Consider the following 55,536-nt stretch of genomic DNA (forward strand, 5'->3'; position numbering starts at 1 on the left):
CGCGATCCGGCCCATGGGGACACCTTTCGAGCACGACCTTGACCTCCCATCATCACCGAGTATCGGGCGATTTGTCAAAACTAACATCGTTGAAGTCTGCAGCTACCGCCAATATAGGCGCGAGTTTTCCACCGATGACCGGCCGAGGAGATAGCCGAACCCGAATGCGACAATACCTATAGTGAGCAACAATGCGCTTGCGGTCTGCGGGTGGTTTCTTGCCCCGGCCGTGACTGCATAGACCTCGCGTTTCACCCCGCTGGCCGCCGATTGGGCAACCTTGGCCAATCCTTCCGGCGGCTCGACGGGTGTGCCGGTGAATCCGGCGTCCAAGTCTCTTTTATCGACCATGTCGGGACCTTTCCTGCATTGACTCAAGACTGCAATTTAATCCTGCTCGCGTGTGCCGGGTGAGGCTTCGCGTTGATCGGCGTCTTCGAGATCCGTCTTGACCAGGAACGTATCGCTATGTTCGCGCGAGGCCTCTCGCAACGCTTCGAGCTTGGGAGGATTGTCGGCCTCGCCATGCCGCGTATCGAGCTCTTGTTCGGCGCGGGTCCAATGATCCTGATGCCTGCCCTCCGGCCTGCCGTCCTTCTCCCACAGCACGTATGCTCTTTTGCGGATCTCCTCCTCGCGGCCAGCGGCCGGAGAATCGGTGCGCTGCCCGACGGTCTGGTGTGCCGCTTGCCGCGCCATCTTCCCTTTCCGCGCACCGGCGGGGGAGGAATCCTTCAGCCGCGTGTCGTCAGTCGTGCCTTCACTTCTTTTGCGTACCGGGTTCTTCATCGGCGCCTCCTTGATTGGATCTCAACCAATTCGGCTGATCTAAGTTCCAACCAAGAGACGCGGCCAGCATCGAAACGGCGGTTGAAGCGACGCGGAACCTCAAAATGTAAACCAGTTCCTCCGCAGCTCTTGGCAAGGCGCTGAGGCTGATATACTAGTATGTCAGAACGCCACCACCGGTCTTGAGTATGCGGCAGTCCCCAGAAGCCGAAGCGCCTGCTGTTCCGATTTCCCAAGGAGTCGGTCCGAAGTTGCGACGCGTCACCACGGCCGGCGCCATCTACGAACGGCTCTATGCCGACATCGTCTCGCTCAGGATGCCGCCTGGCCTGTTGCTGCAGGAGAAGCGGATTGCCGAGGATTTCAGGGTCAGCCGCACGCCGGTGCGCGAGGCACTGCTCAGGCTCTCCGAAGGCGGGCTGGTCGACATCTATCCGCAGTCGGGCACGGTCGTATCGCGTGTGCCTGTCGCGTCGATCCCGGAGGCGGTGGTCGTGCGCAAGGCGCTCGAAGGTACGACCGTCGAGGCTGCGGCCGAAACCGCCAGCGCTGCCGATATTGCCCATCTGGACGCCATCATCTCCCGGCAGCGGTCGCATGCCGCGGTCGGCAACGCCTCGAACTTTCATGAGGAGGACGAGGCCTTTCACGAAGCGATTGCTGAGATAGCAGGTTATCCCGGCATCTGGGCGATTCTGAAGACGGTCAAGGTGCAGATCGACCGGGCGCGGCGGCTGGCGCTGCCGGCGCTTGGGCGGATGGACAATGTGATCCGCGAACACATCGTCATTCGCGACGCGCTCGTCGCCCATGATGCCACGGCTGCGCGCGGCGCGATGATCCATCACTTGAGCGCCGTCATTCCCGATGTCGATGAGCTACGCTCGCGTTACCCCGATTATTTCTGCTGACGGCAGGATCACCACGAAACGAAGAGTCGAGGGAAGGAAGAAAGATGCGACAGGGTTGGAGATGGTTCGGACCGGAAGCGCCGGTGACGCTGGATGATGTCCGCCAGACGGGCGCCACTAATATCGTCTCATCGCTCCATCAGGTGCCGATTGGCAGGGCCTGGACGGAGAAGGAGGTGCGCGAACGCCAATCGCTGATCGAGACGACGCCAGCCGACCGCTCGCCGCTCGTCTGGTCGGTCGTCGAAAGCATTCCGATCCCCGATGCCATCAAGCGCAGGGGCGGGGAGGCGAAGGCCGAAATCGAGGCGTGGATCGCAAGCCTCGAAGCGGTCGCCGCCTGCGGCATTCCGATCGTCTGCTATAATTTTATGCCCGTCGTGGACTGGACCCGCACCGAACTCGATTTCGTGACGCCGACCGGGGCCACCGCGATGCGCTTTGATCATGAGCGTTTCGCGGCCTTCGATCTTTTCATTCTGGAACGGCCGGATGCGGCACGGGACTATGCCGATGCAGATCGGGAACGGGCGCGCATCGTCTTCGAGGCGATGTCGGAGGAGGAGATCGCCGAGATCACCCGCATCATCACATCGGCTCTGCCGGGTTCGACCACCGAACCTCTGACCATTCCGGCCTTCCGGGAAAAGCTTGTCGCCTATCGCGGTATCGATGCCGCAAGGCTGCGCCGGCACCTGATCGAATTCCTCGAGGCGGTGACGCCGGCCGCCGAAGCACGCGGCGTCAAGCTGACGCTGCATCCCGACGATCCGCCGCGGTCGCTGTTCAGTCTGCCGCGCATCGCCTCGACGGCCGATGATTATGCTGCTCTCTTCGATGCGGTGCCGTCGAAGGCGAACGGCATGTGCTATTGCACCGGCAGCCTTGGCGTGCGCGCCGATAACGATCTGCCGGCGATCGCCCGCCGTTTCGCCTCACGGATATATTTCGCCCATCTGCGCGCTACGACGAGAGAGGGCGATGGCCGAACATTCCATGAAAGCGCGCACCTGGAGGGCGATGTCGACATGGTTGCCGTTCTCCGGGAACTTGTCACGGAAGACCGCCGCCGTGGCGCTCAAGATACCATCGTCTTCCGCTCGGACCATGGCCACCGCATGCTCGACGATCTCGACAAAACAGTCACGCCCGGCTACCCCGCCATTGGCCGCATGCGCGGCCTTGCCGAGCTTCGCGGCATCCTGCATGCACTGGATGCCCCGCCGACCTGAGGGCATTGGCGTCGCTTGGCATAGAAAATCATTGCGCTCTGGAGCCCAAGCGACACTTCAGAGCGCGCAACCCTTCAGGAACAGATCCGTGCACATCTTCGCCCTTGCGGCGATCTCCTTGATCCCCGGCGGCTGTTGCTGGCGCAGCATCGCTGCACGCTGTGGCTCCATGATCATCATCCCACGGAGCATCCCGCAGGCGGCATGTGGATCGTCGAGTGCGATCAGCCCGCGATCGATCTGTCTACGCAGCCAGTCCTCCATCAGCGCGTTGGTCCTGACGATCGCTTTCTCATAGAAGGTCGTGGCGATCTCGGGAAAGCGGTCGGACTCGCTGATGACGAGCCGAGTCACGGTGATCGTGTCCAGCGAGAGCGTCAGCATGCCATAGGCCATCAGCATGCGCTCCAATCCTTGCCTGAGGTCCAATACCGCAAGCGTTCCGGGATCGAGCGACATGAGGAAGCGCCCCGTCCGCTCGATGATCATCTCGGAAAACAGATCCGCCTTGGTCGGAAACAGCCGGTAGAGCGTCTTGGTCGAGACACCAGCCCCTTGCGCGATCGCGGCGATGCTTGCCGCGGCATAACCATTCTCGTGGAACTGCCGGTTAGCCGCCTCGATGATCACGCTTCTCGTATCGTCGTCGCAGCGGACTTGCGGTCGTCCTCGCGGTCTCTTCTCGATTTCGTGATTTTGGACCATGACTATTTTCCAAATTCTTGTTGACACCGATTTTATAAAGCATATTTTGGAAAATAACAAGTTTCCAAAAGTGGAACTGACATGAATTTAGAGGCCGCAGCCGGTAGCGACAGCGACCAGTAATAGGAGAAAGGCAATGTCCATCAGTACGCTGCAGGCCCTGAACAACAACGCGCCTGTCACCGAAACCACGGCGGAGGCCGCGCCGGCAACCCTTGATACCGGCAACACGTCACGCATCGTCGAAGCTGCCGCCGTTTTGGAGCATCCCGCCCCCAAGCGCCGTGGCCGCGGACTGTTGCTGGGCGCGACCGCCATCGCCCTGATCGCCGCCGCCAGCTATTACGGCCATAGTTACTGGACCTTCGGCCGCTTCGAGATTTCCACCGACGACGCCTATGTGAAGGCCGACAATACGACTGTCGCACCAAAGGTTTCGGGCTACATCGCGGAAGTGCTCGTAGGTGACAACCAGGTGGTCAGGGCGGGTCAGCCGCTCGCACGCATCGATGATCGCGATTTCCGTGCCGCTCTCGATCAGGCCAAGGCCGATGTCGCCGCCGCCGAGGCGACGCTCAACGCCAAGCAGGCGTCACTGGATATTCAGCAGTCGACGATTGCCGCAGCCCGCGCCACGGTCGAGGTCGACAAGGCAAACGAGACCTTCGCCGAACAGAACAACAGGCGTTACGCCAATCTCGCCACCAATGGTTATGCGCCAGTTCAGACGGCACAACAGGCCGCTTCCGCCATTGCCGCCGCCCAGGCAACCATTGTTCGCGACAACGCTGCGCTCGACGCCGCCGTCAAGCAAGTCGACCTTCTCAATGCCGAACTCGCCCAGGCGAAGGCGACGCTCGCCCATGACCAGGCTGTCCAGCATCAGGCTGAACTGAACCTCTCCTATGCAGAGATTACCGCCCCTGTCGACGGCACCGTCGGCAACAGGACGCTGCGGGTCGGCCAGTATGTGCAGGCGGGCACCCAGCTGATGTCGGTTGTACCCACGAGCGCGATCTATGTGATCGCCAACTACAAAGAAACGCAGCTGACCGATGTTCGCCGCGGCCAGCCGGTGGATATCGAGGTCGATACTTTTCCAGGCCGCATCTATCGGGGCCATGTCGATAGCCTTGCTCCGGCAAGCGGCCAGGAATTCGCGCTTCTGCCTCCCGACAACGCGACCGGCAACTTCACAAAGGTCGTTCAGCGCATTCCGGTCAAGATCGTGCTCGACGGCGAAGCCGCCAATGGCGACTTGCGACCCGGCATGTCCGTTCAGCCGAGCATCGACACCAAGGCCGATGCCGACCGCAGTTAGGCGCGGGGATTAGGAGATCGCGTCATGTCCACTACCGCAGCAACAGCCGCCCCCATATCGCAGCCGGGCGCCGGCACCAAGGAATGGATCGCCGTTCTCGCCGGCATGATCGGCGCCTTCATGGCGATCCTCAACATCCAGATCACCAATGCCTCCCTCCTCGACATCGAGGGCGGCATCGGAACGGGCGTCGACAACGGCGCATGGATATCGACCTCCTACCTGATCGGGGAGATCGTCGTCATTCCGCTGACGGCCTATTTCAGCAATGTCTTCTCGTTCCGCCGCTATATCCTCGTCAATTCCATTCTCTTTCCGCTATTTTCGATGGCTTGTGCCTTCGCGCATGATCTCGGCACGATGATCCTGCTGCGCGGCCTGCAGGGCTTTGCCGGTGGCGTACTGATCCCCATGGCCTTCACCATGGTGCTAACCAAATTGCCGAAGACCCAGCAGCCGCTGGGGCTCGCGATCTTCGCGCTGTCGGTCACTTTCGCCCCGGCCATCGGCCCGACGATCGGCGGCTACCTGACGGAGAATTATGGCTGGCAGACGATCTTCTTCATCAACACGATCCCGAGCCTCATTATGGCGGCCGCTCTCGCCCTGACGCTGGAAAAGCAGCCGATGCAGCTCCACCTTCTGAGGGAAGGCGACTGGGCCGGCATCTTCACCATGGCCGTCGGCCTCTCGGCGCTGCAGACCGTGCTGGAGGAAGGCAACAAGGAAGACTGGTTCTCTTCGCCCTTCATCGTCAAGCTCAGCCTTGTCGCCTTCGTCTTTCTCGCTGTCTTCATCTGGATCGAGCTGACGGTCAAGAAGCCGCTGGTAAAGCTGCGGCTGCTCACTCAGCGCAATTTCGGCATCGGCGTGCTGGTCAACGTCCTGGTCGGCGTCGCGCTCTTTGGCACAGTCTATATCCTGCCGCAATATCTCGGCCAGGTGCAGCGTTATAATGCCGAGCAGATCGGCAACGTACTCGCCTGGACCGGCCTGCCGCAGCTGTTGCTCATTCCGCTGGTGCCTGTTCTCATGAAGCGTTTCGACGCCCGCTATATCGGCTTCCTCGGTATCTCGATCTTCGCGATCAGCTGCTTCATGAACATCATGCTTTCGGCTGACAATGCCGGCGACCAGTTCTGGATCCCGAATATTGTCCGTGCCGTTGGCCAGGCCCTGGTGCTGACCCCGATCACAGCCATTACGACGGCCGGCATTGCTCCATCAGATGCCGCCGCCGCCTCTGGCCTGACCAACATGCTGCGCAATCTTGGCGGCGCGGTCGGCACCGCCTCTCTCGGCACCATCCTGACGAAGCGCGAACAGTTCCATTCCAATATCATCGGCCAGTCGATTACGCTGAGCCGTGACGAAGTTCGCGATCGCCTGGGCAAGCTTACCGGCTACTTCATCCAGCACGGCGTCACCGATCCGGCTGTTGCATCGCAAAAGGCGGTCGTTGCGATGGGTCAGATCGTCAAGCGCCAGGCATTGATCTTGGGCTTCAGCGATACTTTCGCTATCATCGGCGTGGTGCTTGCAGTGGCGGCATTTGCCCTGCTCCTCACCAAAAAGCCTCAGGCCGGCGCCGGTGCGGGCGCCCATTGAAACCCGGCGGACGCCGCAGGAAGATCCTCCGTAGGGAAAGCCCTCCTTTGCCGTCATGCGAAGGGGGGCTTCACACGTGAACGCTAATGGCCGATCTCGACCGTGAAGGCGAAACGCGCAACGGCGCCCGGTGCAAGCAGCGTCGTCGAGGGCCGCTTCGACAACTCGCTCGATGCTCCGGCTTGCGCAGCCGTGCCATGCCATGGCTCGACGCAAAGGAAGGGCGCGCCCGGCTTGGTCCAGAGAGCGAGGTTGGGCAGGTTTTCGAAGCGGAACCGCAGGATTGGCCCGCCTTCGGCCCCGTAGCGCAGCCCTTCGCCCGCACCCTTGGGGAAGATCATCGCATCCTGCTCGAACAGCGCGTGATTCAGAACCAGACGTCCGGCATGAAACGGCGAAGGCAGCGCTGGGGGATTGATAAGGCCGCCCGCCAGCCGCACGAGTTCCGGCTCGCCCTGATTGTCGAGCGTGATGATGTGGGCGCGTCCGGTAGCGCCGGGCAGCGGCCAGGCGAAGGCGGAGTGGAATCCAAGCCCGAAGGGCATCGTCTTCCGGTCGCGGTTGGTCACCTCGGCGCTGACCGTCAGCGCCCGGCCTTCCACCGCATGCTCCACGGCCAGCAGGAATTCGAACGGATAGACCGCCCGGGTACTCTCCGAGGCGGCAAGCTCGTACCGACACATCGTTGCCGCGGATGCCGCGAGGGAAAACTCGCTGCGGCGGGCAAAACCATGCTGGGCCATCGGATAGATCGTGCCGTCGATTGCGATCTTGTCGTCCGGGGCCTTGCCGACGATCGGAAACAGGATCGGCGAACGCCCGGTCCAGAAGGCGGCGTCGCCCGTCCATAGCCACGAGCGTCCGTCGCTTGATTTAAGTGCCTGCATCTCGGCGCCGAGGGAGGAGACATCGACAGTGAGGTCCTGATTGCCGATCCGGATTGAGGCTGGCATCGCAATTTCCCTTTCGTAGGTTGGTACCAAGTCATCTCATTTCCGCACCGTTAGTTTCGACTCAATCGGTGAGGGTGGTAATCACACGCAAGCTGGCGCTCATTCGTTACTTCCGTATCGCGCCCAACCTTGCGATCACTTCGTTCGGAATTCCGTAGCGCTGAATGGCGTCGCGGTTATTTTTCATTCCGCAGATTTCACGCTGGATGAAGAATGCCCAGACCGCGTCGGAGGCGTCATTGAGAAGTCTCTCGCGCTCCGCACTTTGGCGTTCGCCGGTCCAGGCTTTCAAGGCGGCGAGGGCCGCCTCCACCTTCAGCCCGTGACGCCCGAGTGAATCGGCGCGCTCCGACATCAGCTCGTATTCGAGGACGCTGAGGCCGTTCCTATCCTCCTGGGATTGTCTGAAAGACTGCGGGGGCCGAACGCTCATGGGCACGGATTCCTTATCAGCGTAGGCGACAACCTTATCCAATCCGGTCTTTGAGATCGAGAGGGCAGGGGAACGGACCTTTCCCGCCATTTCCCGGCGTGGTAAGGGCGCCGTAACTTTCTTTCAGGCCCATAGCAGACCATGATTCGTATCGAGAATATCAGCAAGCAGCTCAGCCACCGGATCCTCTTCATTGAGGCGTCGGCCGCTCTTAACAAAGGCGAGAAGATCGGCCTCGTCGGCCCGAACGGCGCCGGCAAGACGACGATCTTCCGGATGATCAACGGTGAAGAGCAGCCCGACGAGGGACAGGTCTCCTGCGAGAAGGGCGTCACCATCGGCTATTTCGACCAGGACGTCGGCGAAATGTCAGGCCACAGCGCCGTCGCCGAAGTGATGAACGGCGCCGGGCCGGTCAGCATCGTTGCCGCTGAACTGCGGGAGCTGGAGGCGGCCATGGTCGACCCCGAGAGGGCCGGCGACATGGAGGAGATCATCGAGCGCTACGGCGAGGTGCAGGCGCGTTACGAGGAGCTGGACGGTTATGCGCTCGACGGGCGCGCCCGCGAAGTGCTTGCGGGCCTGAGTTTCAGCCAGGAGATGATGGACGGCGACGTCGGTGCGCTGTCGGGCGGCTGGAAGATGCGCGTGGCGCTTGCCCGCATCCTGCTGATGCGTCCCGACGTCATGCTGCTGGACGAACCGAGCAACCACCTGGATCTCGAAAGCCTGATCTGGCTCGAAGAGTTCCTGAAGGGTTATGAGGGGGCGCTGCTGATGGCCTCGCACGACCGCGAGTTCATGAACCGCATCGTCAACAAGATCCTCGAGATCGACGCCGGCTCGCTGACCTCCTATTCCGGCGACTATGAATTTTACGAGCAGCAGCGGGCGCAGAACGAAAAGCAGCAGCAGGCCCAGTTCGAGCGCCAGCAGGCGATGCTCGCCAAGGAAATCAAGTTCATCGAGCGGTTCAAGGCGCGCGCTTCGCATGCTTCGCAGGTGCAGAGCCGCGTGAAGAAGCTGGAGAAGATCGACCGGGTGGAGCCGCCCAAGCGCCGTCAGTCGGTCGCGTTCGAATTCCAGCCAGCGCCGCGCTCCGGCGAGGACGTGATCAGCTTAAAGAACGTCCATAAGAAATATGGCAGCCGAAGCATCTATGAGGGGCTGGATTTCATGGTACGGCGGCGAGAACGCTGGTGCATCATGGGCATCAACGGCGCCGGCAAATCGACGTTGCTGAAGCTGGTGACGGGCACCACGACGCCCGACGAAGGCAGTGTCGCTCTCGGCGCCAGCGTCAAGTTGGGCTATTTCGCCCAGCATGCGATGGATATTCTCGATGGCGAGCGCACGATCTTCCAATCGCTGGAAGATCGCTTTCCCCAGGCAGGGCAGGGGCCTTTGCGCGCGCTCGCCGGATGTTTCGGCTTTTCCGGTGACGATGTCGAGAAAAGGTGCCGGGTGCTGTCGGGCGGCGAGAAGGCCCGGCTGGTCATGGCTATGATGCTGTTCGACCCGCCGAACCTGCTCGTGCTCGACGAGCCGACCAACCATCTCGACCTCGACACCAAGGAAATGCTGATCAAGGCGCTCGCGCAATATGAGGGCACCATGCTCTTCGTATCCCACGACCGGCATTTCCTAGCTGCGCTCTCCAACCGCGTGCTGGAACTGACCCCGGAGGGCGTCCATCAATATGGCGGCGGCTATACGGAATATGTGGCGCGCACGGGTCATGAGGCGCCTGGCCTGCGCAGCTGACGGCTATTTTTCCGGCGGCACGGCGAAACCATTGAAATCGAAACGACCAGCAGAGCGCGTCCGCATATTGTTGGACGGCCGGCGCTTTATCGGCGGTTGTGAAAGCCGTTTATGTGAACGAAGAAGAGCGCCGGCCGACATTGCCGGCGCTCTGCCACGATGATGACCCATTTCCATGGTGTTCGGGCCTTCTTCAAACAATCGGGGCGGGCACATCAGCATGGACTGGATCAATCGTCATATCGATCAGCCGTTATTGAACGGCGCGGCAGGCTTGCTGCGGCAGTGGCACATTCGTACACGGCAGTCGCCGGAGCTGCTGGAGCCGACGTGGAACCTTGTCGTGCTATCCTTTCTCCTTATCGCGAGCGGACAGGTCATGACGGGCAAGCCTTTCGCGCTCAGCATTGCCGCGCTGATCATGCTGGCCCTGCCTTCAGCCAAGAAGTTGCTTTCGGCGGTCAAGGCAGGGGGAAGCGCCTATGGCGCCCGGGAATACAAATCGTCAAGGGCGCGCGCCGTCGCCAAACGGGAGGCGGAATGGTCGGTGCGGATCATCGTGCTGTTTTCATCCGCCTGCCTTCCGTTCATCGCCCGCATCGATGATCCGGTGGGCGCCTGTTTCATGCTCGGGGCAAGTGTCTGGTTCGTGCTGACCGGGCCGCTCAAAACTTACCTCGATGCGGCCGAACCTCCCGAACCGACCGAGGGCGACCGGATGTACAGCGGCGTCTTTCATTTCGGCTGAAAGCCGCCGATGCGACGTTCCATCGGCCGGCCATGAGAGTGAGGGAACCAAACCGGACGGCCGCCGTTATCTCCGCAGCAACGTAAAAGGAGATTGCGATGCTTTACTACGCTCTGGTGTTTCTCGTTGTGGCCTTGATTGCCGGCGTCCTCGGATTTGGCGGCATTGCAGGGGCTTCAGCTTCCATTGCCCAGGTTCTGTTCTTCATTTTCCTGGTGTTGTTCGTCGTCTCGCTTGTCATGCGCTTCATGCGCAGAGTATAGTGAAGATGGTTCAAGTATAAAAGCCCGGTGATAATTATCGCCGGGTTTTGCTTTCCTTGATGGTCCCGCAGTGGTCGGTGAAACTCGCTTCGAGCGAATGTGCTTTTCGTGCAACCATCCCTAACAAGATCGTGAAAGACCGCATGCTGGTCGCATGTGCCTTCGAAATGTCCCAATGGGGCTGAACCGTGGGGCTGTCGCTTGCGCCTTCCCACGCGCTTTGACACGCGACGCGAAAACGGCGCCGTCCGGGATTGCTCTGCAGTCCCCTCCGATATCCGGTGCCGCCAGCCGGGTGTTCCCGTCACGATTTGAGAAGGAGAGACTTATGAAAACAACTCTTGCGGCGGCGTTTGCCGCGGTATCGTTGACGTTTTTCGGCGCGGGGGCGGCCAATGCCGCCGACCCTGTCACCAGAACCTATGAAGAGCCGGACCTGCGCAATGGCGTGAAGATCGGTTATCTCACTTGCGATATCGGCGGCGGCACGGGATATGTGCTCGGTTCGTCCAAGGAAGCCGATTGCGTCTTTCAGTCAATTGTCGGCAATGAGCTTTTCGATCACTACACCGGCGAAATCCGAAAGCTTGGCATCGACCTCGGCTTCACCACGCGCAGTCGCTTGATCTGGGCGGTGTTTGCGCCGACGGCTGGTTATCATCGTGGGTCGCTCGCCGGACTTTATGTCGGCGCCAGCGCAGAGGCGACGGTTGGTGCCGGCGTCGGCGCCAACCTCCTGGTCGGTGGCACCTCCGGTTCAATCCATCTGCAGACGGTCAGCCTGACGGGCCAGCTCGGCCTGAATGTCGCGGCCGGCAGCGCGTCGATGACACTGACACCGGCGGATTGACGGGTTTTGTCGCCCCCTGCCGCGACGCGGCGGGGGCTCCACGAGATTATTGGGTTGGCTTGCTGGCGACGAAACGATGGATATCCGAATTGCAACGCCGGGCGAGGATGAGATCCTGGTCGGCCACTATCTGAAAATCTGGGACAGCTATGGCACGCCGCCGGAACATTACAGGCCGGATGCGGCGGCGCGGATATTGGCGTTTTTGAGAAGCGGTCGCCAGGAGCGACGCCTCGCCGTTGTGGACGATGGAATCGCCGGTTCCGTATCTTGTCAGCTGCACCAATCGCCGTTTCCGGAAGTCATTCGGCCGGAGCAGCGGTTGCACGGTTATATCTGGTCCGTCTATGTCGCCGAGGCTTTCCGCCGGCGCGGCATTGCTTTGGCGCTGACGAACAGGGCCGTTGATTATCTGAAATCCATCGGCTGCACGACTGCCGTCATTCATGCCTCGGATGTGGGGGAGCCAGTCTATCGCAGCGCCGGCTTCGAGCTGGCGAAGGAAATGCGCCTGAAGTTTCCTGTGGAGTGAGCCGCATAGCCGAAGCGCCTACACACGGCTGAGGCATGTGCGCGGCGGCGCGTTTTCTGTTTACGCTTTCGGCTTTCCGGGCGCGATAAAGGCGTTGATCGCCGTCTCGTCATGGCCGGCTTCGCGTAGGAAGCGGCTGGCGAATTCGATGGCAGGACTTCTCAATGCATCGTCCGGCCGGATCAGGTGAAAAGCGACATGGGAATCGAGGGTGCGCTGTGACACTGCGACGACGCGCCCGGCGGCAAGCGCAGCATCCGACAACGGCGGCCGCGCAAGCGCAATGCCGAGCCCTTGCGCGCAGGCATCGACCACCAGATTGTAATCTTCGAAGCGTCGGTCCTGACCACGCGGCGTATAGTCGACGCCCTCACGCGCTAGCCAGCGCCGCCAGCCCTCGATATTGGAGTCGTGAAGAATCGGCAGATCGAGCAGCGAAAGCGCATCCGAGCGTTGCCCGAGTCGTGCTGCCATTGTCGGTGAGGCGATCGGAAAAGATTTCTCCTGCCACAGCGGCAGGGCGCGCACGCCCGCCCATGGTCCCTTGCCGCAGCGGACGGCAAGGTCCGTGCCTTCGCCGAAGTCCGCCAGGCGGTGTTCGAGCGTCAATTCGACATGCAGCTCATTTCCTTCGAGCTTTGCCAGGCGCGGAAACAACCATAGAGAGGCGACGGACGGAGTAACGGAAAGGCGCACCACCGCCTTGTTCGGCCGTGGCAGCCAGCGCTCGCCGGTGTTCCCGAGCAGGGAAAGAGCTTCCTCGGCACGTGCGAAGAACCGCATGCCCTCCGGGGTGAGGCGCACACCGCGAGCTTCACGCGCGAAGAGCCGCACGCCCATCCAGCGCTCGAGCCGCGAGACCTGCCGCGATACGGCGCCATGGGTGATCCCGCTTTCCTCGGCCGCGGCCGAAAACGATCCGAGCCGAGCGGCGCGGGCAAAGGTCTCGAGCGTATCGAGCGGTGGGAGCACTGGCGAGCTGTGAACCATGCGCACATTTGATCATCGATTGCGGTGCTTTTCAAGCATGTATCGAAGCCCTAATTCGTTGTCGCACGCACAGATGGAGGCGAACATGAGCATGGCGGCAAGCGCACCGGTTTCGGCAAAACAGCAAGGCGGCTTCGATCTGATCGCCTTTGCGGCGATTGTCGTCACCATTCTCTTCTGGGCCTCTTCCTTCGTGGTGATCCGTATCTGTCTCGGGCCGCTGACGCCGATCGAACTGGCAACGGCGCGTTATGTGGCGGCAGGCGTCCTCGCCCTTGTCTATCTCGCCATCTACCGGCCGATGCCGGAAAAGCGTGAATTCGTCCGCCTCTCGGTCGCTGCCGTCCTCTTCATCGCCGCCTATGCGGTTCTCCTGAACACCGGCGAGCAGACCGTGGCGGCGGGGCCGGCGAGCTTCATCATTAATACCATGCCCGTCTTCACCGCCCTGATTGCCACATTCGCGCTCGGCGAGCGTTTCGGCCGCTGGGGCTGGGTTGGCACCGCGGTTTCCTTCGGCGGCGTGGCGCTGATCGCCGTCGCCTCCGACGGCGGCTTCACGCTCGATCCGAACGCTGTGCTGATCCTCGGTGCGGCGCTCTGCTCGGCGATCGCCAGCGTGTTGCAGAAACCGCTGCTCGCTCGCCTGCCGGCGCTTGCCGTCACCGCCTGGATCCTGTTGATCGGCTCCGTGCCACTCTTTCCGGCCGTCCCGGCGACGATCCGCGCGCTGGCGGCGGCGCCGGCAGAGGTCAATTGGGGCGTTGCCTATCTCGTCATCTTCCCGACTGCGATCGGCTATCTTACCTGGGCCATCGCCTTGAAGCGACTGACCGCTGCGCGCGCCTCGAATTTTCTCTACGGCGTCCCGCCTGTCGCAACGCTGATCGGGTTCGTCGGGCTGGGTGAGACGCCGACCGCACTGGGTGCTGCCGGCGGCGTCATGGCGATCCTTGGCGTGCTCGTGGTCAACGTGATGCGGAAACGATAACCGTATCGCGCTGCCGCCACGTTCGGAGTGCCGCAGTCGGGCAACTGACAAATAGGCATTGCGCTGCCGTTCGCTTTCTTTAAAAACGAAAGCAGAGCGAAAGGGGCGCGGATGTTCTTGACCGACCGACAAACTGAAATCGTGGCGATTGCGAAATCGAGCGGCAGGGTTCTGGTCGAGGAGCTCGCCTCCCGCTTCTCGGTGACGCCGCAAACAATCCGCAAGGATCTGAACGATCTCTGCGACGCGCAGGTGCTGACGCGCATTCATGGCGGCGCGACATTTCCGAGCGGAACGGAGAACGTCAAATACGAGGCGCGGCGGCAGATCGCCGCTTCGGAGAAGCAGGCGATCGGTATGGCGGCAGTCGAGCTGATCCCGAGCGGAGCCTCGCTTTTCATCAACATCGGCACGACGACCGAAGCGGTGGGCGAGGCGCTCGCCAATCACCACGAGCTGATGGTGATCACCAATAATATCAACGTTGCCAACAGGTTGCGTCTCTTTCCGGCCATCGAGGTGGTGATCGCCGGCGGCGTCGTGCGCGGCTCGGACGGCGGCATCGTCGGCGAAGCGGCGGTCGATTTCATCCGGCAGTTCAAGGTCGATTATGCCGTCATCGGCGCATCGGCAATCGATATCGACGGCGCGCTCCTCGATTATGATTTTCGCGAAGTGAAGGTCGCGCAGGCGATTATCGCCAATGCCCGGCATGTCATCCTCGTTGCCGATTCGACGAAATTCGAACGCACCGCGCCGGTCCGGATCGGCCAGCTTTCCCAGGTCCATACCTTCATCACCGACCACTGTCCGGTGCCGTCCATCCGCAATCTCTGCCTCGAAAACAATGTGAAGCTGATCGAAACGAGCACTAGATCGCGCTAGGTCACGCGAATGGAACAAACATTCGTTTGACATTCGCATTCCTTTCGTTTTAACTGTTATCACTTTCGCAATCGCGCAAGTTTTGTGCGATGCGAAATCAGCAGTGGGCTCGGAGGGGCAATTGGGCCGGGAGATACACGACATATTCGTCATTGGCGGCGGCATTAACGGCTGCGGCATTGCGCGCGATGCCGTCGGGCGCGGCTATTCCGTCGCGCTGGCGGAGATGAACGATTTTGCCTCCGGCACGTCGTCCGGCGCCACCAAGCTGATTCATGGCGGCCTGCGTTATCTCGAGCATTACGAGTTCCGGCTGGTGCGCGAATCGCTGATGGAGCGCGAGATCCTCTGGGCGATGGCGCCGCACATCATCTGGCCGCTGCGCTTCGTATTGCCTTATCACAAGGGCGGCATCCGCCCGGCCTGGCTGATCCGACTCGGCCTCTTCCTTTACGATCATCTCGGCGGCCGCAAGCTGCTGCCGGCGACGTCGGTACTCGACATGCGCAAGGACCCGGCCGGCAAGCCGCTGAAGGCGCTGTTCACGAGGGCGTTTGAATATTCCGACGGCTGGGTCGATGATGCCCGCATGGTCGTGTTGAACGCCCGCGACGCAGCCGACAAAGGGGCGGCCATCCTGCCGCGCACCAAGGTGGTGTCGGCGCGGCGCGAGAATGGTCTCTGGCACATTGAAACGACCGATACGGTGACTGGCCGCAATGACAGCCATCAGGCCCGCATGCTGATCAATGCCGCCGGTCCCTGGGTCGATCATGTCATCCGTTCCGCCTTCGGCCAGAACGAGGCCCACCACGTTCGTCTCGTTCAGGGTAGCCATATCGTCGTCAGGAAGAAGTTCGACGACCCTCGTGCCTATTTCTTCCAGAATCCTGACAACCGCATCATTTTCGCCATTCCCTATGAGGGCGATTTCACCCTGATTGGCACCACCGACCGCGACTACACCGCCGATCCCAAGGACGTCCGGATCTCCGAGGAAGAGACCGTCTACCTCTGCAACGCGGCTTCGGAATATTTCAAGGAACCGGTGCGGCCGGAAGATATCGTCTGGACCTATTCGGCGGTCAGGCCGCTTTATGATGACGGCGCCTCGAAAGCGCAGGAGGCGACACGCGATTATGTGCTGAAGCTGGAAGGCGAAGGCGGGGCTGCGCCGCTGCTCAACGTCTTCGGCGGTAAGCTCACCACCTATCGCCGGCTTTCCGAGCATGCGCTGGAGAAAATCGGTGCCGCGATCGGGGTCAAGGGCAGCCCGTGGACGGCAAAGAGCCATCTGCCGGGCGGCAATTTCGCGGTCCAGGGTTATGAGGGCGAAGTCGCCAAGTTGAAGCGGCGTTACCCCTTCCTTGCCGATCCGCATGCGCGCCGGCTGGTGCGCCGCTACGGCACCAGGGCCGAGACGCTGCTCGGCGATGCCCGCGGCATTGAAGACCTCGGGCAGCTGTTCGGCGCCGATCTTTACGAAGCCGAGGTCAAATACCTCGTCGAACATGAGTGGGCCCGGCACGCCGAAGACGTGCTGTGGAGGAGAACAAAGGATGGTCTGCGCCTTTCGAAGGAACAGGCTCAGTCACTGGAGGAGTACATGGCTGCCATACCGGCGATGGCCGGATAAGGTGGCGTGTGGTCCCCGCTGCGTGGAGGCACGGGAATCGGAATGCTGGAACTGCGAAACGCCGCCAAGATGGTGGGCGCGGACTATCATATCTATCCGACCGATCTGGTCCTCGAGCGCGGCACGCTGAACGTCCTGCTCGGGCCGACGCTGTCGGGCAAGACGTCGCTGATGCGGCTGATGGCCGGGCTCGACCGTCCGACCGCCGGCTCCGTCCGTTTCGACGGCGCTGATGTCACTGGCATGCCGGTGCAGAAGCGCAATGTCGCCATGGTCTACCAGCAGTTCATCAATTATCCGGCGCTGACCGTATACGAGAACATTGCCTCGCCGATGCGCATATCGGGCAAGGATGCCGCCACCATCGACCGCGAAGTGCGCAAGGCGGCCGAGCTTCTGAAGCTCACGCCCTATCTTGATCGCACGCCGCTCAACCTGTCCGGTGGCCAGCAGCAGCGCACTGCGCTGGCGCGCGCGCTCGTCAAGAATGCCAGCCTCGTGCTGATGGACGAGCCGCTTGCCAACCTCGACTACAAGCTGCGTGAGGAATTGCGTGAAGAGCTGCCGAAGATCTTCGCCCAATCCGGCGCGATCTTCGTCTATGCCACGACCGAACCGTCCGAAGCGCTGCTGCTCGGCGGCAACACGGCGACATTGAACGAAGGCCGGGTGACCCAGTTCGGGCAGACGATCGATGTTTACCGCCGGCCTGCCGACCTCGCTACCGCCGGCATCTTCGCCGACCCGCCGCTAAACACGCTCGACGTCACCAAATCCGGCAATGCCTTTACGCGTCCGGGCGGGGCAGCCCTTCCGGTTCCCCCGCATCTGGCCGTCGTGCCGGACGGGCCGGTGACGGTCGCTTTTCACCCGCATCATCTCGGCTTCAAGCCGCAGACGGGTGACGCGGCCTGCCTGCAGGCGCGCACGCTGGTTTCGGAGATCACCGGTTCGGAGAGCTTCGTTCACCTGGAATATGATGGCGTGCGCTGGGTAATGCTGGCGCACGGGATTCACGACATCGATCCCGACATGGAGATCGAGGCCTTCCTCGACATGCGCCACCTCTTGGCCTTCGGCGCCGACGGCCGCGCCATCGCTTCGGCCGGCCGCGATGCCGCAACGACCGGAAAGGCATAGGAGAGCACAATGGCACGCATTACGCTCGACCATATCCGCCACGCCTACGGAGCCAATCCGCAGACGGAGAATGATTATTCGCTGAAGGAAGTCGACCACGAGTGGAACGACGGCGGCGCCTATGCGCTGCTCGGTCCTTCCGGCTGTGGCAAGACCACGCTGCTCAACATCATCTCCGGTCTGTTGCAGCCTTCGCATGGCCGCATCCTCTTCGACGGCAAGGATGTGACGAATCTTTCGACGCAGAGCCGCAACATCGCGCAGGTCTTCCAGTTCCCTGTCATCTACGACACGATGACCGTTTACGACAATCTCGCCTTCCCCCTGCGCAACCGCGGCGTGGCGGAAGCCGATGTCGACCGGCGCGTGCGCGACATTCTCGAAATGATCGACCTTGCCGGCTGGGCCAAGCGCAAGGCGCAGGGGCTGACGGCCGACCAGAAGCAGAAGATCTCTCTCGGCCGCGGCCTGGTGCGCAACGACGTCAACGCCATTCTGTTCGACGAGCCGCTGACCGTTATCGATCCGCATATGAAATGGGTGCTGCGCTCGCAGCTGAAACGGTTGCACAAGCAGTTCGGCTTCACCATGGTCTACGTCACCCATGACCAGACCGAGGCGCTGACTTTCGCCGAGAAGGTCGTCGTCATGTATGACGGCCAGATCGTTCAGATCGGCACGCCCGCCGAACTCTTCGAGCGGCCGAGCCACACCTTCGTCGGCTATTTCATCGGTTCGCCGGGTATGAACGTCATGCCGGCGCAGATCGACGGCAGCGCCGTCAAGGTCGGAGACGAGGTGCTGGCGCTCGATTACGCGCCGAAGACTGCAGGTAGCTCCAAGACCGAGCTCGGCATCCGCCCGGAATTCATCCGCCTCGGGCGGGAAGGCATGCCGATCACCATCACCAAGATCGAGGATATCGGTCGACAGAAGATCGTGCGCGCTCGCTTCGCCGGCCAGCCGATTGCGATCGTCGTGCAGGAGGATACGGACATCCCCACGGATGCTCGCGTCACCTTCGATCCGTCCGCCATCAGCATTTACGCCGACAGCTGGCGTGTCGGCAGGGAGGCCTGAGCCATGCAGAAGACGTGGAACAACAAAGCCTGGTTTCTGGTCCTGCCGGTGCTGTTGCTCGTGGCCTTCTCGGCCGCCATCCCACTGATGACCGTGGTCAACTATTCGGTCCAGGATACGTTCGGCAACAACGAGTTCTTCTGGGCAGGTACCGACTGGTTCGTCCAGACTCTGCATTCCGACCGCTTCTGGGAAGCGCTCGAGCGCAACCTGCTCTTCTCCTTCATCATCCTGGCGCTGGAAATTCCGCTCGGCATCTTCATAGCGCTCAACATGCCGAAGAAGGGTATCGGCGTTCCGGTCTGCCTCGTTCTGATGGCGCTGCCGCTGCTCATCCCGTGGAATGTCGTCGGCACTATCTGGCAGGTCTTCGGACGTGTCGATATCGGCCTCCTCGGCCATACGCTCGAAGGGCTCGGCCTCGATTACAACTATGTCCGCGATCCCGTCGATGCCTGGGTCACCGTCATCGTCATGGATGTCTGGCACTGGACGAGCCTCGTCGTGCTGCTCTGCTATGCCGGCCTCGTCTCGATCCCCGACGCCTATTATCAGGCCGCCAAGATCGACGGCGCCTCGCGCTGGTCCGTATTCCGCTATATCCAGCTTCCGAAGATGAAGCGGGTGCTGCTGATCGCCGTGCTCCTGCGCTTCATGGACAGTTTCATGATTTATACCGAGCCCTTCGTCGTCACCGGCGGCGGCCCCGGCAACTCGACGACCTTCCTGTCCATCGATCTCGTGAAGATGGCCGTCGGCCAGTTCGATCTCGGCCCCGCCGCGGCGATGTCGATCATCTACTTCCTGATCATCCTGCTGCTGTCATGGATCTTCTACACGGTCATGACCAGCAGCGACGCCAACGCCTGAGAAAGGAGAGATCCATGGCTGCGACAATGAAATACAAGCCCGCCGGAAATTTCTCCTGGGTGGTCACGACGCTCTACATCGTCTTTCTGCTCCTGCCGATCTACTGGCTGATCAACATGAGCTTCAAGGAGAATGCCGAGATCACCGGCGCCTTCTCGCTGTGGCCGCAAAACCCGACGCTCCGGAACTACGCCGTCATCTTCACCGATCCGTCCTGGTATAGCGGTTATATCAACTCCATCATCTACGTGGTGATGAACACTGTTATCTCGGTGCTTGCGGCGCTGCCGGCGGCCTATGCCTTCTCGCGCTACCGGTTCCTCGGCGACAAGCACCTGTTCTTCTGGCTGCTGACCAACCGGATGGCGCCGCCCGCCGTCTTCGCACTGCCCTTCTTCCAGCTCTATTCCGCCTTCGGCCTGATCGACACGCACATCGCCGTGGCGCTCGCCCACTGCCTGTTCAATGTGCCACTGGCAGTCTGGATCCTCGAAGGCTTCATGTCTGGCGTGCCGAAGGAGATCGATGAAACCGCCTATATCGACGGCTACTCCTTCCCGCGCTTCTTCGTGAAGATCTTCATGCCGCTGATTGCGAGCGGGATCGGTGTCGCCGCCTTCTTCTGCTTCATGTTCTCCTGGGTCGAACTGCTGCTGGCCCGCACGCTGACGACGACCGCGGCAAAGCCGATCTCGGCGATCATGACACGCACGGTTTCGGCGGCCGGCATGGACTGGGGCGTACTGGCGGCAGCCGGCGTGCTGACCATCATTCCCGGCGCGCTCGTCATCTATTTCGTTCGCAATTACATCGCCAAGGGCTTTGCCCTGGGCCGCGTCTGAGGAGGAGACGGCCATGAATTTTTCCTGGATGGCTTGGACACTGCCGACGGCGCTGTTCTTCCTGACGATCCTGGCGCTGCTAATAGCCATGAGCGTCTGGGAATATTTTTCGCCGGGCGGCACGCCGCGCACAGGCGTGCTGCGGTTCGAGACGACGCGCGGCGACCGGCTTTTCATTTCGCTGCTTGGGGCAGCATTCATTCATCTTGCATGGCTTGGGCTCGCTGGGCCCAACCTGTGGTGGGCTCTTGCTATTTCCGTAGTCTACGCCATTGGCGTGTTCCGCTACGTGTAACGGCAGGGAGAAGACAGATGGCCGGGGGTACTGGCCGCCTGAGACGTGACTGCAATCGCAAACCCTGGGAGGATATTATGCGACGGCACTTATTGACGACGACAGCAGGCTTGCTGCTGGCGATGACAGCATCGGCCTATGCCGGCATGGACGAGGCCAAGACGTTCCTCGACAAGGAAGTCGGTGATCTCTCGACGCTTACCCGCGCCGACCAGGAAAAGGAAATGCAGTGGTTCGTCGATGCCGCGAAGCCCTTCGCCGGCATGGACATTAAGGTCGTTTCCGAAACGATCACCACGCATGAATATGAATCGAAGGTGCTGGCTCCGGCCTTCACCGCGATCACAGGCATCAAGATCACCCATGACCTGATCGGCGAAGGCGATGTGGTGGAAAAGCTGCAGACGCAGATGCAGTCGGGCGAAAACATCTACGACGCCTACATCAACGACTCGGACCTGATCGGCACCCATTGGCGCTACCAGCAGGCCCGCTCGCTGACCGACTGGATGGCCAATGAAGGCAAGGATGTCACCAATCCTGGTCTCGACGTCGACGACTTCATCGGCAAATCGTTCACGACGGCGCCTGATGGCAAGCTTTACCAGCTGCCGGACCAGCAGTTCGCTAACCTTTACTGGTTCCGCTACGACTGGTTCAACGACGAGAAGAACAAGGCGGACTTCAAGGCGAAGTACGGCTACGATCTCGGCGTGCCGGTCAACTGGTCGGCTTATGAGGATATTGCCGAGTTCTTCACCGGCCGCGAGATCGACGGCAAGAAGGTCTATGGCCACATGGACTACGGCAAGAAGGACCCGTCGCTCGGCTGGCGCTTCACCGACGCTTGGCTTTCGATGGCCGGCAACGGTGACAAGGGCATTCCGAACGGCAAGCCGGTCGACGAATGGGGCATCAAGGTCGACGAGAACTCCCGTCCTGTCGGTTCGTGCGTCGCACGCGGCGGCGACACCAACGGCCCGGCAGCGGTCTATTCCATCCAGAAGTATCTGGACTGGATGAAGGCCTATGCACCGGCCGCCGCTCAGGGCATGACCTTCTCCGAATCCGGACCGGTCCCCTCGCAAGGTGAAGTCGCCCAGCAGATGTTCACCTACACGGCCTTCACGGCCGACTTTGTCAAGGAAGGCCTGCCGGTCGTCAATGCGGACGGCACACCGAAATGGCGCTTCGCACCAAGCCCGCACGGCGTCTACTGGAAGGACGGCATGAAGCTCGGCTATCAGGATGCCGGCTCCTGGACGCTGATGAAGTCCACACCCGTCGATCGCGCCAAGGCGGCCTGGCTCTATGCCCAGTTCGTCACTTCCAAGACTGTCGACGTGAAGAAGAGCCACATGGGCCTCACCTTCATCCGCCAGTCGACGCTCGATCATAAGTCCTTCACCGATCGCGCGCCGAAGCTCGGCGGCCTGATCGAATTCTACCGTTCGCCGGCCCGCCTGCAGTGGTCGCCGACCGGTACGAACGTTCCTGACTATCCGAAGCTCGCGCAGCTGTGGTGGCAGGCGATCGGTGACGCCTCTTCCGGCGCCAAGACGGCGCAGGAAGCGATGGACTCGCTTTGCTCCGAGCAGGAAAAGGTGCTGCAGCGCCTGGAACGCGCCAAGGTCCAGGGCGATATCGGTCCGAAACTCGCCGAAGAGCATGATCTCGCTTATTGGAATGCGGATGCGGTAAAGAAGGGCAACCTGGCACCGCAGCTGAAGATCGAGAACGAGAAGGAAAAGCCGCTGACCGTCAACTACGACGAGCTCGTCAAGAGCTGGCAGAAGAAGTAAGGCGGACCCGGCCGGAGGCGACGAGGCCTCCGGCCATCACTTCCTGCCACCGGCAGCAAGCCGGTGGCATCCCACAATCTTTCTCTCATCAAACCCGGCGTCCTGCCGCTGAGCGGCAGGCTGAGCGGTTTCGTGCGAGCCGGAGATGGATGTATGAGCGGCTATATTCTTTCGATCGACCAGGGCACGACGTCTTCACGCGCCATCATCTTCGATGGCGACATGAAAATGGCCGGCTCGGCGCAGGCGGAGATCACCCAATATTATCCGCAGCCCGGATGGGTGGAGCATGACGCCGCCGAAATCTGGCAGTCCGTCGTCGACACGGTGCGCAGCGCGATCGCCGATGCCGGCATGAACGCCGCCGCGATCGCGGCGATCGGCATTACCAATCAGCGTGAGACGGCAGTCGTCTGGGATCGCAAGTCCGGCGCGCCGCTTCACCGCGCTATTGTCTGGCAGGACAGGCGCACGGCCGAAATGTGCGAGAGCCTGAAGGCCGACGGATATGAGAAGCTGTTCAGTGCCAAGACAGGCCTGCTGCTCGATCCCTATTTCTCCGGCACGAAGCTGCGCTGGCTGCTCGACAATGTCGATGGCCTGCGGGAAAAGGCGGAGGCGGGCGAGGTCTGCTTCGGCACGATCGACAGCTGGCTGATCTACAAGCTGACTGATGGTCGCGTGCACGCTACCGATGCGACCAATGCGTCGCGAACGCTGCTCTATAATATCGATGACGGGGCATGGGACGAGGAGCTTCTCGGCATTCTCGGCATTCCCTCCGCCATGCTGCCCGAGGTCAGGGAATGCGCCGATGATTTCGGCCGGGTCGACGAGGCGCTGTTCGGCGCCGCGCTTCCGATCCTCGGTGTCGCCGGCGATCAGCAGGCTGCGGCCGTCGGCAATGCCTGTTTTGATCCTGGCATGATGAAATCCACCTATGGCACCGGCTGCTTCGCTCTGCTGAACACCGGCCGGGATCGCGTTTCCTCCTCCAACCGGATGCTGACGACCATTGCCTGCCGGCTCGACGGCGAAACGACTTATGCGCTCGAAGGCTCGATTTTCATTGCGGGTGCGGCCGTGCAATGGCTGCGCGACGGCCTCGGCATCATCAGCCAGGCTTCCGAGGCAGGGGTTCTTGCGACCAAGGCGGACCCCGGCCAGCAGGTCTATATCGTTCCGGCCTTCACCGGCCTCGGCGCGCCCTATTGGGATCCAGCCGCGCGCGGCGCGATCTTCGGCCTGACGCGCAACAGCGGGCCGGCGGAATTCGCCCGCGCCGTGCTTGAATCCGTCGCCTACCAGACGCTCGACCTGCTCGTTGCGATGAAGAAGGACTGGGGCGCCAACCAGTTGGAAACCGTCCTGCGTGTCGATGGCGGCATGGCCGCGTCCGACTGGACGATGCAGTGTCTGGCGGACATCACGGGAAATCCCGTCGACCGCTCGGCGATCCGCGAGACGACGGCGCTGGGAGCCGCCTGGCTCGCCGGCTCGAAGGCCGGCATCTGGCCCGGCAGGCGAGAGTTTGCACAGGCCTGGGCCTGCGACCGCCGCTTCAATCCCTCGATGGAGGAAGGCGAGCGGCAGACCAAGATCATCGGTTGGAAGAATGCCGTGTCGCGCATGATTTCGGACACGGCGGCGGGATAGCGGCGAGATCGATGCCGTGGGTGTCAAACCACCAATCCGCACTCATGGCGGAATAGCGGTCGCGAAGGCGCAGATATTTAACGCGGAGCCGCTTCTGGCGTTCGACTTCGTCCTTAAAGAAGGGATGGTCGAGCGTGCCGCCCATCTTATGGATGCGGCGGAGCAATTTCCGCAGAACATATCCCTGTTCCTTGTTGCCCGGCCGATAGCCGCTTTCCACGATTGTCGTGACGGTCTCGCACAATGTCTCCAGCGCATCGCTTTGCGGCGTGCCGTTGACGATCATATCGAGACGTTCCCCGCCGAAGCCGACGTCTATGCAGCTTCTGAGCGGATTGACGATGTTTCCGATCTCGACCCCATCTTTGTAGAACGCGGTGCAGTATCCCGTGATGCTGCCATCGCTCCAGATGCATTGCGAATCTGGAACGACGGGCACGCGCCCACTATAGAACGGCGTCCATTCAAGCAGGTGGTCCGGATGGATCGTTACGTGATCCGGCGTGATGCCCAGTGGTCCAGAAACGCAAGCCAGAAGTCGATGGCATCGCCGACTGTCATTTCTCTAAGCGAAAAAAGGCCAAGCATGGTGAAGTGGAGAAGATGAGTCCCGTCTGGATCAGGCGTCCCGCGGTGACATAGGCAACCTCCTTCGCTGTTCGTGTCTTTCTGCAACATAGCGGTATGACGCGCATGCAGACAGGCTATTGAACATTGGCTCATTTGAGACTAAATATAACCTCAAGTGAATTGGAGCCAATTGCATGACCGGATTTGCAGTCGTTGCCGATGTTCTCGGCTTGCCAGCCAGGGAGCCGGCCTCGCGTTCGGCCTTCGGGCTGCTTTCCAGCATCGAGGAGGGATTGCCGGTCAAGGCGCTTGACCGGATGGCGCTGCTTCTCGCACCGAGCGATGCGCAGTTCAAGTACCGACTGGTGCCGAAGGCCACCTATGAGCGGCGCAAGTCCAAGCATCGGCTCTCCTCCGACGAGGGCATAAAGCTCGCTCGCCTCGCGCGCGTCTGGGGGCTGGCGCTCGATGTCTGGCAGAGCGAGATCGAGGCGCGAGATTTCCTGTTCCGCCCCCATGCGATGCTGGAGGACAGGCGGCCGATCGACGTCGTTATCCAGAGCGAAATCGGCGGCGAACTCGTTCTCGATATCCTCGGAAGCCTGAAATACGGCAGTGCTGCGTGAGCGCGCAACGCCTGGATCGCACGCTGACATCTGTCCGCATCGGAGATCCTGACGGAACCTATCCGATCTTCGACGCCACCGGCTCGACCATAGCGCCGGGGCGGTGGAATACGGCAGGCAGCCCGATCATTTACACGAGCGAACACTATTCGACGGCGCTTCTCGAAAAGCTCGTGCATGGCAGCGGGCGGCTGCCGCCAAACCAGCATTATGTCACCATCACCATACCGCGCGGGGTTAGCTACGAGGTTTTCTCCGAGCCCGCGCTCTCGGGCTGGGACAGCATGCCGGCCAGCGTTAGCAAGGACTTCGGCGAAGGCTGGTGCCAGGAGAAGCGCAGCGCTATCCTGCTGGTGCCGAGCGTCGTCGCCCGCGTCGACCGCAACGTGCTGATCAATCCGGCGCATCCGGAATTCTCCTCGATCACGGCAAGTCTCCACGAGCCAGTGTTCTGGGATCGCCGTCTGTTCGGCATGTGACGCGGCAGCAGGAAAACGTTTCCCCCGAGCAATGGCGCTGTCGCACCTCTCTAATGTTGCGATCAGGTCTTCTGGCGCGGCGAGCGGGCCATCAGCCTGGCATAGGCAATAGCCGACAGCATGTTGACGTGATTGGCTTTGCCGGTTCCGGCGATGTCGAAGGCGGTGCCGTGATCGACCGAGACGCGGTCGATCGGCAGACCGAGCGAGACGTTGACGGCCGTATCGAAGGCAACGAGCTTGATCGGTATATGGCCCTGATCGTGATACTGGGCAATGACCAGATCAAAGGCGCCGTTATAGGCCCGGGCGAAGACCGTGTCGGCGGAGATCGGACCGACAACGTCGATGCCCTTTGCTTGCGCCTGCTCGACGGCCGGCGCCAGGAATTCCATGTCCTCGGTGCCGAACAGGCCATTTTCGCCGCAATGCGGATTGAGGCCGGCGACCGCAATGCGGGCCTTTTTGCCCAGGCGCAGGAAATGCCTGTGGCCGGCTTCGATGGTCGCGAGCACCCGCTCGGTCTTGGCGCGTTCGATTGCGCCTTTCAGGGAGATATGGGTCGAGACGTGGATGGTATTCAGCCGCTCGGAAGCGAGCAGCATGAAGGAGCTCTTCGAGCCTGTGAGGTGCGCGAGAAGCCCGGTATGGCCGTCATGGTGATGGCCGGCAAGGTTCATCGCTTCCTTGTTGATCGGCGCGGTGACGATGACATCGGCTTGTCCCGACATGGCGAGATCGACGGCGCGGGTGATGTAGCGCACCGAGGCATCGCCGGCGACCGGGCTGACCTTGCCGATCTCGGGCAGGGCGGCGCCGAGCGAGACCTCGTCGACCGCGATCCTGTCGCCGGCGGCCTCGGCGGGTCCGAATTTCAGGCCCGAGCCGGTAACACGATCGGCCCGCTCCAGCGCTTCCACATTGCCGACGATAACGAAATCGCGACGCTCTTCGCTTGGAAGCGCCGCCAAGGCCTTGACGATCACTTCGGGGCCGACGCCGGCGGGATCACCGAGTGTCACGGCGACTTTCGCATTCCTGTCCATCAATCGAGTTCCTTCTGAAACCGTTGCTTAGGTCCGAAGCATGATGTCGAAAACCGCCCACACTTTTCGGCATCATGCTTTAAAAGGCGGCCGCGTAAATCGAGCGAATGTCGGCGCGGGTTAGATCGCGCGGATTGTTGTCGAGCAGCCGGCGAATGGCAAAGGCGTCATCGGCCATCGCATCGAGATCGCTTTCCGGCACGCCTAGGCCGGAGAGCTTCATTTCGATGCCGAGTTCGGCGCAGAAAGCGTAAGCCGCATCGAAGACGGAGGCGATGTTTTCCGCGGTTTCGTAGCCGAGCGCCGCCATCACCGCTTTCGTCTTCTCCGCGGCTGCCGGCGTGTTGAAGGCGAGAACATGCGGGAAGATCAGAGCATTCGCGGCACCATGAGCCACGTGCCAGCGCGTGCCGAGAGGGTAGGCGAGAGCATGGCCGCCGGCAGTATTGACCGGGCCGAGACAGAAGCCGCCGTAAAGGGAGGCGAGCGCGAGACCGGCGCGCGCCTCCGCGTCGCCGCCGTCCTTGACGGCACGGGCAAGATATCTGCCGACGAGCCGCGTTCCCTCGATCGCATAGATGTCGACCATCGGATGGGCTTTGCGGTTGGTGAAGGCTTCGACACAATGGGCCATGGCGTCGACGCCGGTTGCGGCGGTGGTGCGCGCCGGCACGCTGAAGGTCAGCGCCGGATCGACGATGGCGATGTCGGCCAGCATATGAAAGCTTTCAACGGCGAGCTTCGCCATCGTCTTGGGATCGGTGACGAGCGCGCGGATGCCGGCCTCGCTGCCGGTGCCGGACGTCGTCGGCACCTGGGCGAGCCCGACTTTGCGCGGGCCGTTGACCTTGTTCGGACCGACAACCTCGTGCAGCGTCTGCGTCGAGCCGGCAAGAACGGCGGCGAGCTTTGCCAGATCCATGGCGCTGCCGCCGCCGAAGCCGACGATCAACTCGGCATCGGCGGCGTTAGCCACTCCCAATACTTTGTCGAGGTTGGCCGTATCCGGCTCGGGCGTCACCTCGGAAAACACCGTGACCTCGCCCTTCAGTTCCAGCACATCGATGCGCGAAGCGTTGAACGCATCCGAGATCACAAGCGTGCGCCTGTAGCCCTTTTCGGCAGCCCATCTGCCGAGCTTTCCCGCCGTGCCGATGCCGAACTCGATCAAATGCGGCCGAACTATCGTGATTGGCGAACCCAAGCTGGCCATGAATCAGTCCTCCCTGCGGATCTTGCGGCAACAGTGTCGCCCTCTTTAATGTAAAGTTGTAATGTCAATGTCAAGTCGGCATTCCAGAGGGCTGAAAATTTTGTCGCCTGATATCGGAACGTTGAAGCTCTCATGCGGAGAGAATATACATAAACATCAGGTAAATCTGCACGTTATCGGATCTCTGTCTTTGAATTCCAATAATCCGCTCAGGCCGAACCTGCCTATCGTATGTTCGAGGAGCCAGTCGAACTTGTTATCAAGCTCAAGCCGTTCGACCGGTCGAAGCCGTTGAATCCCGCGTTCTTCTCCCTCTCCGGACGCAGATTTACAATTGCTCAGCCGCCGCCTCGCTTACGGCAAGGATTGCGGGGCGAGGCGCACATATTTGATGGCGCGCCGATAGTATGTGTAGGCGATATGGAGTGTGCCGTCGCCGCCTTGGACGACTGAGGGATAGGAGAATTCGCGGTTCAGCGAATCCTTGGAATTGTTGCTGAGGCAGAAGCCATCGCCGGTATCGAGATCCATGCGATGCGGAAAGCTCTTGCCGCCATTCCTCGATATCGCGAGGCTCAGCGGCGCACGCGGGACACCCCAGACCGCCTTGCGGCCGACATCGGAAGCAGGAACGGTAGCTGTCGCTCCGGCCTCGTCGCCCTCGATTTCATCGTAGAGAGACTGGCGCCGTGCATCCGACATGGCTGCATTCGAATGGTTATAAACCATTGCAATCGCTCCATCATCCAGGACTGTGGCCTGGATCGAGGAATTGTTGTTCGGCAGGTCCGTGGGCTCCGGAGCGCTCCACGTCCTGCCGCCGTCGTTCGATCGGCTGGAAAGAACGGTCTCGGCGAAACGGTTGCGGTAGAAGGCGATCATCTCGCCGCCGCCGAGTGGAAGGATGTTCATGTGCACGGCGCCGATGCTGTCGGGAACGTCGTTCATCTGCCAGCTCGCGCCGCCGTCGCGCGAGATCAACACCGCTGCCGTATCGGCGTCGCCGCTCCAGCGCCGGCCGTCGAGGCCGACGCAGCGGAAGATTGGGAGCAGCCATTCGCCTCTGTCGTTCACGACGATCTGCTGGCGAACGAAGGTACCGGGGCTGTCGCAGAGGATACGGACCGGGCCGAACGTCCGGCCGCCGTCATCGGAGATCCGGCATTTGACAACGGAGCCGTCCTGATTGCCCGAGGTCTGCGAGGTAAAAAGCAGCCATGTCTTTCCGTCAGGAGCATTGAAAATCAACGGGTTCTGCTCGGATTTCTCCGGATCGTCGCTCATCTTCTCCGGTTCGGACCAGCGCTCGGAGCCCGGCGCCAGCCGCGACATGTAAATGGAGATATCGCCCATGCCCTCCATAGTTCCGCCGAACCAGACGCAGGTCAGCGCGCCATCGGGCAGAAAGGCGAGATTTGCCGCGTGGTTCTGGATGCAGGGCGAGGGCAGATAGGTGTCTGCGCGGCCCTCGACAGCGGGGTGGGCTGTGATGGCCCCGGTCATCAGGGCGGGAACGGCTTCGGGGGGCAGTCCGGTAAAGCGCATGGCGGGTCTCCTCAGGGCAGCTTGGCGTAGCTCTCGGCGAGTGCGGCATAATCCGCTTCGCTGAGCGGCATTAGTGGTGCGCGGGTGCGCCTCCATGCGGGATTGCCCGTCTTCAGCCCGACCATTGCCTTGATGGCCGGGATCTGGACGTAGGAGTTGGAAAGTGTGCGGTAAGCATTGATGCGCGCCTGCGCCGCCTCGACTCCGCTGGCGCGCCTCTCGTCGTGGACATGGTCGTAGACCGTGCGCAGTGAATCTGCCACGAGATTGGAGGTCGCAGTGATGCAGCCCGCGCCGCCGGCCTTCAAGAGCGGCAGCAGCAGGGGATCGGCGCCCGCCAGGACGGAAAAGCCGGGATAGGCAGCGATAATGGCCTGCATGTTGTTGAAATCGCCCGCAGATTCCTTGATGCCTACGACGGTTTCCGGGAAAGCGGCAATCAGCCGGCCGATCAGCGGAATGGAGAGCGGCACACCCGAGACCTGCGGGATATGATAGAGGATGACCTGCAGTCGCGTGTCGGCGACTTTCTCCAGCACCTGCGAATAGGCGGCAAAGAGGCCGTCGTCTGAGACGCCCTTGTAGTAGAAGGGCGGCAGCATCACCACCTTGGTGACGCCGAGCGACAGGGCGTGCCGGGTCAGTTCGACGGTCTCCGGAATGGCGACGACGCCCGTTCCCGGCAACAGCTTGTCGGAAGGAATGCCGGCCTCCAGCGCCGCTTCCAGAATGGCGCGCCGCTCGCCTCCGGAAAAGGAATTGGCCTCACCCGTTGTGCCGAGCAGGGCCACGCCATGACATCCCTCGGCCAGCAGCCGTCGGCAATGATCGGTGAAAAGGCTGAGATCCGGCGTATTGTCCGCGGTCAGCGGCGTTGCGGCCGCGCTGAAAACGCCTGTAATCCTGTGATGGCTCATTCCGCCCTCCCTTCGGCGCGCCTTGTCTTGCCGATCCGTCGAACCGTCCGACAGCACATGCGATTGTCATTTGTCTGTGGCGATGGAGTGCAAAGAACTTTTCCATCGCGGCGCTTTTGTCAAGAAGACAAAATGAGTGACTGCGGAGGCGAAATATTATCTAACTGTAATTATAGTGTTATTTTTATCAGATAATTTTCGTCGGATTAAAATCGCGTTTTTTTGTTGACATATTTACAATAACGAGGGAACGATATGACAGGGATTATGCTGCGCCTGGAGGGTGCAGGGAGAGTGCTGCCGATTAATTGTGGGAGGAATGCATGTCTTTTGATCAATCTGACAAAACCAATCTATCACGTCGCAATGCGTTGAAACTCGGCCTCGCCGCCGGCGTCGGCCTTACCGTCTTCGGGATGAATGCCCGCATCGTGCTGGCGGACGAAGGCCAGGTCCTGAAAGTCGCGCATCCGGCTTTCGACCAGGACTGGTCGCCGCTGCGTGGTGGCGGCAGGACCTTCCGCTGGAACGCGATCTGGTGGGCTTCGCCGATGTATTTCGACAGCCAGGGCAATCTCAAGCCCTATGTCTTCACCAGCTGGGAATCGGCCGACAACATCGTCTGGACCTTCAAGATCGATCCCAAGGCCGTCTTCTCCGACGGCAGCAAGATTACCTCGGCCGACGTCAAGGGGTCGTGGGAAGTCGCCTCGATGCCGAACACCAAGAGCCAGCGCGCCGACCAGGTGCTGAGCAAGGTCAAGGGTTATGCCGAGATCGCCGCCGGCTCCGGCAAAGAGCTGACCGGTGTCGCGACTCCCGACGAAGGAACGGTCGTCGTGACGCTCGCCGGCGCCGATCCGATCTTCTTCATGCGCCTGGCAAACCACATCGCGCCGATCACCAAGGCGTCGCAGTCACGCGGTAGCGACGGCGAGGAGGTCATCGATTGGTACAAGCCCGACAGCAAACCGGTCTTCTCCGGGCCTTTCAAGCTGACGAGCCTCGATATCGACGCCGGCAAGCTTACTTTCGAGCCGAATGAACATTTCTTCGGGCCGAAGCCGAAGCTTGCGCGCATCGAGATCACCTCGATCGAGGACAATGTCACCGCGACCTCGCTGATCAACTCGGGCGAGTTCAACGCCCATACAGAGCTCGTCACCTCGACCATTATTCAGGACCTTGGCCCGGAATTCTCGGCCGGCCCGCTGATCCCGACCAGCCAGCATTTCTGGTTCAATATCTCCCGCGCGCCGATGGACGATCCGAAGGTCCGCCAGGCGCTGATCATGGCGGTCGACCGTGATGGCCTGTTCAAGGCTTCTTATCCCGATGGGCCGCACAAGAAGGCCGACCAGATCCTCAACTCGGTTCCAGGCGCGGAGAATTCCGGCTTTGAACCTTTTCCCTACGACCCGGAAGGCGCCAAGAAGCTGCTCGCCGAATCGAGCTACGGCGGTCCGGAGCGGCTGCCGAAGATCATGTTCGTCGGCATTTCGGCGCCGGCGATTGAGGCGGCGGCCCAGTTCATCGCCGAGCAGTGGCGCCAGAACCTCGGCATTACAGCGGTTGACATGAAGCCGCAGCAGGACGCCTACGCCGGCCCGGACCAGAACTCGGTCCAGATCTTCCGCGACGACGTCGGCACCCGCGTTCCCGATGCCGTTTCCTATCTCACGGGCTGCATCGCCTCGACCTCGTCGAATGCGCAGAACAAGCTCGGCGGATACAAGAACGACAAGGTCGACAGCGCCCTTGCCGAAGCGGCGACCAAGGCTGCGGACGATCCGCAGCGCATCGCTCTCGCCCAGCAGGCGCAGAAGGCCTTCCGCGACGATTGGGCCTTCATTCCGTGGTATTCTCAGGCGATGTCGCGCTGGGCCACCAAGGAGGTCAAAGGCCTCGATAAGAACCTCGACTGGCAGGTTGTCGAACCCTGGAACATCTCCATCGGTTGATCTCGGAAAGCCCTGTTGGAATTGACAATGAGCGCGCGAGGGCCTTGCGGCCTTCGCGCAAGTTTCAAGAAGAGATGCGATCCGTCAGGCTGATGAGGGAAACGCATCGTATAACAGGTGGGAGGTGGCCTTGCTGCGCTACGTGCTAACCCGGTTTGCCATCTGGATTCCGTCCGTTCTCGTGGTCATGCTGGCTGTCTATGCGCTGGCTTTTTACGGCGCCGGCGACCCGATCAAGCTGATCTTCCTGCGCGCGCCGGGCGATGTCGCCTACAATCCGCAGCGCATCGAAGCCATTCGCGAAAGCGCGGGTCTCAACAGGCCCTTCATCGAGCAGTTCGGCCTTTACATCTGGAACCTGCTGCACGGCCATTTCGGCAACTCGCTGACATCGGGCCGCGCCGTCTGGGCGATGGTCTCGGCCGCTGCGCCTGTCTCCTTCCAGCTTGCCCTCTGTTCCATCATTCTGACCGCCGTCGTCGCGATCCCGCTCGGCATGATCGCCGCGCTGAACCAGAATTCGCGCCTCGACTACGCCATTCTGGGCTCCGCGCTTTTCCTTTGGGCGATCCCAGCCTATGTCGCCGGACCACTGCTGATGGTCGGCCTCATCGTGCTGCTGCCGGGCGTGAAAGTGCCCTATGGCTGGGGCGGCATCCTCGATATCAGAATCCTGCTGCCGCTGATCGTCCTCTCCTTCCAGCCGATCGCGCTCATCGTGCGCCAGACCCGTGCCGCCGTCATCGAGGTGCTGTCGGAGGATTTCGTCAGGACCGCCCGGGCCAAGGGCGTGCCCGAAATCATCGTCGCGCTGCGTCATATTCTGCGGCCGGTGCTGACGCCCGTCGTCACGCAGCTCGGCCTGATCATGATTACGATCGTCAACGGCGCGATCTTCGTCGAACTCGTCTTCGGCCTGCCGGGTCTCGGCCGGCTGACGGTACAGGCGCTGATCAATTCCGATTATCCCGTCATCCTGGCGATCACGCTGATCGGATCGTTCCTGGTGATGGTGTCGAACCTGCTGGTGGACGTGCTCTATCCGCTGCTCGACCCACGCGCCAACGATGCAAGAAGGAGCCGCTGACCATGTCCGCCATCCCTCTTTCCACCGCCGAAACCGTCGACGAGCCGCCGGTCAGCCTGTGGCGCGATGCCTGGCATCGGCTGCGGCGCAACAAGCTCGCCGTCTTCGGCCTCGTCATCGTCCTGATCCTCGCCTTCACGGCGATCCTCGGGCCTTATCTCACGCCCTATGATTATCTCAGCCAGGACCTCAGTGCCCGCAACGCGCTGCCGTCGATGAGCCATCTCTTCGGAACCGACGACCTCGGTCGCGACGTTTTCAGCCGCGTTGTCTTCGGCACGCGGACCGCGTTCCTCGTCGCCGTCATCGTCACCTTCTTCGCGGTGCTGATCGGCTTGACGCTCGGCGCGGTGGCCGGTTTCTTCGGCAATCCTTTCGATCGCGCCATCATGTGGCTGACTGACGTGACGATGTCGGTTCCCAACCTGCTGCTCGTCGTCGTCATCAACGCGTCGCTGAAATCGCCGATCACCCGGTGGATGGAGGCGCGCTACCTCGAGACCCTCAACCCCTTCTACCGCCAGACCATATGGGTGGACTTCATCCTCGTCTTCGGGTCGATGGCGCTGATCTCCTGGCCGCCTTATGCCCGTCTGGTGCGCGCCCAGGTGCTGTCGATCCGCAGTCGGCCCTACATCACCGCGGCCCAGGCGCTCGGCCTGTCGAACTGGATCATCATCAAACGTTATGTCGTGCCGAATGCGCTTGGCCCGCTGATCGTCTCGGTCAGCGCCGGTCTCGGCACAGCGATGGTGCTGGAAAGCGCCTTCAGCTTCTTGGGTGTCGGCGTCAATCCGCCGACGCCGAGCTGGGGCAACATGATCTCGGACGGCCTGCGCGTCTGGCAGCATTATCCGCATCTTCTCGCCGCTCCGGCGGCCGTGCTCGGCCTCGCCTCGGTTGCCTTCAGCTTCCTCGGCGACGGCCTCAACGACGCGCTCAACCCGCGGGGCGGCAAATGATGGATACGAAAAGCACAGAACGCCTGCTCGATGTCAGGGGTCTTACCGTCGAGATCGATGGCCGCAACGGCCCGGCCGTCGTCGTCGACGGCATCGATCTCCACGTTGACAAGGGCGAGACCCTCGGCGTCGTCGGCGAATCCGGCTGCGGCAAGAGCCTTACCATGCTGAGCCTGATGCGGCTCCTGCCGAACAAGATCAAGGTCGCCAGGGGATCGGCGACCTTCGACGGCCGCGACCTGCAGACGATGTCGAACGGCGAGCTGCGCAAGGTGCGCGGCGGCGATATCGGCTTCGTCTTCCAGGACCCGATGACCTCGCTCAATCCCGTCATGCGCGTCGGCGACCAGATCTGCGAGCCGCTGATCTATCACCGCAAGATGAAAAAGGCGCAGGCCCGCGCCCGCGCCGTCGAGCTTCTGCGCCTGGTCGGCATTCCCGGTCCGGAAGAGCGCCTGCAGGCCTTTCCGCACGAACTATCAGGCGGCATGCGCCAGCGCGTGATGATCGCCATCGGCCTTGCCTGCAATCCCAAGCTCCTGATCGCCGATGAGCCGACGACGGCACTCGACGTCACCATCCAGGCCCAGATCGTCGGTCTGGTGAAGGATCTGCGCGCCAAGCTCGGCATGTCCGTCGTCTGGATCACCCACGACCTCGCTTTGATTGCCGGTCTCGTCGATCGCGTCGCCGTGCTCTACGCTGGCACCGTCGTGGAAGATGCGCCGGTGGACGAGCTCTATGCTCGTCCGAGCCATCCCTATACGCGCGGTCTGCTGTCCTCGATCCCGAAACTGTCGGATCCGCCGGCAAGCCGGCTGCGCTCGATCGGCGGCACCCCACCGGAGCCCGGCCGCCGGCCGAAAGGTTGCCCCTTTGCGCCGCGCTGTCCGCTTGTAGAGGCGGTCTGTCACGAGAAGGTGCCACGGCTCGAACCGCTGAGCGGCAGCAGCAATCATCGCGCCGCCTGTTTCGTCGTCCAGAGAATGCAGGAGGCCGCGTGATGGCTGCTCAACCGCTGCTCAAGATCGAAAATCTGGTCAAGCATTTCCATGTCAAGCTCGGTGCTTTCGGTGAGCGGTCGGCGACGGTCTATGCGCTCGACAATGTCGATCTCGACATCATGGAAGGCGAGACGCTGAGCCTTGTCGGCGAATCCGGCTGCGGCAAATCGACGACCGGTTTCACCATCCTCAATCTCTATAAGGCGACCAGCGGCAAGGTCGTCTACAAAGGCCAGGACCTGGCCACCCTCGACGAGAAGCAGATGCGGCCTTTCCGCCGCGACCTGCAGATCGTCTTCCAGGACCCGTATTCGACGCTCAATCCGCGCATGACCGTGGGCGAAGCGATCGGGGAGCCGATCCTCTTCCATAAGCTCTGCGCCAAGGCCGAGCTGAAGGAGAGGGTGGCGACGCTGCTCACCGATGTCGGCTTGCCCACACGCTTTGCCCAGCGCTATCCGCACGAGCTTTCCGGCGGCCAGCGTCAGCGCGTGGTCATCGCCCGCGCGCTCGCCTGCCAGCCGAAATTCATCGTCTGCGACGAGGCGATCTCAGCACTCGACGTGTCGATCCAGGCGCAGATCATCAACCTTCTGCTCGATCTGCAGGAGAAATACGGGCTGACATACCTCTTCATCGCCCATGATCTCGCTGTCGTGCGCCACATCAGCACCCGCGTCGGCGTCATGTATCTCGGGCGGCTGGCCGAACTCGCCACCCGTGAGGAGCTCTTCGACAATCCGCTGCATCCCTATACCAAGGCGCTGCTGTCGGCCGTTCCGGAGACCGATCCGGAACTGGAGCGCACCCGCCAGCGCCAGATCCTGCAGGGCGACGTGCCGAGCCCGCTGAACCCGCCGTCCGGCTGCCGTTTCCACACGCGCTGCCCGATCGCAATGGATGTCTGCAGCAAGGTCATCCCGGCCTGGAAGGAAGCCAGGCCCGGCCATCTCGTTGCGTGCCACGCCGTCAACACGGAGCAAATCGCATGACGCTGAAGGCTGCGATCATTGCCGACGATTTGACCGGCGCGCTCGATACCGGCACGCCCTTCGTCGAAGCCGGCCTTTCGGTCGTCGTCGCGATTGATATGGAGGCGGCCCGGGAGGCGGTCGCCATCGGTTGCGATGTCGTCGTCGTCAATACCGCCTCCCGCGCGCTGGATGAGCGCGAAGCCGCCGAAAGAGTACACTCGGCGGCGGAGGTCTTTCGTGGCGAGAAGCCGGCGGTCGTCATGAAGAAGATCGATTCCCGGCTGAAGGGCAATGTCGCGGTGGAAAGCATGGCGCTGGCGAAGGCATTCGGCCTTAAGACCGTCGTCGTCGCGCCCGCCATTCCCGATCAGGAGCGTTTGACCTACCGGGGCTGTGTCGTCGGCCGCGGCATCAACCGGCCGCTGCCGATCGCTGAGCTGTTCAAAACTGGCGCGGACCGCATTGTCGTTGCAGATGCCGAGGACGATGTCGATCTTGACCGGATCGCCGAGGGTCATGACTGGCAGACGACCCTTGCGGTCGGCGCACGGGGTCTTGGCGCCGCACTTGCGCGCCACCTCGGCGAGAGAGGTCCATCGACCAAGAGGGAATTTGCAGCAAGTCCGCGGACCCTGTTTGCCTTCGGCTCGCGCGATCCGATCACTGCCGCTCAGATGAACCGGCTTGAAAGCACAGGCGCCTTGCGCATGGTAGTGGATGCGCCGATGGGCGAGATCGAATATGGAGAGGGTCTGGCGCTGCCGGTGCTGTTGCGTTGCACAGGCGATATGGCGGCCGATGCGCGGCTCGTCGCCCGCAATTTTGCGGCAGGCGTCAAGGCTGTCATCGACGACACGAGGCCGGATATGCTGATGGTCGGCGGTGGCGATACGGCTCTTGCCGTTTTCCGCATATTGGGTGTGAGGGTATTGACGCCCAAGGGCGAGATCGAGGCGGGCATTCCCTGGTTCGATGTGACGGCCGCCGATGGCCGGCGGTTTCGGTGCGCCGTCAAGTCGGGGGGCTTCGGTAAGCCTGATAGTCTGCTAAAACTGGTTCTTCGGAATCAGGCGGCATAGAACAGGATGATTTAGGCCAACCAGCCTAAATCATCCTGTTCTAAATTCTGTAGTGAGAGCATGATGTCATCCGAAAACCGCTCACACTTTTCGGCGTCATGCTCTAGTAAGATACCGTCGGGGAGAATGACGTGGTTGAAGCGAATAGCGAATCTTTGAACGCGGAAGCCGGCCCGCCGGGCAAGCCCGAACGCGGCAAGGCCGTCAAGCTGGTCGATCGTGTCTTCGACCAGCTGCTCGAGCGGATTCGTGGCGGAAACTACCCACCGGATTCACGCCTTCCCGGCGAACATGAACTTGCCGCGATGCTGGGGGTTTCCCGGCCGATCGTCCGCGATGCGCTGGCGCGGTTGCGTGATCAGGGCATGGTCTATGCCCGACAGGGAGCTGGGACCTTCGTCAGCGCGCATGGATCGCCGACGACTCAGCTTGCCTATTCGCCGGTCAAGACGATCGCCGATATTCAGCGCTGCTACGAATTCCGGCTGACCATCGAACCGGCCGCGGCCTATTTCGCTGCCAAGCGCCGCAATGAGCAGGCGATCCAGAAGATCGCCAGCGCCCTTGCGGATCTTCGCGAAGCGACCAGCCATCAGCTTCACCGCACCGACGCCGATTTCATCTTTCATCGCGCGGTGACCGAGGCTGCCAACAACCATTATTACACCGCCTCGATCGATGCGCTGAAAGCCCATATCGCCGTCGGCATGCACCTTCATGGTCTTTCCCTGCTCGGACCCCGCCAGGGGTTGGAACAGGTCTATGAAGAGCATAACGCCATCTACAAGGCGATCGCTGATGGCCGGGCTGATGATGCACAACGGCTGATGAAGGCACATCTCGAAGGCTCCCGGGACCGTCTGTTCGAGGGCAGGGTGCTGGATCTTTCCTTCTGAGACGCCTTCGGGATTGGCTCAGACAATTCGTAACGGTGAGAGACAATGTCGTCAGCTACCGTCGCGACAGGATGCCGGCAAAGAGCTGGCGGAAGGTACCGGCAATGACGCCCGTCTCATGCGGATCCCCCGTCATCAACGCCGAGGTGAGATTCCGCATCTGCTCGAAGGTGATGTGCGGCGGCAGCGGCGGCACTTCCGGGTCGGTCTTCACCTCGAGGATGACGGGGCAATCGGAGGTCAGGGCTGCTTCCCATGCGGCGCTGAGCTGAGCCGGCCGATCGACGAAAATGCCGCGCAATCCGATGAGGTCGGCGAACTTGTGATAGGCTATGTCAGGAATGGACTGCGACGCGTCGAATTTCGGATCGCCCTCCATCACCCGCTGCTCCCACGTCACCTGGTTCAGATCCTGGTTATTGAAGACGCAGATGACGAAAGTCGGATCGGCCCAGTCCTTCCAGTATTTGGCAACGGTGATCATCTCGGCGAGATTGTTCATCTGCATGGCGCCGTCGCCGACCAGGCCGACGACGGGGCGATCGGAGTGAGCGAATTTGGCGGCGATCGCATAGGGCACGGCAGCTCCCATCGAGGCCAGTCCGCCGGAAAGCGATGCCTTCATGCCGCGGCGCATCTTCAGGTCCCGGGCATACCAGTTTGCGCAGGAGCCGGAATCGCTGGTGACGACGGCGTTTGCCGGCAGCCGCGGCGACAGCTCGCTGACGACGCGCTGCGGATTGACCGGATTGGCGTCGACGTGGGCGCGCTCGTCCAGGGTCTTCCACCAGGAGGCGACGTCTTTCTCGATCGTTTGCCGCCAGCTGCGATCCGGATTTTCCCGCAAGAGAGGCAACAGCGCCCTGAGCGTTTCGGCCGCATCACCGGTCAGGTTGAGCTCCATCGGATAGCGCAGCGACAGCATGTCGGGATTGATGTCGATCTGCACGCCGCGCGCCCGGCCTTCCTCCGGCAGGAATTCGGAATAGGGAAAACCGGAACCGATCATCAGCAGCGTGTCGCAGTCACGCATCAGGTTCCATGAGGGTTCTGTTCCGAGAAGGCCGATCGAACCCGTCACCCATGGCAGGTCATCCGGCAGCGCGGCCTTGCCGAGCAGGGCTTTGGCAGCGCCCGCCTGGAGGCGGTCCGCAACGGCAATGACTTCGTCCGTGGCGTTGATCGCGCCGGCGCCGACGAGGATCGCCACTTTCTTCCCCGCGTTCAGAATATCGGCCGCAGCCTGAAGATCGTCTCCATGCGGAAAGACCCGCGGCGGGTGGTAACCCGGACCCGAATGCACGGTTCCATGCTTTCGCGCTGGCTCCTCATAGGGCATTTCCTGCAGATCGTTCGGCAAAATGATCGCTGTCACCGTTCGGTTTGCGAGCGCGATGCGAACCGCGCGGTCGATCAGATGGCGCACTTGCGCCGGAGCGGAAGCCTGTTGCACGAAATCGCTCGCGACGTCCTTGAAGAGGGCGGCTAGGTCGAGTTCCTGCTGGTAACGTCCGCCGAGCGCGCGACGCGCCTGTTGGCCGACAATGGCGAGAACTGGCTGATGGTCCATGCGAGCGTCGTAAAGACCGGTGATCAGATGGGTGGCGCCAGGTCCCGAGGTTGCGATGCAGACGCCAAGTTCGCCTGAGAACTTCGCATAGGCGCTGGCCATGAAAGCCGCCATTTCCTCGTGTCGTGCCTGGATGAACTCCATCTTGTCGGATGCGCGATGGAGCGCCCCGAAGACGCCGTTGATGCCGTCGCCGGGATAGCCGAACATACGTCGCACGCCCCATTCGCGAAGCCGTGCCACAAGGAAATCGCCGACTGTTTTCGCCATGGATGCTGTTCTCCCGAGATCGTGTGAGATGCGCTGGAAGCGGATCTACTCCGGATCAAGCCGCAGTTTCAGTGCCGGGCTAATCGATGCGACCCGGTCTGCTTCCGTGGGTTAATAGCTGAGCCGGCCCCAGGAGGGATCCCATTCGACGTCCTCGACAAGTTCGACGAAGACGGGGCTGTTGCTGTTGCCTCTATGGGACTCTGCCAGTTGGAATGCCGCCTCAGGCTCCATTTCCTCGCCGGGATAGACCGTGTCGTCCAGGTCGCTTTCCGCGACCTTGCGAACATATCCCCGGATCTGGTTGCCCGATCGATAGAGTTTGATGATCAGCGACCCTGCCGGCGCCGAGCCATGGGAATATCGGATGTAGTCCCGACCATCTTGCGCCGGGTCACCCGCTCGATACCAATGTGCGAGGTCCTGACCTTCCGGGCGCCCCTCGCTTTCCCAAATCCGGTAGGCACGGATCCTTCGTGTCTCCTCATCGATCATTCTTGCCTCCCGTCGGGCCTCATGATCACCTTGACCATGCGGTCCTGCCGCTTACTTGTTGAGCTCTTTGGCCATCTGCAGATGATGTTCCAGAGCGGGGCGCGTACTTGCAGCCCATGCCTTCAGTTCGGGATTGTCCCCTTCGTCGCCATAGCGCTTGAAGAGATCGACCGCGTCCTCATGGGCAGATTCCTGGTCGGAGTGATACTGCTTGTTGAAATCGGCTCCTTGCAGGCCGTTCAGCTTGTCGAGCATGCTTTGCTGATCCGACGTCATGGCGCTCGGAAGCGCCGCCTTGACCTTGCCGCTGGAAACCAGTGCCTTGAGTTCCTCGCTGGTCTTCTGGTGGTCGGTGAGCATCTGCTGCGCGAAGGCCTTCGTCGCATCGTCGCCACGCTCGGTCCCAAGCTTGCTGGAGGCGATTTCGAACATGTCGCTTGCGGCTGCTTCCTTGACGAAATCTTCGGTTTTCGGCGGCACACCGATCAGGGAATTGACCCCGCTCTTTTCGGCAGCCGATTGGGCGAAGGCCGGGACAGCAAGCGAGAGGGCGAGCGAGGCGATAACACAGCGTTTCATAAGGATCTCCTGGGTTGGTGATCGCCAAACTTGCGCACAGGCGCAGAGTTCCCGCCTTATCGCGTTGTTGATGATCGCTCTTCGTTCGACACAGCCGGGGCTTAGAGCCCAAAGGGAAAAGTTTCCGGATCCGATGTACCGAACTCCGGTGCCATGAGCGGCGAAAGCGCCCGGGTTTCATCGAACCAAAGATATGCATCATATTGCCGCGACAGTGATGCCGACATGTAATGGCTCAGCCGTTCCGTTTCCGGCCGGTAGATGACGCCGATGAAGCGCTGAAGCCGCTGGTCGACGAGGCTTGCATGCAATTCTTCATCGGCCGCGAGGTCGAGGAGAAATCGCGGCTTTCCGGAATCGTGACAGAGACGCTCGCAGCTTTGCGGCAGGGACGGATTGACTTGCTTCTTCTCGGCCTGTCCATCCCAGTCGCTTGCCGCAATCACCTCGCCGGAATGCGTACCCAGTCCTATGAGGCTTGTCATTCCATCGAAACGCTGCCGACACAGCTGGCCAAGATTCAGTTCGTCGCGGGCGGCTGCCATATCGGTATAGCGGGCATCGCCGATATGCGAGTTGTGCGCCCATATGATGATCTTTGCCGTCGGACCGTGGAAGTCGAGGAGGTGCTCGACGGTATCGGCCATGTAGGTGTCGCGGAGATTCCAGGCCTGAGAACCGCCGTAATACATGATCCGGTAATACCGCTCGGCTGCGGCAAGCAACCGCGCCGACTGGGCGGCGTTCAGAAAGTCATGACCGTCTGAGGCAGCGTCGTCCAGGGATCGCGCCAGGAGCTCCGTGCATTGCTTGAGCACCGCCTCCTCGCATGACCTATAGGCATCGGTGAGCACGGCCCGGCCATAAGTCGCCGGATCGCTCTGCCAGGGGCTGAGGCAGCCATAGCGTTCCCTGGCAATCTCGGCGGTCTCCGGGCTGACATCTTCGAGATAGTCGAGGACCGAGCGGATCGATCCCGACATGTTGTAGAGATCCAGGCCGTAGAACCGGATCGGATCGGCGTGTAAAGCCTTGCGACGCTCATTATGCCCCTTCAGCCAGCCGAGGAATCGCGAAAATTCCAGGTTCCGCCACATCCACCTGGGAAAACGGCTGAACGGCCGATCGCCTTTCGACGGCTGGCCGTTTATCCAGCGGTCGACCGCCGCGGCGTCCGGCCAATCCGCTTCGACCGCCACCATATTAAACCCGTGATGTTCGATCAGGTGACGGCTGATGGCCGCGCGTGCCTCGTAGAATTCGGCCGTGCCATGGGTGGATTCACCCAGCAGAACGATGCGGCTTTCGCCAAATCGATCGAAAAGGGCGGCAAAGCTCCGGTCGTCGACCGAGGGAAATTCTTCCGCCATGGTCGCGATGAGTTTGTAAGGCGTTTCCTCCATGCGCGATGACGGGGCTGCCGCCGTGTACATCGGATGTGCGGCAGTCCAGGCATCCTCGCCGATCAGGGGAACGAAGAAGACGCCGCCGAGATCCTCCTCCTCGAAGGTGGTTGCACCGGTGCGCGTGATGCGTTTCAGGCGCTGCTCTTCACCTCGGCCGACCGGGATGACGAGCCGCCCTCCGAGATCCAGCTGCTCCTTCAAGGCGGCCGGCACCTCGGGTGCGCCCGCGGAAACGATAATGGCATCGAAGGGAGCGGCTTTGGCCCAGCCCTTGCTGCCGTCGCCGACTCGGACGTCGATGTTGCGGTATCCAAGCTTCTCGAATCGCTCCCGAGCCTGAACTGCCAGCCTTTCATGCCGTTCGATGGAATAGACGTGCCTTGCGATCCGGCTGATGAGGGCCGAGGCGTAGCCCGAACCGGTTCCGACCTCCAGAACCTTGTCGCCGGCGTCCAGATCGGCTTTTTCGATCATCAGTGCGACAATGTAGGGCTGCGAAATTGTCTGGCCCTCGCCGATCGATAACGGCGCATCCTCATAGGCGAATTCCTCGAAACCAGGATCGACGAATTTTTCGCGCGGCACCATCCGCATCGCCCTGGTAACGCCTCGATCGCGAATGCCGCGACGCATGACATGATGTTCCACCATGTGGTCTCGGATGCGGGTCATATCCATGGGTCACCTCCAGTCTCGGGGAGAACAGCTGAAAGCAGGTGGTTGTTCCCCGGCAGTGCGGCCATGGCCTTGCTAGGGCTTACACTCGTTTGCGGCCATGGCTTGCGGGTTCAACCGGATCGCAGCGCCCGTCAGCACGGCATCGATATCAGGCGCGCGTCGCAGATGGCCAATTGTTCCGCACAGTTCGCGAGTTTTGCAATATGAGCGGATGGGATCGGCGGCAGAGCGACGGCCAGCTGCCTGGGTCCTTCTATGCCCTTGGCTCCGGGAACCCGAGCGGCCGCTGGTTGTTGGTTATCGCCCCAGCCCCCGGATAAGGAATAGAGATTGAACCTCAGTACCCTCCTGTTGGGTCGGCGTCTCGCCAATCGCGAGCACGAAGACAAGAAGATCGGTTGGGTAGAAGCCGTGCCCGCCATGGGGCTGGATGGCCTCGGCTCATCATCCTATGGGCCGGAGGCAGCGCTCACCGTCCTCATTCCACTCGGCGCGCTCGGCCTGGCCCATATCGGCCCGGTGATCTTCTGCATCGTTGCTCTGCTGGGGGTTCTCTATTTCTCCTACCGGCAGACGCTCGCCGCTTACCCGACGAATGGCGGCGCCTATGTGGTGGCGAAGGAGAACCTCGGAGAATATCCGAGCCTGCTTGCCGCCGCAGCGTTGATGATCGATTACGTCCTGAATGTCGCTGTTGGCGTTTCGGCAGGGGTTGGGGCACTCGTCTCGGCGGTGCCGAGCCTTCACCCCTACATTCTGCCCCTCTGCCTTGGCATCGTCCTCCTCGTCATGCTGGCCAATTTGCGAGGAACGGGAGAGGCCGGCTGGCTATTCGCATTGCCGACCTACCTCTTCATCCTCTGTTTCCTTGGCGCCATCGGCTATGGGTTGGTGGGCATCGCTTTGGCGGAGAAGCCCACCACCCTCATTCCGCCGCCTGCCCTGGGCCCAGTCACACAGGGTGCGACCGTCTGGCTCCTCATGCACGCCTTTGCCAGCGGCTGCACGGCCATGACGGGAGTGGAAGCCGTTTCCAACGGGATGGGGTCTTTCAGAGAGCCTGTCATGCGCAACGCTTATTTCACGCTGACGATCATCGTCGTCATTCTCGGTCTGCTTCTTGGTGGTGTCGCTACCATCGCAACCGTCTTCGAGATCGGCGCAATGGATCAGACGAAGGAAGGTTATCAGAGTGTCCTGTCGCAATTGCTTGCCGCCGTCGCCGGCCACGGCGCCTTCTATTATATCGCAATGGCCAGCCTTCTCAGCGTTCTTTGCCTGTCGGCCAATACCAGCTTCGTCGGCTTTCCGCGTCTTTGCCAGATGGTTGCCGCCGACGGCTATCTGCCGAGGGCTTTCGCCCAGCCGGGCCGCCGCCTGGTGTTCACCGTCGGCATCGTGTTTCTTTCCGGCTTCGCCGCACTGCTTTTGATCGTCTTCGGAGGAATAACCGACCATCTCATACCGCTCTTTGCGATCGGCGCCTTCTTGACATTCACGATCTCTCAGGCGGGCATGACGATGCATTGGCGCCGTCAGCCCAAGAGGTACACCGCAAAGCTGGCGATGAACGCGGTCGGCGCGGTTTCGACAGGTGCGGCGCTCATCATCATCCTGATCGCCAAGTTTGCGGAGGGCGCGTGGATCACCCTCATCACGGTCCCGGTGACCATTGCCATTCTGAAATCGATCAAGAGCTACTACCGCTCGCTTCAACGCGAACTCAGGACGCCTGGTCCTATCACCGTCGAAGATATTGAGCCGCCGACCGTTCTCGTCGTAACCGAAACATGGAACAGGTTGAGCGAACGCGCCATCAAGTTCGCTCTGACGATCTCGCCCGACGTTGTCGCGGTCCATTTCATCCGTCTCGGTGGGCCTGATCTGGAGGAAGGTGAAAAAGCGCTTCGCGAGGAATGGCGCGTCGAGGTGGAAGAGCCGATCGCCGCCCACGGGCTGAAGCCGCCGCGGCTCATGCTCATCCCAGCGCCTTATCGGCAACTGCATGAGCCGCTTCTGCGGCTGATCGAAAAGCTCGATGCCGATAGTCCGGAGAGGCGGGTCGCGGTTCTGATCCCTGAAACGGTGAAAGACAAATGGTGGCAGAAGCTGCTGCACATGAACAGGGCAGGGCGGCTAAGGGCAAAACTGGTCAAGCTTGGAGGTCCCCGCCTGACGGTGGCGACGGTTCCCTGGCGACTATATCGGGAGGAGCAGGCGGCGACATGAGCGTTTTCTCACCGTGCAGCGGCGGAACTTAGTGTCCGGAGCGAAGTTGGACAGGCACCAGCAAAGAGGCGCCAATGTCCCCGAATCCACTTATATCTGAACCGGTCGAAGAGCTTGCCAGACGCCTCGAGGCGATGACCGACGACGAGTTGTTTCTGACCATGAGTGAACTGGAAACAGCGAGCAACGCTGCCGAGAACGACGCGGCGGCGGAGGTTCTCTCCCGGATCGCTTTGACCGAGGACGAGATCGAGCAGCGTTATCCTGGCCAGGTGCTCGCGCCGTATCGCGACTGGAAGCAAAGGCAGCCGCTGCTGTAACCGCGTGAGCCATGGCAGCACCATCGCTCAAAACCAAGAGGAATGGAGGCTTCAATGAGCAGTTCTGAGACGACGACGGATCACAAGAAAATCCGTAAATGGGCGGAGGAAAGAGACGGCAGGCCGGCAGCTATCCGGACCCGCGGCAAAGGCGGCGTTCTCCGGATCGATTTTGGAGAAAAGGAAGAGGAATTCGACGAGATCGACTGGGACGAATTCTTCAAGATCTTCGACGAAAACAAGCTCGCCTTCCTCTACCAGGACAAGACCAAGGACGGAAAGACGAGCCGCTTTAACAAGTTTGTCGAGCGCGACTGAGCGCTCAACCTTCTTGCCTTCTGGTCGCTGCCGTGATGACGGCGGCGACCGGTCGTTTAGGGAAACTGCCATCTATTTTATGCCCGAACCGGGCTTTGCCATCTTCGAATGCTGGTCGGCGAGCACGCTTGCCGGCGTGACGTTGGCGACGGCCGCCTGAAGCTTGTTCTTCCAGCCGCTGACGACATCACCTTCGCCATCCATCATTGCGTCATAGCCGATGCGCGCGACTTCGCCGGCATCGTCCTTCTTCGCCTGACCGATCGCCGTATCCGTAAGTCCGGCTCGCTTGAAGAATTCAGTTTCCGTCGCGCCGGGCATAAGACAACTGACAGTGACGCCGGAATCCTTCAGTTCCTCACGCAGTGCAAAGGAGAAGCTGTTGATGAAGGCTTTGGTGGCGTTATAGACGGCCTGGTAGGACCCCGGCATGAAGCCTGCGATCGAGCCCGTCAGCAGGATGCGCCCTTCGCCGCGGCTGCGCATCTGATTGCCGATCGCATGAATGAGGTGGATCGTTCCGGTGACATTGGTATCGACGACCCTGCGCGCCGCGGTGAAGTTCTGGTCGAGAAAGGCCTTGCCGAGGCCGCATCCCGCGTTGGCCATCAGCAGGTCCACCGACCGGCCGCTGGCCGTGATCCGTTCCACAAGCCGGTCCACGCCCTCGGGCGTTGAAAGGTCGGCTTCCACGGCATCCACTGCCGTGCCGAATTCCTTCAGCCGGGCCGCCGCCTGGTTGATGCGGTTCTCATCGGCGGCAATGATGAGATCATATCCATCGCGGGCTGCGCATTTCGCCAGTTCGTAGCCGATGCCCGTGGAGGCGCCGGTGACGACGGCGAGGCCCTTGCCTGCTTCCTTATCAGCCATGATCCTTCTCCTTTAGAGCCTTCCGTTCGAAGGAAGCGCAGGAAGTTTAGGGTTTCAGGACGACCTTGATGCATCCGTCCTGTTTGTCGCGGAACGTCTTGTAGAGGGCCGGACCGTCTTCCAGCGTGCCGCGATGGGTGATGACGAAGGACGGGTCGATGTCGCCCTTTTCAATACGCTCCATCAGGATGGGCAGATAATGCTGGACAGGCGTCTGGGCCATCTTGAACGTCAGGCCGCGGTTGATTGCCGAACCCATCGGGATCTTGTCGAGAAAACCGCCATAGACGCCGACGATCGAGACCGTTCCGAAGTTGCGGCAGCAGTGGATGGCCTGACGCAGCACATGCGGCCTGTCCGTTCCCATGAACATGGCGACCTTGATGCGGTCGAGGCGCGAATCCCAGCTGGCGGCCGCCTCGGCTTCGGTTCCCACCGCGTCGATGCAGGCATCCGCACCGCGGCCATCGGTCAGTTCCATGATCTGGTCGTAGACGTCCTTGTCCATAAAATCGAGGGTAATGGCGCCGGCCGCTTGCGCAAGCGCCATCCGTTCGGGCACTGCATCGATGGCGATCACCCGTTCGGCGCCGAGCAGGAAGGAAGAGCGTATTGCCATCTGGCCGACCGGGCCGCAGCCCCAGATCGCGATCGTGTCGCCAGGCTGGATGTTGCAGAAATCGGCCGCCATATAACCGGTCGGGAAAATATCGGACAGGAAGAGCACCTGCTCGTCGGAAAGCCCCGCCGGCACCTTGATCGGCCCGACATCGGCATAGGGCACGCGCAGATATTCCGCCTGTCCGCCGGCATAGCCGCCGAGCAGATGCGAGTAGCCGAACAGGCCCGCCGGCGAATTGCCCCAGAGTTTCGCGACCTTGGCTCGATCGGGATTTGAGCGCTCGCAGCCGGAATAGAAGCCGCGCTTGCAGAAGAAACATTCGCCGCAGGAAATGGTAAAGGGCACGACGACGCGGTCGCCGACCTTGAGTTTGGTATTGTCCTTGCCGACTTCCACCACTTCGCCCATCGTCTCATGACCCATGACGTCGCCGCTGTGCATCTCCGGCATGACGCCGTCGTAGAGATGCAGATCCGATCCGCAGATCGCGCAGGCCGTGACCTTGATGATGGCATCGCGCCCGTCCTGGATCTGAGGATCGGGGACGCTGTCACAGCGGATGTCGTGCTTGCCGTGCCACGTCAGAGCTCTCACGGTGGTTCTCCTCGCCGGTCGCCGGCGCATCGGCCCGAAAATCGGAATCGATTTCGGAAAAGCCCGATGCGCGGATTCAAGGTGTTAGAGCGCCTTTGAGCGTCCGAAAGGACGCGCAACGCTCTCATGGCGCTTCAACATCAGCTTCGGAAAAATGTTCCCGGCAATGCAGGGCTTTTCATGGTCAGGGTTCATAGGCTGATTCAGGGGAACCCCGGACTATGCCGTGAGTTCACTCAAAAGGGTCGCAACGTTGCAAGGAGAAGATGATGACCTCCCCCAAACATGCCAAGACCATGAAGCCAAGCGATATTGACCTTACCGACGATCCGGGCATTAGCCGCTCGCGTGGCATCGTCTCGCCGCCGGACGACGAAGCAATGCAGGCCGAAAACACCGTCGAAGGCGACACAGCCAACGATACGACGCCCCAGGGCGGTGTGGATCCGCGCCAGCGTGGACGCACCAACAAGTAGCCGTGACGCTCGGCTCAGTCAGAGCTCAAGCAACGCGTAGGGCTTTCCCGTAGGCTTCTCGATATGGGCCGCGACATTGTAGACGGGGGCGCCGCCCGGCGTCCGGCCCTCATAGGACCCCCGGTGGGCGTGGCCATGCACGACCGCACTGACGCGGAATCGGTCGATTGTTTCCGCCAACCGTGAAGAGCCGAGAAACGGATAGATTTCCAGGGGCTCGCCGGCCACCGTTTCGGCAATGGGCGCGTAGTGCAGCACGACGAGGGAGCGATCGGAGCGGACCTGGCGCATCGCGTTTTCGAGGCGCATCGACTCCTCGACGCTTTCGGCCACCATCGCCTTGATCGCCGCCTCGCCGAACGAGCCGAGCATGTGTCGCCCGAAGCCGCCCGCAAAGCCCTTGACGCCAACGAAGCCGACGCCGGCGACTTCGGCCGCCTGACCGTTGAGCAGTTTCACGCCGGCATCGGTCAGGACCCGGCAGACGTCATCGACCTGGCCGCTCTCGTGATCATGGTTGCCGAGGACGGCGACTGTCGGCACCGTGCAATGGCGCAGATCGCTCGCAAGCAGTTCGGCCTCCTTGGGCTTGCCGAGATCGGTGAGGTCGCCGGCGATGACGAGAACGTCGGCCACGGAGGAAATCTCCGCAAACAGATCCTTGTAGGACTTGGCGCCGTCTTCGGTCACATGAAGATCGGCCACCGCCGCAATTCTCACGCTCCTTCGCTGTTCATCCATTATGGTTCTCCTAATCTCCTCGCAATTCGCCTTCGCCGCCGACATCGGCAAAACCCCATTCCTTCACGTCGATTTCGAAATCCACGCGGGAATACATCCGGCCACGGCATATTTTCATTTGCGGCAACGGCAGCTCCTGCTGCGCCTTGAGCCGGTCCAGCAGTTCTTCCAGCAGCCATTGCGGAATCTTGTCTCGCTCGGTCGGGTAGATCCACCGGAAATTGAGGAGATGGATGAGGAGGACTTCCCAGTGAACTTCCAGGTAAGCCAGCAGCTTGCGCCAATCGATGGAATCATGTGCCTTCAAGAGGACGTGCGCGATATCGGCGCCATCATAGCGGTGGCGCAGTTGGACAAAGCACTTCGACCAGACGAGTTCGGTCGGGCTGACGATCCTGACCGTGTGGCCGCACATCTTGACCCTGCGCGCATCCTCGAACCAGTCGTCGCCGACCGGCATCGTTCCGTTGGAGGAGGCAAAGATGACGTCGAAGAAATGGTTGCCCTTGAAGACCTTTCCGAGCCAGCGCTCGTCCTCGACTTCGACCGTGTAACCCTTTGCCTTGAAGTGGCCGAGGATGCGCGCGTAGTCGCCCGCTTTGCAAAAAATGTCGAAGTCCTTCGTCTGGCGCGAAATGCCCGTATAGGCGCAGACAGCATAGGTGCCGGCGACCAGAAACGGGATCTGCGATCCGACGAGTTCTCGGACGGCCCGGGTCACGAACGGCTCGGCGTCGGGATCGATGAGTTCCGGAACCGCCTTCACTTTCATGAGCGAATTGTCGTTTTTGTCTCTTTCGGCACTTCGAGCGGTCATCGTCGATCCCAGCAATTGATACGCAAAGCAACACCTGGATGGCTTCTATGTTCCGCCGAGCCCGTCGGGGCGATGTACACGCGATAATCGCAGGGGGGCGACAAAAGCTGCCGAATTATCCGGAACTTCGCTACCGGCGCGTCGTTTGGACCATGACAAGCATCGCAGAAACGTTCCCGAGATCTGAACGGAGGATGTCATGGACAAGCGAGCGAAAATATCCACCGGCACCAATGACAGGCCCAGAAACGAGACTATTGCTGAAAGCGGCCCCGGCATTCCCGATGACAGCGGCCGGATGGTTGAGGTGCCGGATGCGGAAGCAAGGCGCATGAAAGCGTCGCTGCTGCGCGATCGGCTCGACGAACTCAAGGAGAAGCTCGATGAGGAGACGGAGCTTCCGCAACGGGGCGCGCCATGAGCGAGGTGAGGAAAGGCGGCTCTTTTCCTTCAGGAATGAGCCACGATAACTCCCAACCGCCACGGCGCATGCTGATATGCGTGGTCACCATTTTTATGATCGCCTGCCTTGTCGCACTCGCATTCACATGGATGAGGCATCCCGGCAAACCCGGCGAGACATCACCTGCGGCCACGACGGAGCAGACACGATGAGCGAGGGGGATAAAGATCCGGTTCAGCGGCCGTCGTCCTCTTCCGTCGGCAGGCGCGCCAGGCTCAATGCCGGCAGAATAGCCCTGATCCTGGTCGGCACGGTCGCCGTTGTCGCATTCACCCTTTATGCGACGATCGTTCTCTATGGCCTCGTCAAAGGCTCCTAGATCGATCACATGCCGGCGCCATAGATGCCGTCGATTGCCTCCGCGACCGCGATGAAATTCTCGCACGCGGGATCGTGGCGCTGGCCTCCGGCGAGCTTTCTTGCCCAATCCACGGCAGCCCGTCCGCCCCATTCATCGGGAGGGAGGGCCAGAGTTTCGCTCGAAGTGCCGGACATCCTGACGGCCGTAAAATCATAGAATGAGCCATCGACATTTCTGAACGAGGCGCCTCCCTCGGTTCCGAAGAAATCAGCGCGGATCTCGGCGTCACAGCCGGCGTTGAGGCGCCAGGAGCATGTCAGACGGATGATTTCGCCGCCTGCAAGCGTCAGCGTTGCGGTCGCAAAATCCTCGACCTGACCCTTGCTTTCGAGCCTTTTCCCACCCGCTCTCAATGCGCTCGTGACGTTGGTGACGGAGGGAAAATCGAGGCACCATAAGGCCAGGTCGACGAGGTGAACCCCGAGATCGATGACGCAGCCGCCGCCGGACTGGTTCTTGTCGTAGAACCAGGGCTTGTCGGGGCCATAGGCGTTGTGGAAGGTCAGATCGGCCGCAAAGATCTTTCCAAGAGCGTTCGCGCGGATGAGCTGACGGATCTGCTGCATGCCCTGCGTGTGTCGATAGGAAAGGTCGACGCCAAGCAGCCTGTCGGCGGTTCTGGAAGCATCGACGACGGCCCTGACCTCGGACGCCGTTCGGCCAAGCGGCTTTTGGCAGAAGACGGCAAAGCCCGCACCGAGGGCGCGGATGGACTGTTCGGCATGACAGGCGCTTGGCGTGGCGATCACGATGCCGTCGAGCTCCTGTTCCAACAGCGCGTCCAGATCGGCGACGATCCTGGCATCCGGGGCAAGCGCCAGGGCCTCTCGTGCCATATTTGCGGAGGGGTCGGCGACGGCGACGGCCTCGGCAACGCCGCTCCCGAGGATCGCTTTCATCCGATGCCGGCCGATCCAGCCTACGCCGAGAAAGCCGAGCTTCAGCCGTCTGGCGGTCGCCGCATGTTCTCCGGAGATCCACGTCTTCATGAATATTGCACCAGAGCCTTGAGGAAACCGTCCGGCCGGTCGCGCGTCGTGTTGAGGGCGTCGTCCAGCCTTTCCAGCGGATAGCTATGGGTGTAGAGCGGCTGCGGATCGATCCGACCTTGGCGCACGGCTTCTATGGCGTCGCGAATGCCTTTGATATAGACGGCCGGCTCGCGCTCATGAGCGTTGATGACATCGAGGCCGCGCCAGTTCCAAAGCTGCATGTTGATTTGGCGGGGCCCATCCTGGTGATAACCGGCGATGATCAGTCGCCCCCGTTCCTTCGTAAGCTCGCCCGCCAGGTCGAGCGGCCATTGTTTGCCGACGGCTTCAATGACGCAATCGCAGAATTTTCCGTCCGTGAGTGCTTTAACCTGTTCGATGATGCGCCAATGATCGTCCATGGGAATAGTCTCGGCCGCTCCCATCTCTCTCGCCACCTCAAGGGAATAGGGCCGGCGCGAGATGGCGATCACCCTTGCGCCCGCAGCCGCGGCAAGCCGGGTGAGGAGGGCGCCCAAGAATCCGATGCCGATGATGGCGACGGATTGGCCGCTCTCGATGTTGCTGCGGCCGAAGATGTTCATGGCGCAGCCGAGCGGTTCGCCCGGAAAGGGCTTGCCATCCAGCTCCTTCGGCAGTGATGCGACCATCGAGGCATCGGCAATGTCGTGCGTGGCGTAGGCATGGTAGGAAAGAGCAGCAACCCGCTCTCCCATCCGGATTCCCGTCACATCGGGGCCTATGGCGTCGACAATGCCCCAGCCCTCGTGACCTAACCCGCCAGCTTCGGTGGGGAACGTCATCCAGTCCGGCCCGGCCCAGGGCGTGAGGTTCGAGGCGCAGACGCCGCATCCTTCCAGTTTCACCCTGACCTGGCCCGGACCGGGTTCCGGCAAGGGGCGGGTATCCACCGAGATACGTCCGGGGCCGGTGACGATGGCCGCCCGCATGAGCCCGGTCTTCTGTGTCGCCGCAATGTCCATAAGATGTCCTCCAATGTGGCATCCCTAGAACAAAAGGCCTCCCGAAGAGTTCCGGTAGAGGTCAAAGAAGCATAGATGATGAAGTCAATAAAGATGTCATTGAAGAAGGAACTTTTCCATTCGCGTTCGGTTCGGCGCCTATCTCCGAAGCCAATTATTCAACCGGACGGATCTCATAATGACGATTTTGATAACTGGAGGATGCGGCTTCATTGGTCGCCACGTTGCCGAAGAACTTCTGAAAAATGGCTACGACGTGCGCATTCTCGATGCGCTGATCGACCAGGTGCATGGCGACGCCGAAGTCAGCCTGCCTGATGGAGCCGAGATCATCCAAGGCGATGTCAGAGACAAGGACGCCGTGCGCGCGGCGCTTGCCGGTGTGAACGGCGTCATCCATCTCGCCGCCGAAGTCGGCGTCGGACAGTCGATGTACGAAATTGCCCGCTACGTCGGCTGCAACGATCTCGGCACCGCGGTGCTCCTGGAAGCCATGATCGGCCTCCCCGTCAAGACGATCGTCGTCGCCTCATCGATGAGTGTCTATGGAGAAGGGCTCTATCGGACGGTCGATGGAAAGCGGCTCGGCTTTGTCAGGCGGCGCATGCAGCATGTCAAGCAGGGCCGGTGGGATCCGCTTGACCAGGACAACCGGCCGCTGACACCGGTCGCCACCGACGAGGAGAAACCGGTCGATCTTGCGTCCATCTACGCTTTGACGAAATACGCCCAGGAGAGGCAGGTTCTGATTTTCGGTGAAGCCTACGGGCTTGATGCCGTCGCCCTGCGTCTCTTCAACGTTTTCGGCGCGGGCCAGGCGCTTTCCAATCCTTACACCGGCGTGCTCGCCAATTTCGGTTCGCGTCTGGCCAACGGTCAGCCGCCGATGATCTTCGAGGATGGCAGGCAGCGGCGCGATTTTGTCCATGTCCGCGACGTGGCGACAGCTTTCCGCCTGGCTCTGGAAAAACCCGCAGCCGCCGGTCACGTGCTCAATATCGGCAGCGGCCAGGCCTATTCGATCGCCGATGTCGCAACGCTTCTCGCCGATGCCATGGGCGTGCCCGAGATTGGCCCGGACATCATGAACAAGGCGCGTTCGGGAGACATTCGCAATTGCTTCGCCGACATTTCCAAGGCGCGCGAACTGCTCGGCTTCGAACCGAAATATCGTCTCGAAAATGCCCTCGCTCCCTTCGCCGAATGGGTGCGGCAGACCGGGGCGGTCGACCGTGGCGCCGAAATGAAGCGGCAACTGGAAGAGCGGGGGCTGGTTTCATGAACAAGGCCGGTTCTCGAGCATCCGATCACCAGGAGACGAGGCAGTTCGGTTTCGTCGAATGGTTCCGGCCCGGAGAATATGAGCGGGCTGAGGTCGCGCTGCCGGACATTCTGGAAAGTGGCGCCAGTTATCTCCGCACGCATCTTTCCTGGGCGGAATATCTGGCGCCCGGCGGCCAGCAATGGTTCGATTGGCTGATCCCGCGTATCGGCAGTGAAATCGATCTTCTGCCGTGCATACACTATACCCCGCCTTCCCTGTCCCGGACGGGCAGGTCTTCGGGCCCGCCGATCGATCTCAAATCCTATGCCGACTTCGTTGATCATGTCCTGACGCGCTATGGCCGCTATATCAGCCATATCGAGCTCTGGAACGAACCGAACAACCTGCTTGACTGGGACTGGCGCCACGACAGCGACTTCCTGCTTTTCTGCGAAATGGTCGGAGGCGCCGCCTACTGGGCGAAGCAGAGGGGCTACAAACCGGTGCTTGGCGGCCCGTGCCCCTTCGATCCCTATTGGCTCAATCTGATGGGTACGCGCGGCGTGCTCGGCGTGGTCGATGCGGTCGGCTTCCATGGCTTTCCCGGAACCTGGGACAGCGAGGAGGCAAGCTGGGGCGGCTGGGACATGCATCTCGGAGAGATGCGTGGGATTATCGATCGTTATAATGCCGATGCGGAAATATGGATCACCGAAACCGGCTACTCCACCTGGCGCAATGACGAGATCGAACAGGCGCGGCGCTTCATCAAGGCCCTGAACGTGCCGGCCGATCGCATGTACTGGTATTCCTGGTGCGACGTGCCGCCG

At 61.4% G+C, this 55,536-nt stretch carries 56 protein-coding genes and 2 pseudogenes (1 of these 58 only partly in view); 36 read left to right on the plus strand and 22 right to left on the minus strand.

The features are described 5' to 3' along the window. Window positions 1-102: 102 nt before the first annotated feature. Both J7U39_RS30325 and J7U39_RS30330 read right to left on the minus strand, forming a co-directional pair. The gene (locus tag J7U39_RS30325) at window positions 103-351 is read right to left on the minus strand and encodes a hypothetical protein (protein ID WP_210633668.1); all 249 of its coding nucleotides are present in this window, start codon (window positions 349-351) and stop codon (window positions 103-105) included. Window positions 352-387: 36 nt separating this feature from the next. Beyond that, on the minus strand, window positions 388-789 hold the full coding sequence (locus J7U39_RS30330) for a DUF2934 domain-containing protein (RefSeq protein ID WP_210633670.1): 402 nt from the start codon (window positions 787-789) through the stop codon (window positions 388-390). 188 nt (window positions 790-977) lie between these two features. On the opposite strand from J7U39_RS30330, the gene J7U39_RS30335 reads away from it, so the two are divergent. Further along, entirely contained in the window at window positions 978-1,700 is a 723-nt protein-coding gene (locus J7U39_RS30335) for a GntR family transcriptional regulator (RefSeq protein ID WP_210633672.1), read from the plus strand. A gap of 44 nt (window positions 1,701-1,744) precedes the next feature. Beyond that, a complete protein-coding gene (gene uxuA / locus J7U39_RS30340; RefSeq protein ID WP_210633674.1) occupies window positions 1,745-2,932 on the plus strand; it encodes a mannonate dehydratase in 1,188 nt (395 codons plus the stop codon). Window positions 2,933-2,989: 57 nt separating this feature from the next. Here uxuA and J7U39_RS30345 read toward each other — a convergent pair whose 3' ends face one another. After that, window positions 2,990-3,637 carry a TetR/AcrR family transcriptional regulator gene (locus J7U39_RS30345; protein ID WP_210633676.1) on the minus strand — a complete coding sequence of 216 codons (648 nt, stop codon included), beginning with the start codon at window positions 3,635-3,637 and terminating at the stop codon, window positions 2,990-2,992. A gap of 136 nt (window positions 3,638-3,773) precedes the next feature. On the opposite strand from J7U39_RS30345, the gene J7U39_RS30350 reads away from it, so the two are divergent. Beyond that, window positions 3,774-4,958 carry an HlyD family secretion protein gene (locus tag J7U39_RS30350; protein WP_210633678.1) on the plus strand — a complete coding sequence of 395 codons (1,185 nt, stop codon included), beginning with the start codon at window positions 3,774-3,776 and terminating at the stop codon, window positions 4,956-4,958. 24 nt (window positions 4,959-4,982) lie between these two features. After that, window positions 4,983-6,566 (plus strand): DHA2 family efflux MFS transporter permease subunit, encoded by a 1,584-nt coding sequence (locus J7U39_RS30355; protein ID WP_210633680.1) that lies wholly within the window; start codon window positions 4,983-4,985, stop codon window positions 6,564-6,566. Between the two features lie 83 nt (window positions 6,567-6,649). Here the strand turns inward: J7U39_RS30355 and J7U39_RS30360 are convergent, their stop codons facing one another. After that, window positions 6,650-7,519 carry an aldose 1-epimerase family protein gene (locus J7U39_RS30360; protein ID WP_210633681.1) on the minus strand — a complete coding sequence of 290 codons (870 nt, stop codon included), beginning with the start codon at window positions 7,517-7,519 and terminating at the stop codon, window positions 6,650-6,652. 106 nt (window positions 7,520-7,625) lie between these two features. Then, entirely contained in the window at window positions 7,626-7,952 is a 327-nt protein-coding gene (locus J7U39_RS30365; RefSeq protein ID WP_210633683.1) for a DUF6665 family protein, read from the minus strand. Window positions 7,953-8,093: 141 nt separating this feature from the next. Here J7U39_RS30365 and J7U39_RS30370 point away from each other — a divergent pair, with 141 nt between their 5' ends. The 5 genes from J7U39_RS30370 (at window position 8,094) to J7U39_RS30390 (ending at window position 12,109) form a co-directional block, all read left to right on the plus strand. Continuing rightward, a complete protein-coding gene (locus J7U39_RS30370) occupies window positions 8,094-9,716 on the plus strand; it encodes an ABC-F family ATP-binding cassette domain-containing protein (RefSeq protein ID WP_210633684.1) in 1,623 nt (540 codons plus the stop codon). 220 nt (window positions 9,717-9,936) lie between these two features. Beyond that, complete coding sequence (locus J7U39_RS30375) at window positions 9,937-10,464, plus strand: hypothetical protein (protein ID WP_085781420.1); 528 nt, start codon at window positions 9,937-9,939, stop codon at window positions 10,462-10,464. Between the two features lie 98 nt (window positions 10,465-10,562). Continuing rightward, window positions 10,563-10,727, plus strand: coding sequence for a DUF1328 domain-containing protein (locus J7U39_RS30380; RefSeq protein ID WP_003571841.1), 165 nt, complete (start codon window positions 10,563-10,565; stop codon window positions 10,725-10,727). A gap of 328 nt (window positions 10,728-11,055) precedes the next feature. Beyond that, on the plus strand, window positions 11,056-11,577 hold the full coding sequence (locus J7U39_RS30385) for a DUF992 domain-containing protein (protein ID WP_210633686.1): 522 nt from the start codon (window positions 11,056-11,058) through the stop codon (window positions 11,575-11,577). A gap of 76 nt (window positions 11,578-11,653) precedes the next feature. Next, window positions 11,654-12,109 (plus strand): GNAT family N-acetyltransferase, encoded by a 456-nt coding sequence (locus J7U39_RS30390; RefSeq protein ID WP_210633688.1) that lies wholly within the window; start codon window positions 11,654-11,656, stop codon window positions 12,107-12,109. A gap of 60 nt (window positions 12,110-12,169) precedes the next feature. On the opposite strand, the gene J7U39_RS30395 is transcribed toward J7U39_RS30390, so the two are convergent. Further along, window positions 12,170-13,099 (minus strand): LysR substrate-binding domain-containing protein, encoded by a 930-nt coding sequence (locus J7U39_RS30395; RefSeq protein ID WP_210633690.1) that lies wholly within the window; start codon window positions 13,097-13,099, stop codon window positions 12,170-12,172. A gap of 73 nt (window positions 13,100-13,172) precedes the next feature. On the opposite strand from J7U39_RS30395, the gene J7U39_RS30400 reads away from it, so the two are divergent. From J7U39_RS30400 to glpK, 10 genes are all read left to right on the plus strand, one after another. Beyond that, window positions 13,173-14,090 carry a DMT family transporter gene (locus tag J7U39_RS30400; protein WP_210633797.1) on the plus strand — a complete coding sequence of 306 codons (918 nt, stop codon included), beginning with the start codon at window positions 13,173-13,175 and terminating at the stop codon, window positions 14,088-14,090. A gap of 111 nt (window positions 14,091-14,201) precedes the next feature. Then, window positions 14,202-14,975 (plus strand): DeoR/GlpR family DNA-binding transcription regulator, encoded by a 774-nt coding sequence (locus tag J7U39_RS30405; RefSeq protein ID WP_085781425.1) that lies wholly within the window; start codon window positions 14,202-14,204, stop codon window positions 14,973-14,975. Between the two features lie 121 nt (window positions 14,976-15,096). Next, window positions 15,097-16,611 (plus strand): glycerol-3-phosphate dehydrogenase, encoded by a 1,515-nt coding sequence (gene glpD, locus J7U39_RS30410; protein WP_210633691.1) that lies wholly within the window; start codon window positions 15,097-15,099, stop codon window positions 16,609-16,611. A gap of 42 nt (window positions 16,612-16,653) precedes the next feature. Further along, entirely contained in the window at window positions 16,654-17,751 is a 1,098-nt protein-coding gene (locus J7U39_RS30415) for an ABC transporter ATP-binding protein (protein ID WP_210633692.1), read from the plus strand. Between the two features lie 9 nt (window positions 17,752-17,760). Then, window positions 17,761-18,831 carry an ABC transporter ATP-binding protein gene (locus tag J7U39_RS30420; protein WP_210633694.1) on the plus strand — a complete coding sequence of 357 codons (1,071 nt, stop codon included), beginning with the start codon at window positions 17,761-17,763 and terminating at the stop codon, window positions 18,829-18,831. Between the two features lie 3 nt (window positions 18,832-18,834). Then, entirely contained in the window at window positions 18,835-19,701 is an 867-nt protein-coding gene (locus J7U39_RS30425) for a sugar ABC transporter permease (protein WP_210633696.1), read from the plus strand. A 14-nt stretch (window positions 19,702-19,715) separates the two neighbouring features. Beyond that, window positions 19,716-20,543 carry a carbohydrate ABC transporter permease gene (locus J7U39_RS30430; RefSeq protein WP_210633698.1) on the plus strand — a complete coding sequence of 276 codons (828 nt, stop codon included), beginning with the start codon at window positions 19,716-19,718 and terminating at the stop codon, window positions 20,541-20,543. A 13-nt stretch (window positions 20,544-20,556) separates the two neighbouring features. Then, on the plus strand, window positions 20,557-20,838 hold the full coding sequence (locus J7U39_RS30435) for a DUF2160 domain-containing protein (RefSeq protein WP_064806467.1): 282 nt from the start codon (window positions 20,557-20,559) through the stop codon (window positions 20,836-20,838). Between the two features lie 77 nt (window positions 20,839-20,915). Further along, window positions 20,916-22,640 carry an ABC transporter substrate-binding protein gene (locus tag J7U39_RS30440; protein WP_210633699.1) on the plus strand — a complete coding sequence of 575 codons (1,725 nt, stop codon included), beginning with the start codon at window positions 20,916-20,918 and terminating at the stop codon, window positions 22,638-22,640. Window positions 22,641-22,793: 153 nt separating this feature from the next. Continuing rightward, entirely contained in the window at window positions 22,794-24,296 is a 1,503-nt protein-coding gene (gene glpK, locus J7U39_RS30445) for a glycerol kinase GlpK (protein ID WP_210633701.1), read from the plus strand. On the opposite strand, the pseudogene J7U39_RS32125 reads toward glpK, so the two are convergent. After that, window positions 24,241-24,911 (minus strand): annotated as a pseudogene (locus J7U39_RS32125) (hypothetical protein); the annotation flags it as partial. The gene glpK and the pseudogene J7U39_RS32125 overlap by 56 nt on opposite strands. A gap of 149 nt (window positions 24,912-25,060) precedes the next feature. Between J7U39_RS32125 and J7U39_RS30455 the strand changes: the two are divergent. Next, window positions 25,061-25,492 (plus strand): antitoxin Xre-like helix-turn-helix domain-containing protein, encoded by a 432-nt coding sequence (locus J7U39_RS30455; RefSeq protein ID WP_064696724.1) that lies wholly within the window; start codon window positions 25,061-25,063, stop codon window positions 25,490-25,492. Next, window positions 25,489-25,971: an RES family NAD+ phosphorylase gene (locus J7U39_RS30460; RefSeq protein WP_210633704.1), complete on the plus strand. Its 483-nt coding sequence runs from the start codon at window positions 25,489-25,491 to the stop codon at window positions 25,969-25,971. Before J7U39_RS30455 ends, J7U39_RS30460 begins: the two co-directional genes overlap by 4 nt. Before the next feature lie 62 nt (window positions 25,972-26,033). Here the strand turns inward: J7U39_RS30460 and pdxA are convergent, their stop codons facing one another. From pdxA to J7U39_RS30480, 4 genes are all read right to left on the minus strand, one after another. Next, window positions 26,034-27,017, minus strand: coding sequence for a 4-hydroxythreonine-4-phosphate dehydrogenase PdxA (pdxA, locus tag J7U39_RS30465; protein ID WP_210633706.1), 984 nt, complete (start codon window positions 27,015-27,017; stop codon window positions 26,034-26,036). Window positions 27,018-27,096: 79 nt separating this feature from the next. Beyond that, window positions 27,097-28,230 (minus strand): iron-containing alcohol dehydrogenase, encoded by a 1,134-nt coding sequence (locus J7U39_RS30470; protein WP_210633707.1) that lies wholly within the window; start codon window positions 28,228-28,230, stop codon window positions 27,097-27,099. A 354-nt stretch (window positions 28,231-28,584) separates the two neighbouring features. Continuing rightward, window positions 28,585-29,775, minus strand: a complete 1,191-nt coding sequence (locus J7U39_RS30475) for an exo-alpha-sialidase (protein ID WP_210633709.1) — start codon at window positions 29,773-29,775, stop codon at window positions 28,585-28,587. An 11-nt stretch (window positions 29,776-29,786) separates the two neighbouring features. Then, window positions 29,787-30,692, minus strand: coding sequence for a dihydrodipicolinate synthase family protein (locus tag J7U39_RS30480; protein WP_210633711.1), 906 nt, complete (start codon window positions 30,690-30,692; stop codon window positions 29,787-29,789). A gap of 323 nt (window positions 30,693-31,015) precedes the next feature. Between J7U39_RS30480 and J7U39_RS30485 the strand changes: the two genes are divergently transcribed. From J7U39_RS30485 to J7U39_RS30515, 7 genes are all read left to right on the plus strand, one after another. Continuing rightward, a complete protein-coding gene (locus tag J7U39_RS30485) occupies window positions 31,016-32,653 on the plus strand; it encodes an ABC transporter substrate-binding protein (RefSeq protein ID WP_210633713.1) in 1,638 nt (545 codons plus the stop codon). Between the two features lie 130 nt (window positions 32,654-32,783). Next, window positions 32,784-33,740, plus strand: coding sequence for an ABC transporter permease (locus J7U39_RS30490; protein WP_210633715.1), 957 nt, complete (start codon window positions 32,784-32,786; stop codon window positions 33,738-33,740). A gap of 2 nt (window positions 33,741-33,742) precedes the next feature. Beyond that, window positions 33,743-34,702, plus strand: a complete 960-nt coding sequence (locus tag J7U39_RS30495) for an ABC transporter permease (RefSeq protein WP_210633716.1) — start codon at window positions 33,743-33,745, stop codon at window positions 34,700-34,702. Then, entirely contained in the window at window positions 34,699-35,706 is a 1,008-nt protein-coding gene (locus tag J7U39_RS30500) for an ABC transporter ATP-binding protein (protein ID WP_210633718.1), read from the plus strand. Before J7U39_RS30495 ends, J7U39_RS30500 begins: the two co-directional genes overlap by 4 nt. After that, window positions 35,706-36,698 (plus strand): oligopeptide/dipeptide ABC transporter ATP-binding protein, encoded by a 993-nt coding sequence (locus tag J7U39_RS30505; RefSeq protein ID WP_210633719.1) that lies wholly within the window; start codon window positions 35,706-35,708, stop codon window positions 36,696-36,698. Before J7U39_RS30500 ends, J7U39_RS30505 begins: the two co-directional genes overlap by 1 nt. Further along, window positions 36,695-37,759, plus strand: a complete 1,065-nt coding sequence (locus J7U39_RS30510; RefSeq protein WP_210633721.1) for a four-carbon acid sugar kinase family protein — start codon at window positions 36,695-36,697, stop codon at window positions 37,757-37,759. The genes J7U39_RS30505 and J7U39_RS30510 overlap by 4 nt, the downstream gene beginning before the upstream one ends. 131 nt (window positions 37,760-37,890) lie before the next feature. After that, window positions 37,891-38,655: a FadR/GntR family transcriptional regulator gene (locus tag J7U39_RS30515; RefSeq protein ID WP_210633722.1), complete on the plus strand. Its 765-nt coding sequence runs from the start codon at window positions 37,891-37,893 to the stop codon at window positions 38,653-38,655. A 55-nt stretch (window positions 38,656-38,710) separates the two neighbouring features. On the opposite strand, the gene J7U39_RS30520 is transcribed toward J7U39_RS30515, so the two are convergent. The 5 genes and pseudogenes from J7U39_RS30520 to J7U39_RS30535 form a co-directional block, all read right to left on the minus strand. Next, window positions 38,711-40,495 carry a thiamine pyrophosphate-requiring protein gene (locus tag J7U39_RS30520; RefSeq protein WP_210633724.1) on the minus strand — a complete coding sequence of 595 codons (1,785 nt, stop codon included), beginning with the start codon at window positions 40,493-40,495 and terminating at the stop codon, window positions 38,711-38,713. A 111-nt stretch (window positions 40,496-40,606) separates the two neighbouring features. After that, window positions 40,607-40,864 (minus strand): hypothetical protein, encoded by a 258-nt coding sequence (locus J7U39_RS30525; RefSeq protein ID WP_247241827.1) that lies wholly within the window; start codon window positions 40,862-40,864, stop codon window positions 40,607-40,609. A gap of 40 nt (window positions 40,865-40,904) precedes the next feature. Next, window positions 40,905-40,990, minus strand: a pseudogene (locus J7U39_RS32310) (DUF2934 domain-containing protein); the annotation flags it as partial. Window positions 40,991-41,041: 51 nt separating this feature from the next. Further along, a complete protein-coding gene (locus tag J7U39_RS30530; protein ID WP_210633727.1) occupies window positions 41,042-41,569 on the minus strand; it encodes a DUF4142 domain-containing protein in 528 nt (175 codons plus the stop codon). Between the two features lie 101 nt (window positions 41,570-41,670). Then, window positions 41,671-43,653: a protein-L-isoaspartate(D-aspartate) O-methyltransferase gene (locus tag J7U39_RS30535; RefSeq protein WP_210633729.1), complete on the minus strand. Its 1,983-nt coding sequence runs from the start codon at window positions 43,651-43,653 to the stop codon at window positions 41,671-41,673. 330 nt (window positions 43,654-43,983) lie between these two features. Here J7U39_RS30535 and J7U39_RS30540 point away from each other — a divergent pair, with 330 nt between their 5' ends. The 3 genes from J7U39_RS30540 to J7U39_RS30550 all read left to right on the plus strand — a co-directional run bounded on the left by J7U39_RS30540 (window position 43,984) and on the right by J7U39_RS30550 (window position 46,520). Continuing rightward, window positions 43,984-45,882 carry an APC family permease gene (locus J7U39_RS30540; protein ID WP_210633731.1) on the plus strand — a complete coding sequence of 633 codons (1,899 nt, stop codon included), beginning with the start codon at window positions 43,984-43,986 and terminating at the stop codon, window positions 45,880-45,882. Window positions 45,883-45,956: 74 nt separating this feature from the next. Next, complete coding sequence (locus J7U39_RS30545) at window positions 45,957-46,202, plus strand: hypothetical protein (RefSeq protein ID WP_210633733.1); 246 nt, start codon at window positions 45,957-45,959, stop codon at window positions 46,200-46,202. A gap of 54 nt (window positions 46,203-46,256) precedes the next feature. Next, window positions 46,257-46,520, plus strand: coding sequence for a hypothetical protein (locus tag J7U39_RS30550; RefSeq protein ID WP_064712032.1), 264 nt, complete (start codon window positions 46,257-46,259; stop codon window positions 46,518-46,520). 72 nt (window positions 46,521-46,592) lie between these two features. Here the strand turns inward: J7U39_RS30550 and J7U39_RS30555 are convergent, their stop codons facing one another. Both J7U39_RS30555 and J7U39_RS30560 read right to left on the minus strand, forming a co-directional pair. After that, window positions 46,593-47,393, minus strand: coding sequence for an SDR family NAD(P)-dependent oxidoreductase (locus J7U39_RS30555; RefSeq protein ID WP_210633734.1), 801 nt, complete (start codon window positions 47,391-47,393; stop codon window positions 46,593-46,595). Window positions 47,394-47,439: 46 nt separating this feature from the next. After that, window positions 47,440-48,609 carry a zinc-dependent alcohol dehydrogenase gene (locus tag J7U39_RS30560; RefSeq protein ID WP_210633736.1) on the minus strand — a complete coding sequence of 390 codons (1,170 nt, stop codon included), beginning with the start codon at window positions 48,607-48,609 and terminating at the stop codon, window positions 47,440-47,442. Window positions 48,610-48,878: 269 nt separating this feature from the next. Here J7U39_RS30560 and J7U39_RS30565 point away from each other — a divergent pair, with 269 nt between their 5' ends. Further along, the gene (locus J7U39_RS30565) at window positions 48,879-49,085 is read left to right on the plus strand and encodes a hypothetical protein (protein WP_210633738.1); all 207 of its coding nucleotides are present in this window, start codon (window positions 48,879-48,881) and stop codon (window positions 49,083-49,085) included. An 18-nt stretch (window positions 49,086-49,103) separates the two neighbouring features. On the opposite strand, the gene J7U39_RS30570 is transcribed toward J7U39_RS30565, so the two are convergent. Together J7U39_RS30570 and J7U39_RS30575 are read right to left on the minus strand one after the other, a co-directional pair. Then, window positions 49,104-49,826, minus strand: coding sequence for a metallophosphoesterase (locus J7U39_RS30570; RefSeq protein WP_210633740.1), 723 nt, complete (start codon window positions 49,824-49,826; stop codon window positions 49,104-49,106). 10 nt (window positions 49,827-49,836) lie between these two features. Next, window positions 49,837-50,643 carry a nucleotidyltransferase family protein gene (locus J7U39_RS30575; RefSeq protein WP_210633742.1) on the minus strand — a complete coding sequence of 269 codons (807 nt, stop codon included), beginning with the start codon at window positions 50,641-50,643 and terminating at the stop codon, window positions 49,837-49,839. A gap of 199 nt (window positions 50,644-50,842) precedes the next feature. Here J7U39_RS30575 and J7U39_RS30580 point away from each other — a divergent pair, with 199 nt between their 5' ends. Next, entirely contained in the window at window positions 50,843-51,064 is a 222-nt protein-coding gene (locus J7U39_RS30580; RefSeq protein WP_210633744.1) for a hypothetical protein, read from the plus strand. A 190-nt stretch (window positions 51,065-51,254) separates the two neighbouring features. Continuing rightward, window positions 51,255-51,425 (plus strand): hypothetical protein, encoded by a 171-nt coding sequence (locus J7U39_RS30585; protein WP_210633745.1) that lies wholly within the window; start codon window positions 51,255-51,257, stop codon window positions 51,423-51,425. 5 nt (window positions 51,426-51,430) lie between these two features. Here the strand turns inward: J7U39_RS30585 and J7U39_RS30590 are convergent, their stop codons facing one another. Together J7U39_RS30590 and J7U39_RS30595 are read right to left on the minus strand one after the other, a co-directional pair. After that, complete coding sequence (locus J7U39_RS30590) at window positions 51,431-52,456, minus strand: Gfo/Idh/MocA family oxidoreductase (protein WP_210633747.1); 1,026 nt, start codon at window positions 52,454-52,456, stop codon at window positions 51,431-51,433. Further along, window positions 52,453-53,442, minus strand: coding sequence for a zinc-binding dehydrogenase (locus J7U39_RS30595; RefSeq protein ID WP_210633748.1), 990 nt, complete (start codon window positions 53,440-53,442; stop codon window positions 52,453-52,455). The genes J7U39_RS30590 and J7U39_RS30595 overlap by 4 nt, the downstream gene beginning before the upstream one ends. Before the next feature lie 178 nt (window positions 53,443-53,620). On the opposite strand from J7U39_RS30595, the gene J7U39_RS30600 reads away from it, so the two are divergent. Together J7U39_RS30600 and J7U39_RS30605 are read left to right on the plus strand one after the other, a co-directional pair. Next, the gene (locus J7U39_RS30600) at window positions 53,621-54,724 is read left to right on the plus strand and encodes an SDR family NAD(P)-dependent oxidoreductase (RefSeq protein WP_210633750.1); all 1,104 of its coding nucleotides are present in this window, start codon (window positions 53,621-53,623) and stop codon (window positions 54,722-54,724) included. Further along, window positions 54,721-55,536: the start of an NAD-dependent epimerase/dehydratase family protein gene (locus J7U39_RS30605; protein WP_210633752.1), read on the plus strand. 1,227 nt of this gene lie beyond the right edge of the window; only the first 816 of its 2,043 coding nucleotides appear in the window; its start codon is at window positions 54,721-54,723; the stop codon falls past the right edge of the window. Before J7U39_RS30600 ends, J7U39_RS30605 begins: the two co-directional genes overlap by 4 nt.

Origin of the sequence: Rhizobium sp. NLR16a (genome assembly GCF_017948245.1) — a bacterium.
Lineage (GTDB): Bacteria > Pseudomonadota > Alphaproteobacteria > Rhizobiales > Rhizobiaceae > Rhizobium.

Bases quoted from the DNA above. Each gene is read 5' to 3' on its own strand.
- J7U39_RS30520 (WP_210633724.1), bottom strand. From the start codon at position 40,495: ATGGCGAAAACAGTCGGCGATTTCCTTGTGGCACGGCTTCGCGAATGG.
- glpK (WP_210633701.1), top strand. From the start codon at position 22,794: ATGAGCGGCTATATTCTTTCGATCGACCAGGGCACGACGTCTTCACGC.
- J7U39_RS30325 (WP_210633668.1), bottom strand. From the start codon at position 351: ATGGTCGATAAAAGAGACTTGGACGCCGGATTCACCGGCACACCCGTC.
- J7U39_RS30435 (WP_064806467.1), top strand. From the start codon at position 20,557: ATGAATTTTTCCTGGATGGCTTGGACACTGCCGACGGCGCTGTTCTTC.
- J7U39_RS30545 (WP_210633733.1), top strand. From the start codon at position 45,957: ATGTCCCCGAATCCACTTATATCTGAACCGGTCGAAGAGCTTGCCAGA.
- J7U39_RS30330 (WP_210633670.1), bottom strand. From the start codon at position 789: ATGAAGAACCCGGTACGCAAAAGAAGTGAAGGCACGACTGACGACACG.
- pdxA (WP_210633706.1), bottom strand. From the start codon at position 27,017: ATGGACAGGAATGCGAAAGTCGCCGTGACACTCGGTGATCCCGCCGGC.
- J7U39_RS30575 (WP_210633742.1), bottom strand. From the start codon at position 50,643: ATGACCGCTCGAAGTGCCGAAAGAGACAAAAACGACAATTCGCTCATG.
- J7U39_RS30485 (WP_210633713.1), top strand. From the start codon at position 31,016: ATGTCTTTTGATCAATCTGACAAAACCAATCTATCACGTCGCAATGCG.
- J7U39_RS30350 (WP_210633678.1), top strand. From the start codon at position 3,774: ATGTCCATCAGTACGCTGCAGGCCCTGAACAACAACGCGCCTGTCACC.
- J7U39_RS30550 (WP_064712032.1), top strand. From the start codon at position 46,257: ATGAGCAGTTCTGAGACGACGACGGATCACAAGAAAATCCGTAAATGG.
- J7U39_RS30570 (WP_210633740.1), bottom strand. From the start codon at position 49,826: ATGGATGAACAGCGAAGGAGCGTGAGAATTGCGGCGGTGGCCGATCTT.
- J7U39_RS30590 (WP_210633747.1), bottom strand. From the start codon at position 52,456: ATGAAGACGTGGATCTCCGGAGAACATGCGGCGACCGCCAGACGGCTG.
- J7U39_RS30345 (WP_210633676.1), bottom strand. From the start codon at position 3,637: ATGGTCCAAAATCACGAAATCGAGAAGAGACCGCGAGGACGACCGCAA.
- J7U39_RS30360 (WP_210633681.1), bottom strand. From the start codon at position 7,519: ATGCCAGCCTCAATCCGGATCGGCAATCAGGACCTCACTGTCGATGTC.
- J7U39_RS30405 (WP_085781425.1), top strand. From the start codon at position 14,202: ATGTTCTTGACCGACCGACAAACTGAAATCGTGGCGATTGCGAAATCG.
- J7U39_RS30500 (WP_210633718.1), top strand. From the start codon at position 34,699: ATGATGGATACGAAAAGCACAGAACGCCTGCTCGATGTCAGGGGTCTT.
- J7U39_RS30565 (WP_210633738.1), top strand. From the start codon at position 48,879: ATGACCTCCCCCAAACATGCCAAGACCATGAAGCCAAGCGATATTGAC.
- J7U39_RS30475 (WP_210633709.1), bottom strand. From the start codon at position 29,775: ATGCGCTTTACCGGACTGCCCCCCGAAGCCGTTCCCGCCCTGATGACC.
- J7U39_RS30600 (WP_210633750.1), top strand. From the start codon at position 53,621: ATGACGATTTTGATAACTGGAGGATGCGGCTTCATTGGTCGCCACGTT.
- J7U39_RS30530 (WP_210633727.1), bottom strand. From the start codon at position 41,569: ATGAAACGCTGTGTTATCGCCTCGCTCGCCCTCTCGCTTGCTGTCCCG.
- J7U39_RS30555 (WP_210633734.1), bottom strand. From the start codon at position 47,393: ATGGCTGATAAGGAAGCAGGCAAGGGCCTCGCCGTCGTCACCGGCGCC.
- J7U39_RS30480 (WP_210633711.1), bottom strand. From the start codon at position 30,692: ATGAGCCATCACAGGATTACAGGCGTTTTCAGCGCGGCCGCAACGCCG.
- J7U39_RS30420 (WP_210633694.1), top strand. From the start codon at position 17,761: ATGGCACGCATTACGCTCGACCATATCCGCCACGCCTACGGAGCCAAT.
- J7U39_RS30390 (WP_210633688.1), top strand. From the start codon at position 11,654: ATGGATATCCGAATTGCAACGCCGGGCGAGGATGAGATCCTGGTCGGC.
- J7U39_RS30380 (WP_003571841.1), top strand. From the start codon at position 10,563: ATGCTTTACTACGCTCTGGTGTTTCTCGTTGTGGCCTTGATTGCCGGC.
- J7U39_RS30455 (WP_064696724.1), top strand. From the start codon at position 25,061: ATGACCGGATTTGCAGTCGTTGCCGATGTTCTCGGCTTGCCAGCCAGG.
- J7U39_RS30400 (WP_210633797.1), top strand. From the start codon at position 13,173: ATGGAGGCGAACATGAGCATGGCGGCAAGCGCACCGGTTTCGGCAAAA.
- J7U39_RS30440 (WP_210633699.1), top strand. From the start codon at position 20,916: ATGCGACGGCACTTATTGACGACGACAGCAGGCTTGCTGCTGGCGATG.
- J7U39_RS30415 (WP_210633692.1), top strand. From the start codon at position 16,654: ATGCTGGAACTGCGAAACGCCGCCAAGATGGTGGGCGCGGACTATCAT.
- J7U39_RS30385 (WP_210633686.1), top strand. From the start codon at position 11,056: ATGAAAACAACTCTTGCGGCGGCGTTTGCCGCGGTATCGTTGACGTTT.
- J7U39_RS30510 (WP_210633721.1), top strand. From the start codon at position 36,695: ATGACGCTGAAGGCTGCGATCATTGCCGACGATTTGACCGGCGCGCTC.
- J7U39_RS30425 (WP_210633696.1), top strand. From the start codon at position 18,835: ATGCAGAAGACGTGGAACAACAAAGCCTGGTTTCTGGTCCTGCCGGTG.
- J7U39_RS30595 (WP_210633748.1), bottom strand. From the start codon at position 53,442: ATGGACATTGCGGCGACACAGAAGACCGGGCTCATGCGGGCGGCCATC.
- J7U39_RS30505 (WP_210633719.1), top strand. From the start codon at position 35,706: ATGGCTGCTCAACCGCTGCTCAAGATCGAAAATCTGGTCAAGCATTTC.
- J7U39_RS30430 (WP_210633698.1), top strand. From the start codon at position 19,716: ATGGCTGCGACAATGAAATACAAGCCCGCCGGAAATTTCTCCTGGGTG.
- J7U39_RS30365 (WP_210633683.1), bottom strand. From the start codon at position 7,952: ATGAGCGTTCGGCCCCCGCAGTCTTTCAGACAATCCCAGGAGGATAGG.
- J7U39_RS30395 (WP_210633690.1), bottom strand. From the start codon at position 13,099: ATGGTTCACAGCTCGCCAGTGCTCCCACCGCTCGATACGCTCGAGACC.
- J7U39_RS30375 (WP_085781420.1), top strand. From the start codon at position 9,937: ATGGACTGGATCAATCGTCATATCGATCAGCCGTTATTGAACGGCGCG.
- J7U39_RS30535 (WP_210633729.1), bottom strand. From the start codon at position 43,653: ATGGATATGACCCGCATCCGAGACCACATGGTGGAACATCATGTCATG.
- J7U39_RS30580 (WP_210633744.1), top strand. From the start codon at position 50,843: ATGGACAAGCGAGCGAAAATATCCACCGGCACCAATGACAGGCCCAGA.
- J7U39_RS30470 (WP_210633707.1), bottom strand. From the start codon at position 28,230: ATGGCCAGCTTGGGTTCGCCAATCACGATAGTTCGGCCGCATTTGATC.
- J7U39_RS30495 (WP_210633716.1), top strand. From the start codon at position 33,743: ATGTCCGCCATCCCTCTTTCCACCGCCGAAACCGTCGACGAGCCGCCG.
- J7U39_RS30370 (WP_210633684.1), top strand. From the start codon at position 8,094: ATGATTCGTATCGAGAATATCAGCAAGCAGCTCAGCCACCGGATCCTC.
- J7U39_RS30585 (WP_210633745.1), top strand. From the start codon at position 51,255: ATGAGCGAGGGGGATAAAGATCCGGTTCAGCGGCCGTCGTCCTCTTCC.
- uxuA (WP_210633674.1), top strand. From the start codon at position 1,745: ATGCGACAGGGTTGGAGATGGTTCGGACCGGAAGCGCCGGTGACGCTG.
- J7U39_RS30355 (WP_210633680.1), top strand. From the start codon at position 4,983: ATGTCCACTACCGCAGCAACAGCCGCCCCCATATCGCAGCCGGGCGCC.
- J7U39_RS30335 (WP_210633672.1), top strand. From the start codon at position 978: ATGCGGCAGTCCCCAGAAGCCGAAGCGCCTGCTGTTCCGATTTCCCAA.